Source organism: Paenibacillus xinjiangensis (genome assembly GCF_059686975.1).
Genome location: NZ_JCAALS010000034.1, coordinates 1 through 57,671 on the forward strand (window position 1 = coordinate 1; position 57,671 = coordinate 57,671).

Sequence of the window (57,671 nt, forward strand, 5' to 3'; positions counted from 1 at the left end):
AACTCTTCTGTATATTGATTACGTGGTTGTTTCTCCATACAGGACACCCCTTCTCGTTATTGTCATTATCCTCATACACTTAACGAGTGTCCACTTTTTATTCTAGCTGCATAAGTACAGTGTGCAGAAAGCTACTGTCGATAAACTATAAAAAGGCTGCAGGAAATACAGTCTGTAAAGTTTATATGCCTAGTGTACGGTGGGTTAGGTGCAATATAGAGCTGCAAAATAACAGGATTTATGGCACAGGTTTGCGCAACATATGAGGGCTTATCACGAGCTGGAGCAAGGTTCCACAAACCTCAGGGGCGATGCTGGACATCATCAAAAGAAAAATGAATCATCTTCCATCCTATAAGCAACCGGACCAAAGGCGGGGCTCTCCCCCTTCCCAAGCAGGTTATATCGACCACTATTTCCCTGTAAAATGGTAAAGCACGCTAAACCCTTTTATGGAAGGATTGGAACACATGTGGAGGCGCACTCGCATCATCTTTTTTCGTCTACTCCTTATTGTTATGGTTCTTGCAGGCATCGGAGCCGTCTATCAATGGTACGGCAGCACACAGGATAAAAAAAACTACCAGTCTGTCGGGAAGCTATATAATGTGATGGGCAGCAACATGCATCTCTATACGGAAGGGCAAGGAGATACTACGGTCGTATTCGCTTCAGGGTGGGGAACGGCTAATCCTTATGCTGATTTCTATCCTTTGTATGAGGAGCTTAAACCCCATGCGAAGCTTGCGGTCTATGACCGATTCGGCTATGGCTTCAGTGATACCACGACTAGACAACGTGATATCGATACCATTACCGACGAAATTCATGAGCTGCTTCGAGTGTCTGGGCAGAAACCTCCCTTTATATTCGCCGGCCACTCGCTCGGTGCATTGGAGGTCATCCGATATGCCCAGCGATTTCCCGAAGAAGTGAAGGGCATTCTGCTGATAGATGGCGGCAGCCCCGAATACTATTATTCAAGCTCCGAGCTGCTCCTAATCCCATGGACATACCGAACATTACGGACGACAGGAATCCTGCGGGCCCTTTACCACATGAACGGCTTCCCCGAATGGGTTGCCGACCAGAGCAACGGAGATAAGCTGCTGCCCGAGAAGCTCAAGCAATTGAACCGCCAAGCGACACTTCTCAAGACCGGAAACCGAAATTTGACCGATGAATTGCGCCAAAGCAATGAGAATGCCGAGATTGTTATGAACAATGGCAAACCGCTTAATATCCCTATAACCGTCATGACCGCAGACTATTTCGGCAAGCTTGACGAAGACCAAGCCTGGATGAACAGCCAAGAAGCGTTGTCAGAATGGTCCGTATCCGGCAAGCAAATAATCGTGGAGGACAGCTCCCATTACATTCACAGCTATCAGCCCAGCATTGTAGTAACAGAGCTTCTTAAGCTGATAAGCCATACTGAATAAGTCTTCCCTGCTATTAAAAGGGCTTCTACCAGCAAGTGCTGGCAGAAGCCCTTTAGCAACCGATATACCTTGTGCGCTGCAGATTGTCGCCTCTTCTCTTTCTAAGTTCTATTTTATGATTCTTTTTGCAAAGAGATAGCCCTTCCTCCAATGCGGTTTATGGATACTCGTTACCACAATCTTCGATTGCGGAATGCAGTGTATCATTTTGTTATCTCCAATATAGATCGCTACATGCCCTACAATGCTTCTGACGGGATACCTGTCAGGTACATCAAAGAATAACAGATCACCGACTCGCAGATTAGCTCTGGCGACTGTAACGCCTTGCTCTGACTGTTCTATGGCTGTACGATACAGCTTCATACCGTATTGAGCAAAGATCATTTGGGTGAAGGAGGAACAATCCATTCCTCTTGATCGAGGATATCTTCTATAGGATCCTCCGACAAAACGTTTGGTGTAGTTAATGATCTTTAACGGCAGAGTTAAGTTTAATATAGATATCGGTCTTCCCATATATGAACGGACTATCCTCCTCTAAATGAGTTGATTTTCACTCCATTTCACCATATTCAGCAAGCTCAAATAGGTGATGATTCTACTGTGGTTCATAACAAACAAAAGGGCTTCCGCCAGCATTTGCTCGCAGAAGCCCTTTCTATATATAGAAGTTATTATCTATGCCTTCCATACTTCTTAGCGTAGGACATAATACGGCGATACATGCTGTCGTCATTAAGGTGCTTCAGCGGATAGAACTGCGGTCTTGTATTCACCTCTAGAATCCAAGTGTGCCCAGCTGCATCCAAGGCAACATCGAGTCCCAGCTCGCGGAAGCCTCTGCTATGCTTGTCGAATATTCGCCCCACCGATTTACCAAGCCTCTTCAATTCGTCTTCTTTTCGTTCAATAGTGGCTGAACCGAACCCTGCTCTGGACATCGTTGATTTGAAATATCCGAGCTGCCCGCCTTGATGATAGTTAGTCGCGACCTTACCGGGCTTTCCTATTTTGGTGAACAATGCCGTGCTCTTCCAGACGCCATGATCTGTCTTCTGCACCATGACACGAATATCGAATGGCCTGCCCTTCGCAGCAGCGAGCTTGATGCCCTTCTGCAGCAAATAAGAGCGTCCCTTGGCACGATTCTTCAAATGCTTATATAGACCTTCGAGTGTGTAATAATGCTTCTTAACCGAATTGTGCTGAGTTTGATAGCCATCACTCAGCTTCTTAATACGCACAATATGGAAGCCGCCCGTCCCACCCGTCGGCTTGAAAAAGACGGTTGAATACTGCGACAGCATGAGGCTCAGATTGCTTCTGTTGAACAGCCGTGTTTTCGGAATATAAGCTCGCGATTGTGCATGGCCAAGCAGCCACTTCGTCTTGATCCATTTGCTCTTAATCGTCGTACTTCGGTAACTGATATGCTCCAACTCCCCTCGTTGTTATAGCATATGAGGGGCTTTTATAGCCTGTTTGTGCTCTTGTCTAGCGGCATTGCTAGTAATTAAATCTATAGGTGATCCAGTCTAAGGTTCTATTGTTGGTCTTGGTTCTAGATCCGTTGTTCCAGTGAGTGACTTTACAGTCTCACTACCGTCCTTTTCATTAATCACGTGCATTACATTACCCGAGAGGACATATATTGCTTCTTTATGCTGTTCATCAAGAAAATAAATAACTCTATGAACGCCACTCCCTCCTTCCCAATCTGGTGCCCCCGCTATTTTGTCGAATTCATTAATAATATCTGATTCATTATTCTTCTTCGATATTACATTCGCAGCGGATTCAAGAGTAAGACGCCCGACTTCTTCTGGTAGCTCACCAATAATCTTTAACGACTCCCTTTTCCATTCCCCTAGACCCAGACTTTTGTCCGCTTTAAGCTTGTCAATCGCAGCTACTTGATCTGGCGTAAATGCTTTTTCGTAATAATAGGAGTAATTACCCCCTTCTTGCTCTGAAGATACTTCCACCTTCTGTGAAGATTGTTTTTGCTGAATCATCTCATCAATCTCTGCGTCAGCCTTATGCATCCAGGGCAATACTGTATTATTTTCATTTGCAAACACTATTGCTGAAAAAGTCAATACAAGAGTCAATGATAGTGATACAACCAAAAACCTTTTAGGATTCTTCATTTTACATATCCTCCATCCATCGATTTTAATAACACCAAAGCACATAATAGTTAATGTTATTGTTTGCATCCCACATACCTATATAATATGGAGTTCCCGCAGTTAAATATATATTGAAATTTGCATTGCTTGGTGTGTTCAAGTCTGGGAGTTTTTCAATAATATCATTCGTAAAATAACAACTTGACCCGGTTCGTGCTTATGACTTTTCTGACGATGGCTCTATTGCAATCCATTCATACAGATCTTTTACGGTACATCCAATCGTATCTGCTATCGAAATCGCAACCTTCAAGGGCATCACTCTCTTATTGTCGATATAATCAGATATTCGCTCACGTTTATAATGCAGGGCTTGGGCTAATTCTTCAATAGTCATTCCATATTGCACTAACCGTTCATGCAACAAGCAGCATCCCAGATCGAATTTCATGATGTAGTCCCCCTCTATTATTAAAACTGTAAAAAGCCTCGGTCGCGCATTCGCAATCCGTAATGGCATTCGCGCGCAACCCCAGGCCTCTGTCATTCATCCGTTATTTTATTTGCGACTCCGCTTGTGCTTGAGCATCCTTCAGCACATCATCGATCGCTTTGCCCTTCAAGAAATTCTGCATCTCAACGACTAGAATATCTTCAATCGCATACGTATGTGCGCCATAATTCACTCGTGGTATTTGCTCCGTCCATTTGGCAAAGTCCTCAAGCGTTGTTTGCCCTCCATAGAAGGAGTCAGCTGCTCGATAAGCCTCGCCTTCGGCCGCTGCCTTCAAGGTACCGATCGCCCCGACCTCAGTTACCAGCTTCTGATAAAGCTCCGTATTCGACCCGAACGTTGAAGCCATGAAATCTGCTGCCTGCTCCTTGCCCGGTATATTTAGCACATACCATGAGCTTCCACCCAGATTAGATGCATTAACGGCATTCGGCTGATCTCGCAGCTTAGGAATGGGCGCAACAGCCCAGTTGCCGGATTGTGAGGCTTCGGCCTTGATGGAGGCGCTGATCCAGTTGCCAGTCGGTACAGAAGCCACCTCGCCGCTGTTGAAGGTTCCCACATACTCGCTCCAGTCGGAATTCGGCTTGACGATGTTCGCTTCCATCATCTGCTTATACAGCTCGAAGGCTTCCTTCAACGCTGCATTGCCGGCGAGGTTCGGCTTCGTGCCGTCCTCTGTTAAGTACCATGAGCCCGCTGTCTGAATCATAACCCGGATAATCGCCAGATCATTAGGGTCAAGCGACAGCATATCCTTGCCTGTTGCTGCCTTCACCTTCTTGCCAATCTCAATATATTGCTTCCAATCGATATTGTTCAAATCCTCCAGCTTATAACCCGCCTGCTCCAGGTAATCCGTTCTGACGAACAGTCCAGTAACCCCAGAGTCGAACGGAATGCCATAGTTCTTGCCATTCCAGCTCGTAGGTCCGATCTTATATTCGGCAAAGTCCGCAGCCTTGATAACGCTCGACAGATCGTAGAACATATCCGGATACGCTTGGAGGAAGGATTGCGCTCGGTAATCCTCAATCAAGGCAACGTTCGGCAGCCCCTTCGTCGTACCCGAGCTAAGCGTAGCGTTCAGCTTTTGGATGATATCCGCCTGTGCATTCTCTACAATGTTGACCGTGGTATCGGGATGATCCGGCGCATAGAGCTCCTTGGCGATGTTGAGCGCTCTAATATTGAACTTCGGGTCCCAAGCCCACACGGTTACCTCGGTTGCTCCCCCTTCATTCCCTGCTGTGTCGCCGCCATTTTCATCCATGTTATTATTGGTGCTTGTGCACGCCGTCATAAGTAATGCTGCCAGCATTAGCAGAACAACAAGTTTCTTCATATGTACTCCCCTTAGTCATTTTTATAACAAGCACTTGCCTATCCTAGCATGCCAAAAAAACGAGAAATTAGTACACATCTGTCACGGATTGCTCTGAACTGCTTTTTCGTAGCATGAGATTAATTCACAGTATAAAAAAAACACCGCCCAAGACACTTGGCCTTGCAGCGATGTATTCACCATTCCTTACTTCTTTTGAAAGGAGAGACGCCGATAAGCCCTTCGGAGCAGCGGGTACGGCTATATTATCTCGACAAATTCTGGGCTGATCATCTGGCATACGTTTCTTACATTCGCGAAGGCATCCATTTGACAAGCCTTGTTCACCGCAATCCAATCGACGAATTTCTTGCGCAAATCATCGAGGCATACGAGCAAATTCCGGCTAAAATAAATAGAGAGTCGGCGAATATGCTCGTAAAGCTCGGAGTTCGAATGATCCGGCGATGTGGGAAAAGCTCGGGCTGAAGAACCCTACCTCCACTTGGACTTATATCATCAACGATCAATACCAACAATATTTGCAGAATCCCGGTTCATGGAACTCAGGGACGATAATCGCTTATTGGATGCGCAGGATTTTGAGACCGGTATTCAGATGGTCAAAATTTTGATGAAGTGTAGCTAGCTACTTATTTGCCACCCTGTCCGTTTGGGGTTCTTGATATTAAAATCAGAATAGTAAATCGATCATCGCCGCCATAGCTTTGGCGGCTTTTTTGCCGATTAAGTCTTCTCTTCGTCCCCCACCGCAACCGGATTCTCACTATACGAGACCCAATCACTCCAACTTCCAACATAAAGCCTCACCTTGGTGTAGCCTGCCTCTGTCAAAGCCAGCACATTGGGACAAGCTGTTACACCAGCTCCGCAATATACAATAATTTCTTGATCCAGTGGAATGGCGCTGAACCGCTCCCGCTGCTGTGCTCCATCAAGGAAGTAACCTTGTGGCGAGCCTTCCTCCCAGTAATAGTTGACAGCTCCCGGAATATGGCCCGCCTTCGCATATTTGCTCGTGTCCTCGCCCGTATAACGCTGAGCGATCCTTGCATCAATCAACACTCGATCAGGCCTTCCCAGTCCAGCCTTCGTATCTTCCATATCCGCGATAAGGCTGCTATCTGGAACAGCAACAAAAGACTTCGTCACTGGTACCGGCAGCTCACTGGTGACAGGGTACCCGGCGTCTCTCCAAGCGGAGAAGCCTCCCGTCATAAGCTTAACTCGCTTATGCCCCGCATAATGCAGCATCCACCACAGCCGCGCAGCGATACTGCCTCCTTGATCGTCATACACGATCACTTCGGTATGGGCATCAATGCCCGCCTCGCCCCATATCTGCTCCAGCCAACTCATGTCTGGAAGCGGATGACCGCCTCCATGCGATTGCTTCGGTCCAGATAAATCCTTGTTCAGGTCAAAAAAAACCGCGCCCGGCACATGACTCTCCAAGTAGGCGCGATATCCCTCCTCAGGCTGCCCTAGCACAAAACGAACATCTGCAAATACAATATTCTGGCTCCCTAGCTTGCTGAACGCCTCAGACGTTGATATCAGATGGGTCATAGCCACTGCCTCCCAATGGAAGAATGAGTTCCGTCATGTAATTGTTGCTGTCTTTAGTGCTCCAAGGGTCTATAATATATCGCTCGTATGTGGTTCCCTGAAGCGCAAGCCCTTCCCGCCTCGCCCATTCCTCCACCTCGCGATACGTATCACCTATGCTGTCATAATTCCCTCTATGAACGATGCTTAAGGCCTGAATACCACCTATATCTGCCGTCAAGGCGTCACTTGCCCCGTCCTCGATAACCGCCGTATAGCATATCGCTTCCGTGAAGGTATGATTGACGCGCTCACTAATGCGCTCGAAAAAAAGCATAAAAGGCCCATAAGCAAAAACATTGTAGCGATTGCACAGCTCAACCAGCAGATTGCTGTAGATCACTTCAATATCCTGCTTTTGATTCCGGTTAAGCTCATACCGATATTTGATGGTACGATAGCGCGGGAAGTCAATTACTCGGATCTCCCCATCGCCACGATGCCCTGCAATCATGGATTCGCCTTGCTGAAGAAGCGACTGCCATTCCTTTATTGCAAAATGCTTCTTCTGCAGCTCCGCTATTTGATGCTCCACAATCATTAATTCCTTCGCCATATAATCTTCCAGCACGTCAAGATTTTGACGCTCCAGCATTTTTCTAATGTCATCGAGCTTAAAGCCGAGCTGCTTGTAATATTTAATAAGCGGGATTGTCCGTATTCCCTCTGTTGAATAATAACGATAATTGGTCTCTTCAGAAATGCGGTCTGGCTTCACCAGACCAATATCGTCGTAGTATCGAAGCGTACGCACTGGAATGTTACACAGCTTCGATACTTCCCCAATAGTATGCCATTCCACGCACGCTCCCCCTTTTCACCACGGCTGTACCACAGCCTCATTAACTGCATTCTATCAGAATATATCATATAATTCCAATGAATTTACTATGAATAGAGCATGCAAACCGCCATACTTGTAATCCGATACACCTTATATGCTGTATCTTCTCTCTAGCCAGGCGAGCAGCTCGCGCCCGGGCGCATCCAAGAACCACTGGGCATGACCCAACAAATAAGTGTCGTACGCCAGGTCTGCATTGGCAATTGATCGGACAATTCCTGCAAAATAATCAATTTCTGATAAGGCGAATTCAGCGTGAGCCACAGGAAGAATAGCGATTAGAGCCTCTGCCTCTCTGGCACTTAACGGGCGAATCGATTCATAGCCATCCAGAATCGCTTGCATATGACTGTAGGATACGATGCCGCTCCCACTGCTCTCGCCCATCGCAAGCCAATCGATAGCGTTACGCTCTATAGCTGTCGCCAGATCGTATACGGCATTAGTGCGGTCGGCAAGGCCGAAGTCCAGCACGGTCTCCACCCTGCAGCCTCCCTCCTCCTCACTCCACAGCAGATTGGATGCATGCCAGTCGTTATGCGTCCAGATCGGCCGCAGCTCTCCTAACAAAGGTGCAAGCCTGTCATACAACGGCAGCAGGATACGATTAAAGTCCAGCTGCAAGGTGCGCTGCTTCAAATAATCAGATAATGCAGGGCGCTTATAGACATAGCTTGCAAGCTCAGCACTTGGGTCCGAGGATGCCAAGATTGAGAAGCTGGATACAAGCGGGCGAACGGCTCTTGCAGGCTCCTCGAAGCTCTCTGATGCAAGATGCAGCCGTGCCAGCGCCTCTCCAGCTGCATAAGCGTGAGCCTCATTCAGGAACGGGCTCCATGATACAGCATCCCGGTACATATCCACTCCTCTAGCCATATGGTGAACCTCATAGGTCCATTCCTCAATGGCATAGGCGGTTGCTCCATTAGTGCTCGCTACAATTCGGCTAACGGGGATGCCGCAGCTGCTCAGATGATGAATGAAGCGATGCTCCTCATGAAGGCCTTCCACATCCCTTACGGTGCGGTGATGACGCTTGACGAACAATTGCCCAGCCTCTGTCTCTACGATTGTTGCGCTGGAGAATGGCCGGGGACTATGCCACTGGAGTGTAAGTGCAGGGCCGAGGCCCTGATAGCGGCTGAACAATTCATTCACTTCACCCAGCGTTATGGGCGCCCAATCAGGACGAACAAGCTCAGTCCCCATTCCGTGAGCCTGAACGCTAGCCGTTCCGGCTTGCTTGTTCATGGTTTCCCCCTCCTAGGTAAGCATTGGTATAGGCTGATCTCCAGCTGTCTCTGTCGGAGAGGATACCATGATCTGCAAGCCAAGCCGCATATGGCTCGATAAGCTCTTGACGCTGCCTGCCCCAAGCTCCCTCATGAAGCCATGTATCTGCTATTAGCGGCAATGAACGGGATAATAGCTCAGTAGGGAAATAGGGAATTACACGCTCATACAGCGGCACTGCTAGATGAGGATTGGCCGCTACAGCGAGGTAGCCCTTCTCTGTAGCGGCGAGAAAAGCTTGCACCGCTTCCGCATGGTTGGCAGCCCACTCCTCCCTTGCTCCCAACAGGTAGCTATGGTAGGGCGGGGCTCCAATGGCGTCTACTCGCCATACTATCCTCTCTTCCTCCGGAACTGCTGTGTTCATTAGAACCTCCCATGCCCAATAGCTTCCGAAGGTGGCATCTGCCGCGCCGGAGGCGATATCATCCGGTGTCCATTCCCTTGTGCCGCTATCCACAATCTCAACAGTATCGGGATCTCCGCCATCCTGACGTACAAGATGACGTACCATAGCAAGTCCTCTCGGTGTCGGGTTCATGGCAATCCGCTTACCGCTCAAATCGGCAGGGCGCCGGATTCCGGTGCTCTTGATCGTCTGAATCGTCTCCATTCCTTGATGATTAATAGCAGCTACACCAGTGACGACGGGCTGACGCTCTCTTTGGACAAGCAATCGATTGCTCGGAAACACGCCGAAGTCCGCTTCCCCTCTGGCCAAATAAGCCAGCGTATCTCCTCGGCCCGGGTCATGTACCGCCAGTTCAACGTCAAAGCCAGCCTCACGATACCAGCCCTGCTCCCGTGCATAATAAAAACCTGCTGAATTCGTCCATGGATAGAAATATTCCAGCATAACCTTCAGATGAATCATCTTGACGTAGCCTCCCTTTTCAATCCCATCTATAATCCTTCATTCTGATCTGCTTACCGTGCTATAAAAAATCATAACCCTCTACTTTACTGGAGGGTCAAGCTATTCCTTAGCTTTTATGAGACAATGGCCTAGACGCTTATAACCAGGAGGTATTATCGTGCATTACGCTTTAATCGATTGGGACAATACGATTCATCGCGGCTATACCATCTATGGGCTGGCTGAGCATTTGCTGACTGAAGGTCTTGTCACTGCCGGTCTAATTCGTAGATTTGAGCATTTGAAGAACAACTATAAGTTAGGAATCATTACTTACGAGGCCTATACGGAGCTAACCTGCAACGCCTACGCCATGGAACTGGCAGGCTGCCGGGCTGACGATTACAGACAATGCGTGGCTGCCTATGTGCCGTTCACCGAAGAAGCTATTTTCAAGGATGCTTACTCTCTATTCGATCTACTGCGCTCCTGCCATATCCAAGTGCACCTTGTCAGCGGCGCTCCGCTTGAGGTGCTGAAGGCTTACACCGATCGTTTCAACCTCCATAGCATCTATGCGTTTGATCTAGAGGAGCGAGATCATCTGCTCACTGGCAATGCAGCCTGCAATTATGGACTTGAGAAACAAAGAGTGCTGAATGATCCGCTTTTCCGAGCTCCAGATGCCATTCATCTGCTCAGCATGGGAGACGCCACTGCGGATATTCCATTGCTTAATAGCAGCCAGCTTCCTATTATTGCAGGCAGCAACCCTCTCCCCTTGAGAGAAGGAGCGCAGCCCCTGTACTTCAATGGCCCCAGCTGGGATATCCCTCTATTAAAAAAGAAACTAGCAGAGTGGCTATGATTCGATCCCATCTGTCGGGTTTACCGCTACAGCAGCTCCTTGATTTCGCTCTTCAGTAGAAGCAGCTTCGGGTCCAGCAATCGCTCATGCTTATTCTCACAGCCAAAATTAACAGGCAGCTCTTGCTTCACTACGCCGGGCCTAGAGGAAAGAACATAGATGCGATCAGACAGTAAAACCGCTTCCTCAATATCGTGGGTAATAAATAGAATCGTTGCGCCAAAAGCATGCTGCACCTCTAGCAGCCAGGCTTGCATGCTGCTTTTGGTCATCGAATCCAAAGCGCCAAAAGGCTCATCCAGCAGCATGATTTCCCCAGATGATAGAAAGGTCCTTAGAAAGCTGGCCCGCTGTTTCATTCCGCCGGAGAGCTGACTGGGATAGCTGTCCTCATAGCCGCCTAGTCCCACTCTCTGAATAAGCTCATCTGCCCGGGCGCGTGCCTGCTTCTTGTCCATACCCTTCAGCCGCAGCGGCAGCACAATATTGTCTATGACGGATTTCCAAGGTAGCAGCAGATCGCGCTGCTGCATATAGCCGATTTCACCATTGACATGTACAGAGCCTTGATCTGCTGGGGTCAGTCCGGTAATGATATTAAAGATCGTGCTTTTGCCAGAGCCGCTTGGCCCCAGTATCGATACGAACTCCCCCTTGCGGACATGTAGAGAGACTTGGCTTAATACCTCCTTGGAGCCATAAAACTTGCTAACCTGATCCAGTTCAATTCTTATCTCTTCCCTGCTGTATTCACTCCGCGCCTTGACCTGCAATCCTTGCATAGCAATGCTCCTCTCTGTTATTTCCAATGGATCACCCTTCGGCTTAGCCAATTAATGAGATAAATAATGAATACACTTAATAGAACAATAACGAGAATGGAAGCAAAAACTTTGTCCAGTGCATAGGCGTTCTTAGTCCGAACCATATATACTCCGATTCCCTTAGAGCCACCCTGCCATTCGCCAATAATTGCTGCCATAAGCATGTAGGTTGCTGCAATCTTGAGACCAGAGAAGAAGTTGACAAGCGCGTAAGGCAGCTTCAAATGGACAAAGGTCTGAAGCTTGGTCGCCTTAAACGATTGGAACAGGTTTTTGTAGTCCCGATCAACCTTATCGAAGCCGTCAACTAGACTGATGCATATCGGGAAAAAGCACACCATGACAATGATCAGCACCTTGGGCAATAGTCCAAACCCAAACCAAATAATAAGCAGCGGCGTAATCGCTATAGTAGGAATGGTCTGGGAGACGATCAGAATCGGGTACACGCAATTTTTCAATAGCGCGAAGCTATCCATCAATACACTAAGCACGAATGCCAGTGCAACCGATAATGCAAAGCCGATGACGGACTCATACAAAGTAACGCGAACATGCCCGGCGATCGTGCCAAAGTCACCTATTAATGCTTGAACCGTTGCGAGCGGGGACGGCAATATATAAGCAGGCACAGAAGCAAGCGTTACAATAGCTTGCCATAATAGAATGGCCGCTGCGATCGTAAGGAGGGGATATACCCTTTGAGAGAAATTTGCTTTTTTGACCATGGTTGCGTCCCCCTTCATAATAGAAAGTTTCTAATTCTGCAGCTCATACTGGAGATCGCCCCTTCTTATTGCGGTAAAAATTCATTCGTATAAGCGTCCTTCGCTAGCAGCTTCTTCTCAATCAGTCCCCTAGCCTTCAGGAATTCGGTATAACCATCCCATACCTCATCCTTCATCTGTCCCCATGTCGGAGAGTCAGCGATATATTGTGAGGCCATATATTTCTGGCTTTCAATCGCTAGATTGCGATCAATTTCCGATGCGTGCTTCAGCAAAATATCAGCGCTCTCCTCCGGATGCTCAATAGCATAGCGGTAGCCTTGCTCCGTTGCCTTCAGGAATTTGCGCACTTTTTCAGGACTGTCTGTAATCGTCTTGTTGCCCGTTATTAATATTGGCGTATAGTAATCAAGGGCAGGGTCCAAATCCCGTGCTGGAATAAAGCTCAGCTCAACGCCTCTATTCTTCGCCTCAATTCCTGTCCACCCTTCAAAAATCCAAGCAAAGTCGATATTCTTCTCCGTTGCCGCAAAGAAATCATCTGCTCCAATGTCAACAAGCTGCAGCTTGCTATAATCCGCTCCATTCTTCTCCATAACCGATTGAAGCACAGCCTCCTCCGAAGGAGAGCTCCAGCCTCCATACACCTTGTTCTCGAAGTCTTTGACACTCTCAATATTTTTGCTCTTGGGCGCAGCGAAGCCCGAAGTATTATGCTGCAGAAGAGTGGCAACCGCCTTAATAGGCAGCGGATCACTGCTTGTCAGAGCATAAGTGACATCCTCTTGATAGCTGACTCCGAAATCCCCTTTTCCCGCAGCTATCAGTGTTGCTGTCGTTCCTTCGGATGGCTGAACAATCGAGACATCGAGTCCTTCCGCTGCGTAATAGCCATTCTCCAGAGCTACGTAAAGTCCCGTATGGTTCGTATTAGGCGTCCAATCCAGAATGACGCTAACTGCTGTCTTGCCCGCTTCTCCAGACTCATTTCCCTTATTACTGCCGCAGCCCGATATAGCAATCACAGCCATTCCTCCAAGCAAAAGTACAGCTAAAGCTTTTTTCATCCTCATCTTGTTCCCCTCCAAAATATAGTCAGCTTATTATTCCTTTAATTCCGATAACATTACAATGTTATAAAAATAATAACCCTCCAGTTTAGTGGAGGGTCAAGTAATTTCTTTTATGCCATGCGTTTCCTGTCCCTAGCAATAGAAAAGCCGAGAGTCTCAGTTGAGACTCCCGGCTTCTCTATTCTATAGCTACTCCTAAGCTAGTTAGTCAGCCATTAGCTGAATTTGCCTGCGTCAATTGCTGCTTGCTTCTCATCCAGAATCTCTTGATAGCCAGATTCGAGATAGGTTTTCTTAGCCGCCTCATACGTCGCATCGAACTGGTCTGCCGGCGCGAGAACAACCTTCACATACAGCTCTTGGAAGAGAGAGTTCAGATCAGCCTTATACTCACTCACCTTCTCAAGCACAACGCTGAACATAGCGTCAGGCGTGCGATATTCCGCAACTTGCTCATAATACTTCAACAGATCTTCCGCCAGGTATTCATAGCCTGCAGGCGCCCATGTACGAAGGTAAGCCTTGCGGGTTACAGCAGGATCAGCATATTGCGGGCTCTCGATAACAAGCGCCCAGTAGTCCTTGTTGTTGTTCTGGGATTGAACGGATTCACCTTTGAAATCAGCGTTCTTCACAGCGATGCCTTCGGCATCAAGTGTATAGTTCTGACCTTCCACCCCATTCTGCAAGAAGAACAGGTTATCCGGCTGACTCATCCACTCGAGGTACATCCAGACTGCTGCACGTTCCATTTCAGTAGATTCATAGTTGATGCCCATGATGAAGCCGAAAGGCCAGTAAGCGCGTCCTTGCGGTTTGCTCCCCTCAGGAGTTCCGGCTGTCGGAGGAAGCACAGCGAACTGTGCGTCTGGATTGTTCTGAAGGGTTGCATCGATTACATCCGTATTGCTAGCGAGATACACGCCATAGGTCCCCGTCTTGCCCGCAACGAACTCCGCTTTGACTTTACCTTCATCATTACGCAGATAGAATTCCTTATCAATCAGACCGTTATTATACTGATAGTTCAAGTTGCGCAAGTAGCGTTCGCTTGCCGGAGTCGTCAGATCCGCTACGCCGAGATCGGAATAGAGCGCGCGATCCTTGGCATCGATTGGCCAGTCGCGGAATGCGTAGCTATAATTGTAGTTGTTCTGCAATAGGCTGCCAGCACCTGCTCCAAGTCCAGCTTCCTTCCATTTCACCAGCATCTCGTTATACTTCTCAAGGGAAGTCAGATCCTCTACCTTCATGCCAACCTTCTCAACCCAGTCTTTACGAATGAGCGTCGTGTAGTTATCTACAGTCGGACGAGCAGCGAAGAAGAAGACATTGTTGCCGTCTACCTTGCCGTACTGATCAATCGTCTCACTCATGTTCTTCCAGTAGGTAGGCGCATAGTAAGCGATTTCATCATAGTCCAGCGTCTGCATAACGTCCTCGCTATAGTAGGCCAGCGCTTGCGGCATATCGTAATGGAAGAGGATGTCTGGAGCCTTGTGGGAAGCCAGCAGCTGCTCGAAATCCGTCACTTCACTGCTGCGAGTAATCGGTACAAACTTAACGTTCACGTTGTATTTGTCCCCGAATTCCTTCTGAATCCAGCGCGTATAGTAGTTGTCGGTAACATTCCAGCCTTCGAATGCACGTTCATAGACCGGGATCTCGAGGTTAACCTTTTCGGAGAAGCCTTTGGAGTAATCCGCATAGTCACCCTCAGCGCTTGGAGCATTGGTTGCGGCATTGGTAGCCGCCGGCGTATTCTCCACAGCATTGGAATTGCCGTTATTGTTATTCGAGCAGCCTGCAAGAAGACTGGCCCCCATAACAAAAGTCATTAACAATGATGAAAAGACTTTCTTTTTGCTCATCCCTTATTCCCCCATTATTGTTATTGTTGATTCGACCTGACTCCGTGTTACTCTTTGACAGCTCCTAGCATAACTCCCTGAACAAAATACTTTTGAATAAATGGATAAATACATAGAATCGGCAGCGTTGCGAATACCACACACGAGGCTTTGAGCACCTCTGGATTGCTCAGCTGCACTTGCGTCGCCTCGAGCTGGAAGCTCTCGCTCGCCTGAATGACCAGGTAATACAGCTTCAGCTGCAAAGGCCGCATATCTACATTCTGCTTAATATAGAATAGAGCATCTTGGTACGTGTTCCATCGTCCGACCGCGTAGAAGAGCGCCAAGGTTGCCATAATCGGTTTGGACAGCGGGAGCACGATATTCAATAGTATTCGGAAGTGCCCCGCGCCATCGATCCGCGCTGATTCCTCCAAGCTGACCGGAATGCTGCTAGAGAGGGCAGTCTTCATAATCAACAGATTGAACGCACTGAACGCCGGAGGCAGAATAATCGACCACATGCTGTCTAATAAACCTAGATTATTGATCAGCATGTATTCAGGAATGATTCCTCCACTGAAGTACAGGGTGAACATAAAGATAACGGTCAACGCCGTGCGGCCCTTGAGCTGCGGACGTGACAATGGGTATGCCGCGCAAATCGTAATGATCATGCCCAGAATGGTGAACAGCACCGTCACGGTAATGGATACATATAACGACCGGATAATGCTATCATCTTGAAAAATCTTCTTGTACGCCCCGAAGGTGAAGCCTTGCGGCCAGAGAAATACCTTATTCGCGATCACATAAGCATCATTACTAAGGGATTTCGATACAACATGAACAAAAGGCAGCACGCAGGCCAGCGAGGAGATGATCAGACAGAGGCGGATCAGCACATCCCAGATGTCAAAGCGCCTTTTGCGATACATGGCAAGAGTGCCATTGGATGTTCTCATGGTTCGCCTCCTTTCTATAGCAGTCCTTCTTCACCGAGCTTTTTGGCAATACGATCAGCCAGTACGACCAGCGCAAGCCCGATGAGCGACTGGAACAGCCCGAGCGCCGTCGCCCGGCTGAAGTTGCCGCTCTCGATCCCCCATCGATAGATCAGTACCGGGATCGTCGTGGTGAATTCCGTCGTAGCTTTATTCTGCAGGGCAAAAATCCGCTCGAAAGAGCCCTCCATCACCTTGCCCAGATTCATGATCAGCAAGGTTACAATCGTGACGCGGATGGATGGCAGCGTGACGTTCCATACCTTCCTCCACCGCCCTGCGCCATCGACGATAGCAGCCTCGTACATCTCAGGGTTAATGCTGCTAATTGAGGCTAGGTAAATAATTGTACCCCAGCCCATACTTTGCCAGACCCCAATTGCGAGATAACTGAACAGCCAATGGGTATCCTCCTGAAGGAACGGGACACGATTAAACCCCAATAATTCGAAGAGATTGTTGACTGCACCACTCCCTAGTCCGAGCAGCTGGTAGGCGATCGCACCAATAATGATCCAGGATAGGAAGTGTGGCAGATACAGCAGCGTTTGATTAATACGTTTGAATCTGACACTTTTGATCTCATTGAGTAACAGCGCGAGCACAATAGGCATGGTGAAGCTAAATATGAGGTCAAGACTGTTGAGCATTACTGTGTTGCGTACAGCGCGTATGAAGTCAGGCTTGTCGAATATCTCTTGGAATACCTGAAATCCTACCCAGTCGCTGCCCCAGAACCCCCTGGCGATCTTATAATCCTTAAAGGCAAGTACGAGCCCCGACATCGGCGCGTATTTGAAAACAGCAACGAAGGAGAATGGAATTAGAAGCAACAAATACAACTGCCAATCCCGCCGAAAATAATGTGACATTCTCCGCTTACCCTGCTTCTTCAAATTCAACTTATGCTCTAGTGAAGCGCTTTCAATTTTCACACTTTCACCTCCTACACAATAGGGCTTCCACGGTCGACTGTTCGTTCAGACGTTGGCGGGGTTATGTCAGCATCATATCCCTCCCACACCTGAATCGTAAATCATGACTATTGATTCGAGCATTCATTTTTGATTTTTTCCCAGTCATAACACTTGATTTGAGGCTTAAATGATCAATTCTGATTAGTATAAGCAAAAATGGAGCAGCCTCCGATAGTCCCTTGGGACCCGAAGATCAGCTCCATATCGTTATATCAATTCTGATTCTGATACTCTCTCGTGCTTCAAAGCCTTATAGCTGCTAGGCGGCATGCCCTCATACTTACGGAAAAAACGGTTGAAGCTCTGAACATTGCAGTAGCCAACCTCAGAGGCGATCTGAGCGATGCTGAGCTTGGACTGCAGCAGCAGCTGCTTCGCATTCTCGATTCGCAGCTGATTGGTATAGTCGATCAGGCTTTTGCCCGACAGCTCATACACAATCTTGCGCATATAGGAATAGCTGATGCCGATTTCCTTCGCCATCTCTACGAACACAATCTCCTCGCTGAAATTCTCTTCCAGGTAACGAATGATTCGCTCGCCATAGTTAACCTCAACAGAATTGCGAGCCATATATGGAATAATCTCAGCGAAGAAGCCTTGCAGATATTCCTCCAGCTCGTCTAACGTATCGAAGGAAGCAATAGCAGAATAGATATTGCCACGTCTAGCGAAGAACCGCGAGGTGCTAATATTATTTTCTCTTAGATGCTTGATTGTAACACCAACTAGCTGCGTATAGATGAACAAGATATTATCGTAGGAGATGTATTCGACTGACTTGATCTCGCCCCTAATATACGCCAGCTCTTTCATAATGCTTCCCTGATCCCCACTATCCAGAAAGTTAAGAATTCGCCGCTCGCTGTTCGTTGGATAAATATATTTTTTGCTCTGATCGACCTCTTGCTTCCAATAGGTAATACCGCCGCTGCCTTCAATCATTCGATGCTTGATGACCTCCATCGCTTCGACGATCCGATCGGCGATCATCGCTCTATCCGTCTCCTGGCTGCTAACCCCAATGGTTACGGAATGGCCGAGCAGCTCCATCGCTGCATCCCTGATCGTGGCAAGCGTCTGATTAATTCCTTCCAACTGACTCTCGAGCTCGAATGGCCCATAATTGATCACGATGGCGAAGCAGCCCTCGCCATGATAGACGCTCCGTGCGTGAATTCCCTCCGGAAATAAGCTCTCGCATTGTGCAATAAGCAGATAGCGATGGTAATTACGGGTCTCCGGATTGGTCTTGCTCACATACTGCCTATATTGATCGATCGACACAATGGCAACATAATAATAAGCGTTAGGAAACAACTCTTCGATCTGCTTCGTGACTTCCCCCCGCAGCAAGTTGTGGATCGCTAGACTCCGTGCATCCTGTTCCCGCTCCTCGAGCAGCTTGTATAGTCCTTCCTCCTCATCCTGCATTCGCCGGAATGCCGCATCGAGGAAAACCAGCTCATTCTTATTCCCTACGACCAGATTCTTACTGCGTGCGCGGACCAACCGAACCAGCTCCCGCAGCGGCTTGGACAGCCAGGTCGCGAGAAAGACGGTCAGCACAGTTCCTGCAGCGATAATAATGACCGTAAGAACAATAATGTTGCTCTGCAAGGAGTGGGTCTTCGTCATTAATTCGTCCATTGAATAGATATTGACACTCCACCACCCGAACATCGGTGAGCGGGACCATGTGTAGATTAGCCGCTCTCCTTCCGTCTCATGAAACGTATAGCCCTCCTTCGAGTCATTATCCAGTATTTCTTGTATATAGGGCTGCTGTCTCCCATCTGTCAGCAGCAGGCTCTTGTCCTTATGTGAGATAATTGTGCCATCCGAGCCCATAAGGAGATAATGATGCTTACCTGGCTCTGAAGACTGAAGGTACTCCCCAATCTGGCTTTCGCGCAGGTTGACGACTAGAAACCCGCGCGTCGTAGTCAACAAGCTGTTAAGCGGCAGCACATACGACACAACGCTCACCCCCGAGTCCAGCCTGCGCGGATACCATACACCGCTGATTCCTCTTCTGCCAACAAATGCTTCCTCTGTCCAATCTAACGCTTCATATCTGCCTAGCATCGTAATGCCTTTATCGGTTGATATCACATAATCCGAGCCCTCTAAATAGAAATAAGAGGAATACACACCATTCACTCTATGATTCAAATTGAGCAGCTCCAGCAGTATTTCTTGCGCTTTGCTCACATTGCTGTAATCACTATTAAGCTCATCTAAGGTCTCAAAAGCACGAATACGATCGAAAATGTTAGTTGCCGTAAGCCTCACAGCATCCTGAGCGAGGTTGTTCAGCGCATTTTCATTGAGCTTACGGTTCGCATTCAGACCCGCTAATGAGGATTCCGCGATGGCGCTCTCTGAATTGTGAAGAATCTGCCCGCCGCTATACCATGTCAGGATCGCCAATGGAATAGCCATGACGCAGAACAGAATTAATGCCAGCTGCAGAATCATTGGGAATCGTTTCATGGCTTCTCTCCCTCTCCATAGGTAAGGTGCAGGCTTGATCCGCTTAATACAAAAAAAGCGCTTACATAAATAGTCAAGCAATCAGCTCTCTTATTGCCCGGACAAACGATCTTACAAGATATTCTACCTGTAAGAGCTCTATTTTAAAAGAAATTTTAGTCATAAATGCTAGATATAGATTAATCCCCTTAGGTCAAACTGCCGCTGCGATTCTTCTAAATCTTTACTCAAAACCTCTCTAATCCGATATAATACATATAAATAAATTCATGCTTGCCTTTCGAGAGGAGCATTCCAATGACTGTAGATTACTTAGAACGCAACAATGTAAAAGTGCTCGGCAACGGCGACAAGACGATTGTGTTCGCTCACGGCTTCGGCTGTGATCAGGACATGTGGCGTTATATCGTTCCGAACTTCGAGGACAGCTATCGCATCGTCCTATTTGATTACGTAGGCTCGGGCAAATCTCAGCTCGGCTTCTATGATTCAGATAAATATAATAGCTTACAGGGGTATGCGCAGGATGTCATGGATGTGATGGATTCGCTTGAACTGAGTAATACCATATTCGTAGGACATTCCGTCAGCAGCATGATTGGCATGCTTGCGTCCATTGAGCGTTCCGACTACTTCGAGAAGATGATCATGCTCGGACCTTCCCCCTGCTATGTCAATGATCTTCCTGACTATTACGGCGGGTTCGATAGGCAGGATATCGAAGAGCTGCTGCATATGATGCAGATGAACTTCATCGGCTGGGCCAGCTATCTTGCGCCCATCGTTATGCAGAATCACGACCGGATGGAATTATCTGAGGAGCTGGAGCAGACCTTCTGTTCTAGAGATCCTCATATCGCTAGGCAATTTGCAGAAGTGACCTTCTTCTCCGATTGCCGCAGCCAGCTTGAGCTTGCATCAGTTCCAACGCTTATTCTTCAATGCTCGGATGACAGCATAGCACCGATTGAAGTCGGTGATTATTTGCACGCACATCTGAAGAACAGCACGCTAGAGCATATGAAAGCGACCGGTCATTATCCTCACCTAAGCCATCCTGAGGAAACGACGCGGCTGATCAAACAATACTTAATCGCGAATTAGAACGCATAGAAAGGCAGTCTGTACATGGATATTCAATTAAATAACGCTCCATGCGGTTATTTCTCAATCTCGAGCGCAGGAATCCTTCTATCGGTTAACCAGACTTTTCTGGACATGCTCGTATTCGAACGAGAGCAGCTGCTCGGCAAGCATATTGAGTCGATCATGTCCGTCCCGAATAAAATGCTGTTCCATACGTACTTCTATCCGTATATACAGCTCTATGGGCGAGTCAATGAGATGTATCTCTCTTTCAAGACAAGAGACCGTCTGGACTTGCCCGTGCTTCTCAATGGAGTGCGGCATACACGTGACGGGGAAATCGTCATTGATTGCGTCGTTGTTGCCATGCGCAAGCGGATTGAGCATGAGAAGGACATTCTTCAGACCAAGACCAAGCTTGAGGCATTGTATCTGGCGACGAACGAAGCGAATAAGAAGCTTGAATTGCTGCACGAAGAGTATGAAGTGAAGCAGCAGGAGCTGCTGGAATTGAATGACCGGCTCGAAGTTCTCGCTTCAACTGACCCACTGACAGGACTCAAAAACAGACGTTATTTCCAAGAAAGCCTGCTATCGAATATTGCACAATTCGAGCAATTCCAGACGCCCTTCTCGCTCTGCATCATTGATATTGATTACTTCAAAAAAATCAACGATACGTACGGGCATCCCGTAGGTGATCTGATTCTGACGAGCCTTGCCCAATTGCTGCAATCCCTGTCTCAGGCTGAGGATACGGTAGCGCGGTTCGGCGGCGAGGAATTTGTTATTATTTTACCTGGCAGTGATAAAGAGGCTGCTGCCCTGAGGGCGGAGCAATACCGCGCCGATACGGAGGCAGCTTCATGGGATTCCTATCAAATAACGATCAGCATCGGCATCGCCACGATAACGGAAGGAGCTGGTCCCCAATCCTTGCTTGATCAAGCGGATCAGGCGCTCTATGCATCCAAGAGCGCTGGCAGGAATCGGATCACTCTTGCGCCAGATTATAAATAAACCCTAACACAGCCTCCCATTAGAGCTACTCATTTAGCTTGCTCTAATGGGAGGCTGTCGTTTTCTCTTATGATACTGTGGCATTCACCTACATACGGAATAATAAAAGAATCCCCGCAAAACACGCAGTGTTGACTGCTAGTTGTGCGGGGATCTGTTTAATCCTCCTGCGAATACATCATTAGTTACGATCATCTTACTGCTGCATATATTTCCATCCTGAGGAGATAATAGCAACTATCGATTTTGCAGAACTCAATCGTTTAATCCACAATAGGATCATTATGACAGGGGAATTCACCTATATGGCATTAACACAAACGAATGATACAATAACACACCCCATAACAACAAATTTAGCGGACAATCTGGAGAAGATTCAAGAAACCTTCTCAGACTGCAGCGATTTAGCGTACTTACCATGGCATTACGGGCCAGACCTTGAACATAAGGCGCTGTCCATTTATTTCCGCACACTGATTCAGAACAAGCAGATGAATTATATGAAGGAAACCCTGCAGGACCTCGTCATGCACGAAATAGGGCCGGCAACGTCGATTTCTCCCCAAGATGTCATTCAGTTTTTCGAAAAAAATGGGGTGTCCGCTCAATCGGCACTTGTACTGGACACCTTCGATTCCGCCGTGCAGCACGTTTTGGAAGGGTATATCGTCATCTTCTTCGATCACTGGAACAAAGCTCTCGCCTACAACGCGGTAGGACTGGAGTCGCGTCAAGTCAGTGAACCAGTCACAGAACCAGTCGTGCAAGGACCTCATATGAGTACAGTTGAGGAGCTTGCTAAAAACATCGGCTTATTAAGGACACTTCTCAAATCTCCCCGGTTTAAATTTGAACAGTTCACGGCCGGAACAGAGAGTCAGAGAGATATCGCTTATGGCTACTTGGAAGGTGCAGTAGATTCCGAAATGCTGGCCGAATTCAAGCGGAAAATTTCTGTTATCGATAAAGAAGAAATACTAGAGACGTCTTATTTGGAGGATTGTATTAGCGGGTATCCTTACTCTCCGTTCCCCCTTGTCCGTTATACCGAACGGCCGGATACCGCAGTTGCCGCACTGCTGGAAGGAAAAATCATTGCAATGGTGAACGGCACGCCAACGATCCTTATATGTCCTGGTCTCTTTTTGGAGTTTTTTAGTTCAAGCGAAGACTATTACCATAAACCTATTTTTTCGTCACTCGTTCGTTTTTTAAGGGTATGGTCCTTTCTCATCTCTCTATTTCTTCCGAGCACCTATATCGCCTTATCGACCTTTCACTCCGAGTTGCTGCCGACGGTGCTGCTGCTGGCGATTCTCGATACGAGAGAAGGCATTCCATTCCCTGCTTTTATTGAGGCGTTAATTATGGAATTTTTCTTCGAAATGCTGCGTGAGGCCGGTATTCGGCTTCCACGTCCGATCGGCTCAGCCGTAAGTATAGTTGGAGCGCTTGTCATCGGACAGGCAGCGATCCAAGCCAAAATCGCATCACCCGGTATGATTATAGTAGTCGCCCTCACCGGCATAGCCTCCTTCTCGCTTCCTCAATACAATATGGCAACCGCCATCCGAGTATCAAGGTTTCCATTCATGATACTCGCAGCATCGTTCGGAGGACTTGGAATTATGTTCGGCTTCCTGCTGACCCTTCTGCATCTGACTTGCCTGAGCCCGCTAGGCCAGTCTTACATCGGCCCGGGAGCTCAACTTAATATGAAGCAGCTCAGGAACATCATTATTGCCGCTCCGCGAAAATTACTGCTGCATTCGCCGCGCAACCGGCATCTTCATCGAATGACTAGAGAAAGGAAATAAACGCTATGCGTATTCGACCTTCGATAATCTGCTTGCCCCTGCTTCTGTGTCTCCTTATGACGGGGTGCTGGGATAAAGGAGAATTAAGCGAATTCGGCTATGTTCAAGCTATCGCCATCGATAAGAACGATGAAGGAAAGATAAAGCTTACGACTCTCTTCTATACGCCTTCAAGCGGCGGAGAAATGTCTGGTTCTCAAGAAGGTTCAAAAGGATTTAGTATAAGCACAACCGCCGATACCGTCTTCGAGGCCGTTCGGGATATTCCGGTTCATCTAGGTCGTAAAGCGAAGTGGGATCATATTCGCGTCATTATTGTTGGTGAAGAAATCACGAAGGAGCAGAGCATCGGAGAAGTGCTTGAGTTTTTCTCGAGAGACCAGGAGCCTCGAGCTACTGTCTATGTACTCATGGCTTCAGGTAAAGCCAGTCCGTTCTTAAATATAAAACCGTATATCGAGAACACAATTGCTCAACAATTAAGAGAGATTCTAGAGACAACCGTTAAATACTCGGGAAAAACAAAAGAGCTTACCCTGCTTGACCTAGCCATTCAATTAAAAAGCGAAACCGGCATTACCGTTATCCCCCGCATCCTGAAGGATGCTTCCGGGAAGAGTCCTATGTTGGCCGGAGTTACTCTGCTGCAAGGCGGTAAGCTGAAGACAACCCTGTCGTCAAAGACGACTGAAAACCTGTTCATGCTTCGGAATGAATATGACGGAGGCATTATTGAATATCCTTGCTCTGATCAGACAGAGGGTAATAAGAAGGAAGCATTCGAGGTGATCAACATGAATACGAGACTGCGCACTTCGATCAACAACGAGGAGATAACCGTTCAAGTGATCACCAACATTGAAGGCTCGGTTGGCGAGCTGCGGTGTTCATCCTTAAGCAGCATAGAGGATGAAACGCAGCTCAAGAACATGATCGAGAAACAAATCGAACAAGATATGCAGCATACGATTACACTTTTGCAAAAAAAACGTATCGACGCGATTGATATAGGCAATCAAATTTACCGTAAAAACCATACCCTGTGGAAAAAGTGGAAGCCAACTTGGGGCGAGCGTTTCTCTACTATCAGCTTTGAGTTCAAAATCGAGGTTAAAGACTTGAATTCTGGATTGAATGCAGCCGCCCCTTTTGCCAAATAGAGAACATTCATCGGAGGTTGATAGCGCTTGGCTGGGAATATGGTCACGATGCTGCTTATATACACTGCCGTGCTTGCCTACGACCTTCCAGCATGGAGGAAAGCGAGTAGTCAGGACCGTCTCGTTTATGGTCTACTGCTAACATTCTCAGCCTATCTCTGCATCATCTACGTAGCCGATCTCGACTGGCCGAATATGGACCACCTCTTCCGTCTGTTGTTTGCGGAACCGGCCAAGCTCATTAATCAATTATTAAACCCTAAGTAAGGAGGAGCTTATGAATAATCAGGAGCGCATCAGCTCTTTCCAACTGTCCATGCTATTCTTGGCATATATAACAGGCTCAGCCGTCATTATCATTCCCTCACCGCTAGCGGTCGTAGCCGGTAACGGTGCCTGGATATCCGAGCTGCTCGCGCTGAGCAGCGGCATAATCGTCTTAGCCTGTATCCTCTATTTGCATCGGCATTTTCCCGGCCTTACCTATATCGAATACAGCAAGAAATTGTTCGGACAATGGCTGGGCTGGGCGATTGCGTTCCCTGCCCTCTTACTCCTTATCCTGCAGTTGAGCAACATCGTCATCGATATTCGAGGTTTTTTCAAAAGCACGATGATGAAAGAAACGCCTGCACCCATCTTTCATTTTATGTTTTTTTTCCTGGCTGCCTTAACCGCCCGCGCGGGCATTAAAGTGATGGCTAGAATGTTTGTCTTGCTGCTAGTCTCTATGTTCGGCTTCATCCTATTCGTATTAATACTGGTAGCTCCCCACTATCACCCTGAATATTTATTGCCGATCATGCCCGACGGCATTGGTCCTGTCCTTCAAGGGGCTTACATCGCTAACGGATTCCCTTATGCGGAAATCGGATTATTCGCCATGATTCTTCCTTATATCCGCAAAGAAGACAATGCCAAGTACGGGAAGCCCCTCTTTCTGGCGTTACTTATAAACGGCATTACCCTCATTGTCTCGGTCATAAGTTCGATCATGGTGACCGGTCCTCTGGCGGGCTATTACAAATATACATTGTATCAGCTTGCGCGATTGATCACTTTTCAAGAAGTTTTGGAACGGGTGGAATCTGTCATAGGATTCTCATTAATTGCCGGCTCCTATATGAAGGCGACCATATCCCTATATCTGTTAAATGCTGTGATATCTCAGTTATTCAACGTCAAGAGCAACCGGCTATTGTTCTTCCCCCTGTCTATCGTCTGCTTCCTGCTGTCAAATACATTGTATGCAACCGAACTTGAATTTGTAGAATTCGTTGACGTGATTTGGCCTCTTGCGATTAACGCCTTGTATATTCTGCCACTCTTTATGATGACCGCCATTGTGATGATCAAGCAAAGTCTAAAATAATGTCCTGACTCATAGCTTCTTCCTCGCTGCATATACATCTAGAAAGAAGAATGCGAGAAAGGATGCGAACGATGAGGATTTATATCGCTGACCATACCGACAATCTTCGATCGGTAGCGCTTAAGTACAGGGTTGGTATCGACGAACTTATCGCCCTCAATCCTCATATCACCAATCCAATAGCCAATATTGCGGGTTGCCAGATTAACCTTCCGTTTCTCGAAGCCGTGCCGCATACGCATAAGCCGCCGTCGAATGTTCCTCCATGCACTTTTCAGCTCATTAACCCAGAAGCCCGCGAACAGTGGATTCCTGTAACCTCACTCGACGATATGCAGCACAAAGAATACGATCTGCTTATTGTCGGCACCGGTGCCGGAGGGGGCGCCGTCCTGTCGCGATTAATGCAGCAATTGGCAACCAACGGGACACGGATTGGCATTATCGAAAGAGGCGGACTGTTAATTCCATCGCATGCTCAAAATATCGAAACGATGAATCCAAGAAGAGTTTTCGATTATTACGCTAGTACCGCTCATTTTATTGGCAATTATTTATCCGGCCAAACCTATGCCCTCGGTGGCAGAACCTTGTTCTGGACCACAACCTGCCCACGCATGTCTGACTCTGAAATTAAACATTGGCCCTTATCTCTCACCGAGATGGAATGGTATTACACCCAAGCCGAAAAGGCTCTGAGCGTCACTCAAAGCTTTACGAAAGGCTCTACCCTCAGTCAAGAGCTGCTCAATCGTCTGCAGCGGAACGGTTATCCGGACGCCACTGATGAACCGCTCGCCGTTAATCTGGAACCGCCCAATACATTCGGTGTGATGAACTCAAACCCGTTTTTTAGCTCTATTCACTTCTTGGCGAAGGCTCTGAACCGGCCTTATGACTTGGCTATCCACGCACGAGCCATCAAAGTGTTGACGGAACAGAACAGGTGTGTCGGCGTCGAGGTTATGTCAGCGAATAAACAGAAATACGTTTTACACGCAAAAAACATCGTTTTATCGGCCAGCACATTCGGAAGTGCGCAAATCTTGCTCAACTCGGACATTTCCGGAAGAGCCATCGGTCATTATATGACCAACCACTCTAGGGTAATTGGCTTTGGCCATGTCAACCGTAATGAATTCCCGGAAGTGCTCGGCCCACTTCGTTTATTGATACCAGGGCAGGTTGACCGGTCTTATCAAATTCAAATCATCGGACCAGGCGATTATCCGTGGGTGCAGTATGCCCAGCAGCCTCTGCAGAATAATTGGAGCATTTTTCTAGGTGGTCTCGGCCAAGTTGAATCTCGCTACGACAATTACGTCTCGCTTGATCCGGACAACCGGGATGAAGACGGAGTTCCGAAGCTTAACATACACTTTGCGTATAGCGAGCGGGACGAGGAGGTCTTCCGGCAAATGGATGAAGGCATCAAGAGAGCAGCATCCGCGATGAACATCTCCTTGGGCTCAGACATCGGCCCCGCCGTTTGCCGCCTGCCAATCGGCTCAGACATTCATGAAATGGGAACCTGTAGAATGGGTGATGATCCCTTAACCTCAGCAACGAATCGATTCGGACAAATTCATGGCGTCAATGGGCTTTACGTAGCCGATAATAGCGTCATTCCAACGAGCGGCACCGCCAATCCGACATTGACGACCGTTGCTCTCGCCTTTCGTACGGCGGATGAAATTGCAAGGCAATTGAATAAGAGCAGCTAAGGGAGGGATAGCATTGAAATTTATTAAATGCGGGGCCAGTCTTAGAGAGCTCACGACAATCCCTCCAGGATTGCAGCTTTATACGCTCCGCAATGAACTGGAGAAAGATTATTTCGGCACACTCCGCACAGTGGCAGCTATGGGCTACAAGCTGGTAGAGTTGTTCGATTGGGGACATAGCGGTATCCCAGCGGAACGAATGAAAGCGGAGTTGGACCGTCTTGGTTTACGAAGTGTGTCGACTCACGTATATCCTCTAACCATGGCAAATCTGCAGAGCCAGCTCGACTATGCCCAGACCATTGGCATTCCATATATCGTAACCTACTTAGAACAGGAGAGTTACGCCGATGAGAAATCCCTTAAAGCGTCTATCGCTTCGCTGCGAAAGCTCGGTTCTGTAATCAAGCGCCGCGGCATGCAGCTACTGTACCATCCCCACGCGGAAGAATTTGAAATGCGGAATGGAAGCCGAATCATCGATCGTTTGCTTGCGGGTGTCGGTACTGACATCATGCAGCTTGAACTGGATATGTACTGGGTGAAGAAAGCGGGGCTAGATCCTTATTCTACCTTGCTCGCTTATAAGGGCTTATCCCCTCTTATTCACGTCAAGGACATGGATGAGAGCGGGAATTTCACGGAGGTCGGGCAAGGTGTAATTGATTGGGCTCCTATCTTCAGCAGCTTCAACGAAGCTGGAGTTATCTATTATTTCGTCGAGCAGGATGAAAGCCCGCATCCGCTCCAAAGCATCCAAACCAGCCTCAGTTACTTGAACTTGAGGTTGGTTGGATAGGCACTTAAGCACGAATGAAAGCAGAGGAAATATCCAGACTCGTCGCCCAGAAGGGATAAGGATAATGCCTAGAAAAGCCAGGACTCTCTCGCTAGAGATTCCTGGCTTTTATTATAATGGATTTCAATAAAATGCCTCACGTAGAACTACACCATCAACCCTTCGATCCGCTTATTCATATCGCCTCGCAGCAGTCCGCCATGATAGCATACGACAGCTTCAATCTCATAAGGCTTGAATTTCTCCAACGATTGAATAGCTTGCTCCATGTTAACCGTTGAATAAGGAGATGAGCCTAGCAATTCTCCGTTATGGATTACCAATGCATCCCCTGCTATTAGTGTCTTGCTCGCCTGGTGGTATAGACTGATATGGCCCGGCGTATGACCTGGCGTATGGATTACCGTTAGACCGCCGCCTATAGGGAGTGTCTCTCCGTCCGCTAGGAGCCGCGTCACATTCGGCTTAGATGAATGAAGGAAAATATTCTCAAACTGAATGCGCACCTCATTGGGCAGGGTGTCGAGCTCTGCACTTAATCTGTCAGGGGGGAATTTCAGAAGCGGAGCTTTCCCGTCGATCGTATCCCTGTCGTCTTCATGGGCATATACTTCGAACGATGCCTCATCCCTCATGAACTCCGGCAAGCTGCCGATGTGATCGATGTCCTGGTGTGTCAGAATGATCGCCTGAAGAGGGTCTACTGCAATGCCGGCTTGCTCGGCGTAGTTGTCATGAATGATGGCAGGATGAATCGTCATCGAACGGCCGCCAAGCTTCATCTCCAGATCCAACATAAATAACCCTTCTGCAATACGCATATTTGCTGCCGAGCCAGCACTAGGCCGAACATCGGCACACCTCCCTTTAATTGAGAATAAAACTTATGAGTTCAATATAAAACCATTTAGTTTTATTGTCAACAGCAGAACGTTGACCTCGCTCGCGACTCATGTCAATATAAGGTGGGGTGGTAGTTAAATATGATGGATTTGAAAAAAGCCAAAATTCTTGAATCAGCCATAGATTTGTTCCGCAAGAAGGGCTACAGCGCTGCTTCCATGCAGGACATCGCGGAAGCGTGCGGCGTCGCCAAACTAAGCATTTATAAATTTTTCCCGTCCAAAGAAGAATTGTTCACAGCTGCTTTCGTAGCCAGCCATCAGACGCTGCTGGAGCAAGCTGCCGAGCTCGATCGTACTGGAATGCCGCTTGGCTTGTCACCCAAGGAGAAGCTTAGTCGTCAAATCGAGTTCTATCTGTACTATATTCTAGAAAATAATTTGTTCATGATTGACTTCCTCGAGCTTCCTATTACACAGAACGAGGCATTCATAGAAGCCCAGAAAAAAATGAAGAGCGCCCTGCTGACTTGGCGCAAGGAGATGCTGCTAGAAGCTTTCAGCGAGCAGCTCGAGCCGTACGTATGGGACGCCGTTATCATCTTCCAAGGCATACTCCACGAATATATGAACGGCGTCTTAGATAAGGTAATTTCCACGCCTATCGCGGAACTAGCCGACTTCATTGTCGAGCGAATGGAAGCCATCGTTCAGGATTTCATTCGCTCGACGCCTCAATTGATTATCGGCGAATGGATCGTCCATTCCGGTCCGACACACCGAGCAGACGAAGCGGCTAGGAAAGGAACCGTCCAAGACTTCCTAGCAGCAATGGAGGAGCGTATTCAGACGCTGCCATTACCGTTAGCCTCACGTACGGAATTGAAGGATGTCGTTGAACTGCTTCGTGAGGAAGTGCTGTCCGAGAACCCGAATCTCACGCTGCTGCGAGTACTGAAGGCACATCTCGAGGCTGTTCCCGAGCTGCGCTCGTATTTGCGCCAGCTCAAGCTGCTGCTAACGTAGATATCAGAGTGCAGCCTCCCAAGCTACTCCTTCCCCATAGGAGGTAGACATTCTCTATTACAAAAAGAGCTCCATCCCACTTAAGGGATGGAGCTCTTTTCGTAACATTATCTGGATTATAAAGCTTCATATACGCCAATAAATCACACAAAAAAACCAGCACCTGAAGTCATCCTCCAGCATGCTCTGTATGACCAATTAGATAAGTTCAAGCTCAATCACCGTGTCCATCTCATCGGGCAGCTCCGCACCCTTCAAGGTAATGAATGCCCCGCCTTCAACATCGGAATATTCCTCGGCCATCCATGGCGCCTCAATCTTCAGCTCCGTACCGTCACGCAGCAGTCTAGCCTTCTTAATCTTCCCTTTCAAGCCTTGGAAATAGATAGGCCCAATCCCTCTGTCATAGACGTGAGCATACAGCTTATTGCCCTTCTGCGTGTATCGTCCCCACTCTGGCTTCGGTAGCGGCGAATGGCCGCAGCCATATATACTGTCTCCATTCAATCGTATCCACTCGCCAAGCTCACTCATAACTTCAAGAGACTCCCGTGTCATTTCACCCTTGGCATCAGGTCCGACATTAAGCAGCAGGTTCCCGTTCTTGCTGACGCATTCGACTAAGGAGCGAATGACCTGCTTAGCTGACTTATAGTTCTTGTCATCGGAGCAATAGCCCCAGTTATCATTGAGCGTAATGCACGCCTCCCAAGGAATCGAGCGCCCATTCACATCCGTAATGCCGCCAGGCGGGATGATCTGCTCAGGCGAGAAGAAATCGCCGGCATACTCTTCCGGCTCTGCTGCCCGAATATTGCCGCCCAGGCGATTATCAATAATAATATTCGGCTGTATCGAGCGAATCATCCGGACAAGCTCCGTCGCTTTCCATTTCTCGCCCGTCATATTGTCGTAAGAGAAATCGAACCACATGATATCAATTGGGCCGTAATTCGTCAGCAGCTCCTTCACTTGTCCGTGCATATACGTTAAGTAACGGTCGAAGTCAATCGGTTTGCCTTTGGCTGCTTCATTATCCCGGTCAGGATGAGCCTTATCCCCATAACCCGGATAATCCTCATGATCCCAGTCGATAATGGAATAGTATAAGCCGACTGCGATCCCTTCTGCCCGGAAGGCATCCACATATTCACGGACAAGATCGCGGCCTGCCGGCGTATTGGTCGCTTTGAAGTCAGTCAGCTTACTGTCGAACAGGCAGAATCCATCATGATGCTTCGTCGTAAGTACAGCATACTTCTGTCCGGCAGCCTTCGCCGCTTTCGCCCATGCCTTGGGATCATAACGAGAGGCGTCGAATTCATTGAAATACGTCATATAGTGTTCTTTGCTCATCCGTTCGTTGCCACGAATCCACTCGCCTCTAGCGGGAATCGAATACAGGCCCCAATGAATGAACATGCCTAATCTGTCCTGCAAAAACCAACGCGCCCTATCTTCTCTTGCTCCCATGCCTGCAATCCTCCATTAGATCATCTAGACCATCATTCCATATTTCTTATCAAAAGTATGGAACAGAGCCGCGGCTCCAATAAGCCCGACATCATCCTTAAGACCAGCCGGTACAATGTCGAACATCCCTCTGTAAGGTGCCATAACAAGCTCATCCGTCTTTTTCCTCAGCGCGGGGAATAGCAAATCCCCCGCTTTGCTCACGCCTCCGCCGATAACGATACGATCTGGATTGAACGTATGAACGGTATTGGCAAGTCCGAGCGCCATATAATGAATCGTCTGGTCAATCACCTGAACGGCTAACGGATCGTTTAACTTCATCGCTTCAAATACATGCTGGGATGTCATCATATCCCCATTCGCATGCGCCAGCTCCGTAATGAGTGAGGAACGGTTCTCCATGAGCTGTATCGCCGTATCACGGATTGCCGTGCCTGATGCGAATACCTCCCAGCAGCCATTTCTTCCGCAGCTGCATAACGGACCGTCCGGATCGATAATATTGTGGCCCAGCTCACCGGCGAAGGAGTGTGTGCCTAACAGCAGCTTGCCGTCCATCACAATTCCCGCTCCAATGCCCGTACTGAATGTTACATAGACCATGTTCTCGGCACCTCTGCCAGCACCTTGTACATACTCGCCCCAAGCCGCAGCATTAGCGTCATTAACGACCTGTACCTCAACGCTGAGAGCTGCTTCCATCCAGCGCTTCAGAGGAACGTTGTGCCACTGCGGCAGATTAGTGCCATTAATTACAATGCCCTCCCGGCTATTAACGGCTCCCGGAGAAGCTAATCCGACACCCGTCAGCTGCCGCCCTTCCGACACAGAGCGAATCATTCCGATCATTCGCTGAACCACTTCATCGGCTGTGTGAGCGTTAGCCGTCTCCATCTGCTCCCGATTGAGCAGTGTGCCATTCGAGTCAAACAGCGCCGCAGCAATCTTCGTTCCACCCAAGTCGATTCCTACTACATAACTTTCAAGCTCATGCATTGCCATTCACCTTTTCATTTCTAGTATCACTCGCTGTAATGAAGGCTGTCCGCCAATGCCTGCAAGACTACCGGGTCAATGGGAGACAGCGAGTCATTGCCGTAACGTACCGCTGATCCAAAATGGACCTCTTCAACCCCGGTCTGTTCAATAAACGTCTTGATGCCTTGCGGCTTCAGTCCGCTGCCAGCCAATATGCTTACACCTCCGTCATGCGCCTCCATAACTAAGCGGCGCATGGCCGGAGCAGCCTCCAGCGCCGGACCTGGTCCAGCAGAGGTAAGTACTCGTGTAATCTGCGGATAATTCGCTAACGTCCGCAAACCCGCAAGCTGATCCTCCAGCTCGTCGAAGGCGCGGTGGAACGTCACTTGCATACCGTATGTTAACGGCAGCAGTGTCTGCAGCGCCTCCTCGTCGATACGTCCATCCGATGTTAGTGCACCTAGAACAACTCCCGCCGCACCGGCTGCTGCAATTGCCTTTATCTCCGCAGCCATGGTCAGGATATCATGATCAGAATACACGAATGACCGGCTGTGAGGACGAACCATGACGAAGACCGGGATGCTAACTGCTTGTACAACCTGCTGAACTAATCCAATACCCGGCGTTAATCCGCCTTCCGTGATGGCGGTTATCAACTCCAGACGATTCGCTCCATGAAGTTCTGCCGTTAACGCATCCTCCATACAAGTTGCGATCACTTCCAGAATCATAACGAAGCCCCTTTCATCGCATAATCAGCAAGCAGCCGCGCGCCATAGCCTGTCGCACCAGCCTCCGAATAGCTCACAGCCTGCTTGTACTGCACCGTACCAGCCATATCAATATGAATCCATTTCATAGATTCAGCTACGAACCGACGGATAAAGAGAGCTGCCGTAATGGCGCCCGCATAAGGCGAATTGCTGACATTGCGCAGATCCGCGTAATGACTCTTAAGATCAGCTTCATATTCATCCATGAGCGGCATCGGCCACAGCCGTTCCCTGTTGCGTTCACCGATATCAACGAGCCTTCGTGTCATGTCCGCATCACCCCAAATACCAGCAATGCCAAGACCAAGTGCAGCCCCGACATTCCCTGTCAACGTCGCAATATCGATTGCCTCTGCTGCGCCGATATTCGCGGCATGAATTAAGGCATCTGCAAGAATGAGCCGCCCTTCCCCATCGGTATTCGCTACCTGAACCGTTAATCCATTCGGGTAGCGGATAACAGACGAAGGCAGCGTCGCCTCCGCAGAAGGGACATTGTCAACGATCGGAATCAATGCCGTTACATTCACATTGGCTTTCTGGCGCAGCAAGATATCCATTGCCCCGATAACAGCTGCCGCGCCACCCATATCCATACGAGCTTCACTTATATCACTGGCCGTCTTCACGTTCATGCCGCCCATATCGAACGTAACGCCCTTGCCAACCAGCGCCAGCATCGGCAATTGAGGATTTCCTTCATAGCGGATTTCGACAAGCGCTGGCTCATGCTTGCCCCCTGCTCCTACTGCCAGCAGCCCGTTCATCTGACGATCAACAAGCTCCTGTCCCCGGTATATGTGAAGCTTCACAGCTGGGTCTATTAACGCTCTAATCTCAGCATCTCTTCATCGAACAGATGACATGCCACCTCATGTCCTGGTTCAACCTCTCGGAACACTGGTGCATGCTGCTTGCAAATCTCCATACATAACATGAAATCTCAGAGATATTTTCACGCTGACACAATAGCCACTCGTATTGCAACAAAAAATACACCGTCCAAGGCTATTGCCTAAATGACGATGTATCTTTATTTATCCTCGTATGAGCTGCATTTTACTTCTTAATCGGAATGTAGATGTCCATCTCCAACCATTCGTTGCGGTCTTGCCAGCATCGCTCGTCATAATATTCGAATTCGGCAGCACCCGCATGCTCATAGCCCGAGTGAGGGAACCATTCGGTGAATATGGCGGTCCAAGTGCTCTGGATCGAATCAGTGAACTGCTCCGGCTTCGCCTTCGGTGTTGTAAATACGGCGTAGGTCTGCTCCGGATAATGGCGCAATATTGCTCCCTCCGGTACTTCGGCACCCTCTCTCGCTTCCACTCCAATGATGTAGCTGAACTCGCCCGTGTCCATGTCGAATTCTCCACAGATGCCGTACTCCGCATTGGAGACAGCCTGTCCGTACAAGCGCTTGCCCATTTGCTCTTGCATATAACGCTGCCAGAAGGCTGGGATGTCCCGATTGTTCTGACCATCTACGTTTCTTGTACGAATCGAGTAACCAATCACATCGAAGCCGCTTTTTGTAATGATTTGATAATCCATACGAATCCCTCCTAAATAGGGGTTAAATCTACGCCCAAGCACATTCACCTTGGCATAAGCGGGCGGATCGAATCCCCTTTTCCGATACTCACTCGGTGTCATTCCATACATCCTGCGAAAGGCGCGAATGAAAGCTTCAGGTGTGCCGAAGCCGCAATTCAGAGCGATATCAAGCAGCTTCTCATTCGTGTTGGCCACTTGCAAGGCTGCCTGAACCAGTCTGCGTTTACGAACGTACTCCATGACAGGCACTCCCACTATGGATTGGAACACGCGATGAAAATGAAAGTCGGAGAAGTTCGACAGCTTCGCGAGCGTAGAGAACTTCAAATCCTCTCCGAGCCTGTTCTCAATCTCATCTACTACCCGTTGAATGATACTCTCGTAAGTCGGCATCCTGCATCCCCTTCCTGTTCCATTCTAACCTGATGTCGACCTACGTTCTTGATCTTTTTTGCTATCTATAGCGATAACCCTTATTTCACCCGAAACGTTCTCGGCGCATACTTCTTCACAAGAACAAGGGCAGCAGCCAGATAGACTAGCGTCGCAGCAGCAACAATGATCGTGAATGAAGCCGCCGGCCCTCTCACAACAATGCTAATGCCGGATGCCGATGACACAACCATACTCACGACAAAATACAGCGGATTCTTCATATTCATCTCCGTAGAATACGGTTGGAGAATATAATACATGAACAAATGATGCACGGTGAAAAAGATAGCCAGCGAGAGGATACAGATCCACAGCATAAGCAGCTCTCTATTCAGCCACTCCCCTCCCGCCGTAGCTGTGACGGCTGTCAGTGACGCCCCAAGTGCGGCGGCAATCAGCAGGTTCAAGCTCATCACTTTACCAAGTCGAATCAGAAAATGATTATAGGCTGCGCTGCGATAGAAGCTGTACCTCATCAGACTAAGATCGCAGTTATAGAACATGGCTTTGCATACATTCTCACCGATGGACATGAAGTACATAGTCAGAACCAAGAAAGGGAAGATCATCTCCAAGCTCCACTTCGGTTCTTGCTGCAGTACCCGGAATAGAATCATAAGAATTACCCCTACCACTCCGACAGCGCCGATGATGGCTAATCGCTTGTTAACAGGGCTGCTGATCAGGCTGCGATGTCTGAGGAAGAAAAGCGCATTCAGATAAGCATGGCCTTCCTTGGTCTTCAGCTTATCCTTCTGCTTCTGCTGCAGGTTCAAGTCGTGATCGCTGTCCTTCGACTTCACGCTATTCTTCTGAGCATCCACCATCATACGACCTATATCCAGCAGAGGATCGTCTCTTTTGCTTGCCGCATCCACGGCTCCTCTGTAATCGGAATAACGGACTAACCGAATGGCTGCGAACAATCCTCCCGCTATAATTACAATACAGACAAGCGGGTTCATCAAAATTAATTCCGTGGACAGCACCTTACCCAGCAGGAGCGGCAAGTAAGCAGCGGCATATCCAAGGAGTATAACGCTCCATACGAGAGCGTTATGTTTAATCAGTATAAGACCGGTTTTCTCAAACAGCTTAAGATGCGCATACTCCGCTGCAATTCGCCACAGCGTGAGCAATAACGATAGCAGAACCGCTTCTACAATAGAGGCCCCCAGAAGTGTGCCGAACCACAGCATCGCAGGCAGCATACACACCACAAAGGTCACATACCGATAGCCGAGCGAGGCCCGCATATATCTCGTTGGAGACAATCTCATCAGCTTAACTGCAATGTATTTCTCTCGCTTGGGTTCGAGCACAGTCGAACTGCTGACCGCTGCTACCACAAAGCTGATCATGGTGAATATATGTACAAACTGCCTTAGTTGATGCTCCTGAGACAGCTCCTCTCCTAATCCAATGACAGGGAGGTAGATCAGTATTCCCACATAAATAATCCGGAGCAGGAAGCCCCATAGCTGAGTGAGCAGCAGGGCTATGACCGATATGGCTTTTTTGAGCTCCATATTAGCATAGAAGCTGTCCTTCACCAGCTTACCGATTAGAGGCAGCCTCTGGATGTAATACACAAGCAGGTTTGCCGTAATGGATGTCCGGATAGCAAGCAGCGTACTAAGCGTTCTCATCATGAGATTCATCCTTTAGCAGGTTAATAACGGATTGCTCGAATTCCGCGCTATGCAGAAGCTCTGACGGTACGGCAGACAATTTTCCTTTATGCAATACAACAAGCTCATCACACAGATCGGAGGCTAATTGCAGAATATGCGTGGAGAAGATTAGAATATGATCCCTCTTCATTTCCTTCAGCATATTCTTCATCTCCAGTGCAACAATGACATCGAAGGAGGTTAGCGGCTCATCGAGCAAAATAATCGGCGGCTTCGTTATGAGAAATAGCAGCATCTGCAGCTTATTCTTCATTCCGTGCGAGTAGCCTTTGATCAGCCGGTGGCGATCCTCCGCTGTCATGCTCATCATGTCAAAATATTCATCAATCGTCTTCTCCATCTGAAGCTTGCCCCGATTAATATCCATAAAAAACTTCACAAACTCATAGCCCGTTAGAAACTCAGGCAGAATCGGCAGCGAATACACATATCCAACATCCTGCTCGGTAAGCTTCCGTGTATGGCCATCCCCCTCTAGCAGCACCTGTCCGCTATCCATGCTCTTCTCTCCGCTCAAGCAGTCGAACAGCGTTGTCTTGCCTGCTCCGTTACGGCCTAGCAGACCATATATCTTCCCTTTCTCAAAGGTGAAGCCTGCTCCTTGAAGCACCTGCTTATCCGCGAATTGCTTGACGATATCCTCTAAGATTAGACGCAATTGCTGCCCCTCCATTCGTTTCAACCTATTATTGTCCCCCTATTATACGAGTTAGGAAACAAGAGGTCTCGATATTCTACTCATGAAAATTAACTTTATTGTTGAAATAAGATATATAAACCATGATATAGGAGATTGGGACGGCGCATCAAGACAGAACTAAAAACGCCGCCCATAGCTCTTGTGGCGACGTTTGTAACGCTTATTGTTTAACTCGATCATTTGCCTAACGATTGCTTGCTTACCCCTGCTCTTGTAACTCTTCCTTGATTACCGGCATGCCGGCTTCAACCAACCTCTTATTGCGAATGAAGAAAATCGACAGAAGGACCATTAACAATCCCGTTCCAACTAGAAGCCATTCAATCGCAAACACATCTGAAAGCGGACCGAATATGAGCATCCCGATTGGCATCATGGAAGTCGATATCATACCGAATACACCGAATATCCGTCCCAAATAGTTCGGGTCTACCTTCTCTTGAAGCATGACAGTCGTCGGTGTATTAAAGACGGGCACAGCAACGCCGAATACAGCCATTACAGCCAGGTAGATCCAGAATATCGGAACAACACCCAGAACTAATGTACACACACCCATAATCAAGCTTGCAATGGTCATCGTATATACTTTGTTGCGGAAGCCGCCCCATGAGGCGATAAGAGCTCCGCCTGCCATCATCCCGATAGAGAAAGCAATTTCAATAGCGGTCAGCCGCCAATAATCGTCTCCGAAGCTGCGTGTCACTTGCAGCGGTGTTAGGAATGCAGCCGGCGCCATCAATACGAAGAAAAAGGCGAAAAAGATAAAAAAGGTTTTGAGAAAGCTGTGGGTTTTGATGTAGCTTAGACCCTGTTTGAAATCATCCAAATAGCTGGTCGTTTGCTGATCTGCCGCTTTTTGATGCAAAGGTATTCTCAAAAAGATCAGCAATGTAGAGATCGCTATCGCAGCTGTAACAACATCGATGAAGAAAATGATCTCGATGGTTGCCATGGTGAGCAGCATCGCACTTACGATAGGTGCAACAAACATCATGAGCGCTTGCAGACTTCCGTTAATTCCATTTATCTTCGTCAGCTTATCCTCTGGTACGATCTGGGGCAATATGGCCCCAACTGCAGGCGTTTGAATGCCCGCACCGAGCGCGCGAACAGCAGCAATAGCGAACAATAACCAAATCTCGTCATAGCCGAGCAGAAATGTAATGGCGAGCAACAGTGTAACAAGGGCAATCATAGCGTCTGCTATTATAATCAAATATTTTCGATTGAAACGATCCGCCCATACACCTGCAAATGGAGATAGCAGAAAGGTAGGAATGAATCCGCAAACGATAAACAACGTCATCATCATACCCGATTGTGTAGTGAGCGTTATGTACCACATAATCGCGTATTGAACTAATGAGGAGCCAAACAACGAGAGCGTTTGACTACTTAGGAAGATAATAATATCTCGCTTCCAATGTTTTTTATTCTGATCTTCAATTGATTTCATTATCTTTATCTTACTCCTTTCCTCCCTTATATTCCTATCATTGATAGTCGACTTCATTATATTAAATAATTTCCAATCTCGATATATCTAATCCCAGAGGCCGTATAAGTTATTAACGGAAAAAGCACCCCCGAAGGGGTGCGCGCAGCTGTCTATGTGTATATCAGCCTCACCAAGTTCTAAGTTTGCAGTGCAGGACTCACCTTCTATGAAATTCTGAAATTCTATGATAACAAAGTCTTATCTATTATCCGCTTAATCTCGTTCACGATCAGATGAGGCTCGGTATACATGACCATATGTCCGGAATGCGGTGCTTCGACCAATCGTCCATACGCTAGTGACCGCCGTCTGCCGATGAGCTTCGTGAAGGGCAGGCCGAAACTTCCGTTCCATCCGAGAAATTAGAGTTCCAGAAATAACGGATATCTCTATATCCTCCAGCTTCAGTGGACGGTCACGAAGCGCCTTTAAGTCCTCAAGAAAAGGAGCTCCCTCGGCTACCATCGTTCTAGCTGCCTGAAGAGTAAAATCCTCTCGGTGATGATCCTTATAGACATCCGCAGGCAGGCTCTTGCCAGGCTTGCTTCCCATTAGCCGATACAGACCAGCTCTTGCAAGGAACGGAAAGAGCTTATTCATTCTCGCATAATGCTTCACAGCCGATTCCTCGAAATACAGCTCGCAATGCTCATCCGTCTGATCGACCAGAACAAGCCCGCGTATGCGTGCGGGATTCATCGTTGCAGCCACCGTGCGAATGATCGGTCCGCCCCAGCTATGCCCAACGAGGATAAACGGACCCGTGCCTAGCCGGCTCAACAAGAGTGTCAGATCATCTGCCATTCTCGCAAGCGTCCTAGGCTCAAGGTTCGGCTCGCTCCTTCCGATACCCGCTCGGTCGTAGACAACGGCGCGCGTATGTTCGGCGACAAGCGGCTGAACAAGCCCCCAAGCAGAGCGGGACGAGCCCATGCCCGATTCGAATACGACGGGTAGTTCACCTGCGCCTTTCTCCATAAAATGCAGCTTGCGCCCATCTGTGGTCTGAATATAATGGCTGTCTCCAAGCGTATGAGATCTCGTGTCCGACATTGTCGTTTTTCCACTCATCAACTGAGAATAGTTATCAGTAATATTGTGAACGAAGGGAGGTGCATGGACGAGTACCGCTGCTAATGATGCACCAATCTATTTCCCCTTACAAATCTGGCTTCCAAACCATTAGAATCATGGACGCAACTGGCGTTAGAGTCGCCAATATCCCATATACATTCCAAGTGTTAGAAGCACGACTGAATTCCTTCGTCATGGCATTTTGCTCATAGGAAAGCTTGCCTTGTCTAATCATTTTGTTTTGTAATGGCAGCAGCGCGAATATCCATATTACCCCGGATAAAATAAACAGCCCATAGGAAAGCCCAAGCCAATTCCATGCGAACACCGTATAGCCCGCTTTGGCGGCAAGAAAATGTCCTGTTAACAGAATCATTACAATAGATGGCAGCGTGAAAATATAATCCAAAATCATGATATTTTTCGCCGTTTGAAGCTTCAGTGACAAGTCCTTGCTGTAATCAGCTCGAAGCTTCCAGAACGTCACCGTAAATGCATTTCCCAATAAAAAAATAACCCCCAGCACGTGGAAAAATAATAACATGCTCACCTGTCATACCTCCTAAATTTTAATTAACAGTGTTCATTAAATATCAAAAAAATTATGACCGTAAGGTCATATAAAGCATTACTTTGGTCTGAGCAACAAGGTTTGCCGTACGTTCCGGCGTAAACATCGGAATTTGGATAGCAAGCGCTACAACACCATGCAAAGCAGCCCACAGCATATCACTGTACACATAGGTATCGCCCGGTTTGATGGCATCATTATTTTGCGCATACTCCACCGAGTCGAACAATACTTGAAAAGCTTCCATGCGAGGCGCTTCTTCCCCTTGCTTCGCTTGAATTAAATAGTCTACCCGCCACATGAACATCAATTGATAATAGATCGGATAAGTAAGCCCGAATTGAACATAGGCTTCGCCTATTCGGTTTAATCGCTCCCACGGGTCTGTAGCGCTGCCCGCCGCCTCAGCCAATTCCATTCGAAAACGAGTAAAAGCATCGTCGACGACACTAAACAGCAAGTGATCCTTATCGTGATAATAAAGATACAATGTTGCCGGGGAATAGCCTAGCCTCTGTGCCAGTTTACGCATAGAAAAAGCGCTATAGCCTTGATCGATAAACAGTTCGCTTGCTGTTTTCAAGATGAGCTCCCTCAGCTGCTCCTTCTGTTCACCCCTTCTTCGGCGTCCAAATTGTCTAGAAGATTGGTTAGTTGGATTCGTTGGTTGTGTCATTGCGCCTCCATTTAATGAACGGTGTTTATTTAAAATTTAACACAAATCCCTTCCATATTCAAGAAGTATTTGGAAGTGTTTCTCAGGAAAGCTTTCTCTGCTGGATATGGCTCAGTGTATCGTATTTAAGCACAAAGTACGATTCGAGCATAACATTCATAACATATATATACGTAAAGCCACCCCGAACAATGGAGTGGCTTCTTTCCTGTAATTTATTTAATCATCTGAAATACTTGCTCGACATCCTTATCTCCGCGGCCGGACAGGTTGACGATCAGGATCTGATCCTGATCCATCGTCGGCGCCAGCTTCTTGGCATAAGCAACCGCGTGCGCGCTCTCCAAGGCGGGGATAATCCCCTCCGTGCGGGACAGTTCCTGGAACGCTTCCAGCACTTCCTCATTGGTAACGGTCGCATATTCGGCACGCCCTGTCACCTTCAAATGGCTATGCTCCGGCCCGATGCCTGGATAATCGAGTCCAGCGGCAATCGAATAAGTCTTCCTCGGCTGACCTTCCTCATCCAGCAGCACTAAGCACTTGAAGCCGTGAATGATGCCAGGAACGCCTTCGGTTAAGGTTGGCGCTTGATCGGGTTCGACGCCGATCAAGCGGACGCTCGGCTCATCGATATAGTGAGCAAATGCGCCAATCGCATTGCTGCCTCCGCCCGCGCATGCCACCACCGCATCCGGCAAATGGCCTTCCTTCTCCAGAATCTGTTGCTTCGACTCTTCGCTGATAACCGCCTGAAAGTGCTTGACCATCGTCGGGAACGGATGCGGTCCAACCGCAGAGCCGAGCAAATAAAATGTATTTTTATAATTGCGAACAAGATCACCCAGCGCTTCATCCACCGCGTCCTTCAATCGTCCCTGTCCCTTATCGACCGGTACGACAGTAGCGCCGAGCAGCTCTATCCGGAACACGTTGAGCGCCTGACGGCGCATATCTTCGGCTCCCATGTAGATGACGCATTCCATGTTAAACATGGCGCAGGCCGTTGCCGTAGCGACTCCATGCTGCCCGGCGCCGGTTTCGGCAATAATCCGCTTAGCGCCCATCCGCTTGGCGAGCAGAATCTGGCCGATAGCGTTGTTGATTTTATGCGCCCCGGTATGATTCAGATCCTCGCGCTTCAAGTAAATTTTGGGTCCTCCCCATGCTTTGGACAGCCGCTCCGCATACGTCAGCGGGCTCTTGCGGCCAACATATTCACGCAGGTAATAACTAAGCTCTTCCTGGAAGTCCGGATCGTCCTTGAACTTATAAAATTGTTCGCTCAAATAGCTAAGCACTTCCTGCAATTCCGGTGGGACGAAGCTGCCTCCGAATTGTCCGAAGTACCCCTCTTGCTGCAATTGTTGGTCCATAAGTAAGCACCTCCATTTATAAGGATGGTAATCTCTCAACGCTATATTAACATAATAGAATTCTCTATGATGCCCCTACTGGAAAAATAAAAGCGAATAGCGGAACAACGATTTCCTCACCCTCCCCACATAACCTTGTTGAGTGAATTGGCACGTTATCATAATCCCAAAATCTCATCTCGTCAAGAGATAATGTGCAATTAAGCGACATAGCAGGGATCCCCCCTTATTCTTTATATATAAGAATGAATTTACGAGTAGGAAGAGCGATATCGCTTTTTCCAATTCATTCGATTTCACGTAAAATTTGCTTCAGGTTACTGGAGATTATGAATAATACATACAAAGGACAGAGCCCAATGAATTCAAGGTCAATACGAAAGACAGAAAAGGAGGAGCTGCATGAACAGCGTGGTCAAAATCAGGTTTATGCTCTTTTACGGTGAAGCGCCTGAGTCAAAATGTTACGGGTACATGGAGTTGGATCGGGATGGCACTATGATCGCGCTCTTCAATATGTATGGTGAGGAAATAGACATGTATGGCGGACATGAATTTGTCAGGGTACGGACGCTTGGCAAATTCAATAACGAAGACCGCGATAATTTTTATTCCTTGCTAGAAAGTGATGGTGTGGGATAGTCTACACGACAGGCTGGGGATTCGGTCTAAAGGCACTACGAAAGGACGGAGCGCAATGAATATTCGGGAGGTAGAAGATGAACACACGGGTTCACGAAGCAAGTGGAATAATCATGAATCGAATAACGATTAGCCGACTTTTTTTTTGCACGGAAAGGTTGATGAAGTGCGAATTGTTTTTTTGCAAAGCAGGCTTTACATTATGTGCAAAGCGGGCTATACTAAAAATGCAAAGTAAACATTGCAAGGATGTGGTCACTTGAAAACACGAATTCCTGAACTACGCAAGCAGCACAAGCTTTCTCAGGAAGAATTGGGGTTAGCCGTCGGCGTCACCCGGCAGACCATCACTTCACTTGAGGTGGGGAAGTACACAGCGTCACTTGTGCTTGCCTACAAAATCGCCAAATATTTCGGACTGACGATTGAGGATGTATTTGATTTTAGCGAAACGGAGGAATTGTAATGAATACGTATAAAGAAAAGATGCGAACCCGCGCGAACCTGGTTTCACTTGCTGCAACAGCTGTTGCGTTAATTTACGTGGTGCTGATGCTCTACCGTGAACATCTGCCCGTTCTTCCCAGCTTTATCAACGGCTTTCATACCGGAGTTTTTATCGGCCTTGAGGTAATCGCAGCGTGTTATTTGGGCAAATATATGAGAGTCAGAAATAACGAGACTGCGATAAAAAAGATGTACATTGCGGAAAACGATGAGCGAACCGGACTAATTATCCGCAATGCAAGCACGCTCGGTATGAGCGTTATCTTCATCGGGCTTGCCATCGCCGCGGTCGTCTCCGGCTTCTTTAGCTCCACTGTCTTCTTTACTATAATGGGTAGCCTGTTGTTTGTTATGTTTGTGTTCTATGCCCTGTGGGTCTATTATGCCAAAAAGCTTTGAAACCGGCGGGCCGCTACGGCCCGCTTTTTGCATCAATTACATATTGAATAGCGAAAAAAATACGACACCAAGTACCGATTTTCGGTAGGTGTCGTGTTTTTCGTTCCCATAGTTTTATTAATTCGGCTGACTCCGGGCCTTCATCGCAATAGTTTACAGGACTCGACTGGCGGGTTCCACATGCTCTCGATAGCTGACGGGTTCTGTTCCATCGGGATTTCTTCGAGCTCGTTCGCATAGGTCAAGATGTCCACCCTGGCGAAAAAAGCGTCATCTAGGGAATCAGCCGCATATTCGCTCCAAGCTTGCCTCAATTCTACAATGGAGTGACCGTGAGTAAGAAGATGTCCAAGCTGCATATCGCCGCTCTCCATTTGTGACGGTCTGACGAAATGATGGAATACATCAAGCACAGAAGCAGGAGTCAGCTGAAGCCTTGTTGCCGTTATAGGGATGCTGTCGGGTTGGATAATGCTATTATTACCGTTTATGGTTACAAAGCCAGGTCCAGAAGCTTTGAAGCCCTGCACTAATTTCTTCATCGCGTTGAATAATTCGGCGGTTGCAGGAACATCTGAATGACTGAGTAGATTCAAAATATAATAAGAGTAAATAACATCGTGACCAATCGCATTACAAGTATTGCTGTTCTGAACAAGCAGCTCTATAACGCCTGCACTGAAGCCTTCGTATTCCTTTTCTTCCTGAAAAAGCTGCTCATTAGCGTGTTCTTCCACTATTTTGTCGAGATGCACACGAATGGAGACTTCCAATTGTCCAGGTATCAGGTTTTCTTCCAACAGCTAAATTAAAGCTAGAACCGCGCATGCCGAGTGGCCATCCCATATGTTAGACCGTGACGATTCTATCATTTTTTGACACGCCCATCTTCTATAAAATCCAATGTCCATCATCTAATTCTCTCCTTCCAGAGTATACGTCAGTGCCATGGTTTCAGTATTGAAAATTTCAATGCTAGCTCATACAAGGCTTTCCCTTTTGCTACCGCAGCACAGCGAGCGTACAAAAACCGTACGCAGATACATAATCCTCCGCTTCATCGTAACAAAACTCCCCGATATGCTTTGCATGCTCTCTCGTATCCATAAGTTGTATCGGTCTCGCAGGGCGCAACTTTTGGGATTTTTCTTCAATTATTGACGATTACTAGTCCAATAGTGTACTATCACATTAATACAATAAATTAGGTGATTATTGGATGTCGTGGAATTACATGATCTAGAGAGACTTGGGACAATAAAGTGTGTGAACGATCAAATTTATATTGTATTGAACAAGGAGGAGTTGACCATGAATTCAGTCAGCACAGAAGAAATGAACAAGGTCTCGTTGGTTCGTCTATATTTGCTGAGAGGGCTGTATCTTTTTGTCTTCGTGGGGCTTGCTTTAGTACAATGGCCGGAAGTCATTGATAAGATACTCCATCCAGGAAAGTCCTGGGATCTCATGGACGGAGTAGTCGCCTGTATGCTAACTTCCTTTTCGGTATTATGCCTACTGGGGCTGCGTTATCCGTTGCAGATAATCCCTGTGCTTTTGTGGGAATTGGTGTGGAAGACGCTTTGGCTGCTCATCTTTGCGCTGCCTCTCTGGACAGCCGGTCAAATGGACGACACAACCATGGAGACGGTCATTTCCTGCTTGCTAGTCGTAATTTTCCCTTTCATCATTCCTTGGCGCTATGTATTTGTCAACTACGTGAAGAAGCAAGGAGCCCGGTGGCGTTGAGGAACTCTGAAACGATTCACTATACTTTCATTTGAGGGGTACGACAACTATTCTGACACAGGGGGGCCAGTGTTTCTCCATCCACTCCTGCCGCTCCCTTGTTTGCCCGTACTCGTCTCCAAGCTTCGAGTAGAGTGTCCATCCGGTAGATCTTGTCGTACAGCGCGTGAAATTTACGTTTCTTGTTCGCCTTGGCGGCATGACCTAGCTTTTCTTGGAGTTGTTGAACTTTTTCCTTTGGTATTGTTAGCCCTTTGGCATTCACTCACTCGCACCTCCTCCAAAAGCTTGAACAAAGCAGGGCTCCTTCCCTCCCGCAGGTTATGTTGTCCTGCAGCTCGGCTTCCTCTTTTCCCTCTTGCGAGGCCTTTTTGACGACGCGGCAGGATTCACTTCATGTTACGGCCTGGCAGGTTGCTTGCCCTGTCTCCGACAGGTACTTTTGTCGATACGCTTCTACGCACAGATTTCGCCATACGCAGGTATCCTAGCTACGAAGGTGGCTTGGCCCCTCCTTCGGTTGGACTTTCACCAACTAGACGATGCGTGCCTCTGGGCACGCCGGAACGCAAAAGGCGCTACAACGCCATTGTACACGGATAACCAGGTTGATCCTCGCAAGCTAGTCTTGCGCACTTAAGCTTCATCCACATTAGCGCAACAGGCCGGCTGCCTGTCATGTATAGACAAGCCTTGCCTTGATGTACTTAGATTTCAAGCGGACATCAAACTCATTCAAACCGTTTGTCCCTTTCATTCGTTACCTCTTATTGAAAGCTATTTTATCAATTGGGAGGCTAACGTATGACCGTAAAAAAATACGGAGTTTTAATCTTTGTAGCAATATTAATCACAGGGCTTCTGTCGTCTATTGTCAGGGTATCGGCTGATGAGAAGAATATTCCGATAGCGTCTGATGCAGATACAGCCGCAGAACTCGGGTTGCTTATCGGCGATGGCAGCGGCGTCACCGAGGCCTATTTATCCAAGAAAACAACGCGCATGCAAGCCGCGATCATTTCATTGCGCCTTAACGGACATTTGAAGGAGGCATTGTCCTTCACCGGAACCGCCAATTTTTCCGATGCGGACAACGCGGGCAAAGCCAATCAGCCTGTACTCGCTTATTTGAAAAGCCATCCTGAATATGGCTGGTCCGGAAACCGCGACGGCTCCTTCAAACCGGCCGAGGCAGTCAGCTCACAGCAGCTTTACAAGGTACTCCTCGAAAATATCGGTTTCCGTTCAGGAACGGATTTTGCCTATGCGATAACAGAATCGTTTGCTGCAACGAAAGGTTTAAGCCAAATCGCAGCCATCTCTACCTTGACGAATGCTCATCTCGCAACCGCACTCGTTGAGACGTTGACGGCAAACACGCCGAACGGGCAGACGTTTTTCGCCAATCTGCAATCGAACAGCGTGATCGCGTCGACTGCTTCGCTTCCGCAAGGTGAACGGATCCATTTGCGCAGTGACGATGCGGTTGGAACGTACCTCGCCGATAAGAACGGCATGACCTTGTACTATTTTACGAAGGATGCGGAAGATTTGAACGCCTGCCAGGAACAATGTTTGACCAACTGGCCGATTTATGCTTCTGAACAGCTGCAAATACCCGCTCTCTTGAACAAAGCGGATTTCTCGGTGCTGACGCGTACGGACGGCTCCAAGCAATGGACCTACAAAGGCTACCCGCTATATTATTTCATTCAAGACAAAGCACCAGGAGATATCAAGGGACAAAATGTCGGCAATGTCTGGTTCGTGATCGATCCGGCCACCTTCAAAGGAACGACAGAAGCGAATGTCAAAACGTATAACGTAGACATTAAGGAGTTTTCATTCGGCACGGAGCCGTTGACGGTCGAAGCAGGTTCCCAGATCGTCTTTACTAATTACGATGATATGAAGCATAATGCGGTTGCAGTGGACGGAAGCTTTGCAACCCCTCTTCTCGCCAAAGGGGAATCCTCTACCATTACGCTGGATAAAGTCGGAACGTACAACTACTACTGCGAACCGCACAAAAGCTTTATGACCGGCAAAATTATAGTGAAGTGAGGCAGATCGAATGATACATAAACGGCAACGAGGATTACATCTACTGTTCATGATTTTATGCGTAATGGTCATCTCCGCATGCGGCTCGAAGGAAACTGCCGCTCCAGTACAGCAAAGTCCTTCGCAAGCTATGGAAACACCTCAGGAATCAGCGCAAACGGCGGACGCCGCTGTCGTGAATAACGCGGAACAGCCGAGCGCGGAGCCAGCTCCTACCTCGGAGACGACAGACAAGTCTGCTAACGATGGTACACCCGATCAAGCGCATGCGGCGGACGCCCATGCTGCCGATAAGAGCGTCAGCAAGGAGACGAATAGTACGACATCCAGCAAGACAGACAGCGCGAAAGCGGACAGCTCTTCCACCGACAAGAGCGGCAGCAAGAAAACGGACAGTACGCCTTCCAGCACAATGAAGCCTGCGCAACAAGAGGTTCAAGCGACAGCAGCACCTAAAAAAACAACGACAGACGAATCTTCCAGTCAAGTGCATGTCGTGGAAATTAAGAGTTTCGCTTTCTCGCCAAGCAAGCTTGAGATCAAAGCGGGTGACAGCGTGAAATTCATCAATAAGGACGAGGTTCGGCACAGCGCAACCGCCAATGACGAATCCTTCGACACCGGGCTGTTTGGTCTGGATGAAGAACAAATCGTTACCTTCTCCGAAGAAGGAGAATTCGCTTATTACTGCTCGCCCCACCCGGCGATGCAAGGCACCATCATCGTCTCAGCCAAATAAATCGAATCTTTTATTGGGGATAACCGTTCACGGCTATCCCTTTTATTGATAATATAGAGTTATCTTATACCTGTCCTGGAGGTCACCTTTGTATGCGGGATCTTTCCGACCATCATCTTATGCTGCTTGTCAAAAACAAGCAAAGCGAGGCGCTCTCTATTTTATACGACCGGTACGCGTCTCTCGTATATTCCTTTGCCTGGAAAGCGTTGAAGGAGGAACAAGCGGCCAGAGATATCGTGCAATCAGTGTTCATGCGCTTATGGACAACCGAGTCCTCGTATAATCCGGATCAAGGCCGGTTTGCAAGCTGGCTGCTAACGATCACCCGCAATATAACGACCGACTGGCTGCGCAAGAAACGGCGAGAAACGGCGTATATTTCGGTCGACGCGGACCGGTTGGAACACATTCCTGATGAATCCACGGCATCCCCGGAAGACAGCGCCTTGAGCAATTCGCTGAAGGAACAAATTCGCAGCGCGTACCGCCATTTATCCAAACAGCAAATTATTTTGCTGGAGCATTTCTATTGGCAAGGATACAGTCTAAGCGAACTGTCCTCGCTCTATAATCAACCGATCGGCACGGTCAAAAACCGTCTGCATCAAACCTTAAAAATATTGCGCAGGCATCTTCTGACGGAAGGAGAAGGATTATGAGGCAACAAAACGGACAGCCTTCACTATGCGACCATTGCTTGAATTATATTTCCAGTATGTGCACAGATGAAGAAAGACTCGCTTTCGAGCGTCATCTTCCCGGCTGTGCTGACTGTCAGAGCGAAATCGATGAACTGCGCATCGTATGGGAGGCGCTTCCTTCTGACATGGAAAGAATCGAACCGCCGTCGGACCTGAAGAAACAAGTAATGGATGCCGTGATGGATGGAGATACGAAACCCTATGACATTCAGCCAGCAAGGAAAATGAATATCGGGAGGCGGAAAGCCGGAGCCATCGTTGCAGCTGCGCTTGTTTTTTTCATCGCTGGCTCGGCTTGGAATTACCAGCTTTATCGCGAACGGACGGCTTCCCCCGTCATTCCGCTGGAACAAGCTTTATCCGTTTCCGCAGCCCAGATTGAACAGCTCGTCCAATTGAAGCCTCAAGCGAAAGGTCTCTCAGATTCTTACGCGGTCGCTTGTATTGTCGATAACGGTTATACGAAACAATTTGTCGTCTATGTGTTCGGTGCAGAAGCGATCCAGGGCGAATCGGTCTATCAAGTATGGCTGAACGATGAAGATAAATGGCAAAGCGCAGGAACATTCCGCGTCAACGACAAGGGAATCGGCGTATTGGCCATGCCGATCTCCGCAGACAGCCTTGCGTTTAATTCCATCTCAATCACGCTGGAACCCGACGAACGAGGAGATTATCCGCGCGGTGCGGAAATGTATAATTCCGTATAACAAGATACTTTCTTGTATCAAGCGTAAACGGCTGACGCCGTCCTCTGGCGGCAAAAGCTCGTTTCGCGGTGAAATATAGAGAAAGTACGACAAAATGATATACTTTCCTATATTTTTAAAAACGGGGCTGTTCCTCAAAACCGCTAATCGGTTTGAGGAACAGCCCCGTTTCAATTTTTTAGCCCTGGCGATCCGGATGGTGGATTATCCTTCCATTAAAAATGGGGAAACCTGCATAAACCCAGACGGAATGATACATACTAGCTCCAAATAAAACCAGTAAAGCGGAATCAGGGTGATATTCAATGAGTACGGATAAATCGGGAGTTTCATCTCAGGGAAGCGAAACATCGTACTCAGGTGAAACGACTCGGAAATCAAGTGATAAACCGAAGCAGCCGATCTCGGATCAACTGGATGATAATCTCCATCAGCTTGAACAGATATTTGCAAGAAGTGATGATATTATATTCAGGCATTGGACCTACGGTCCCGAAATGCAGTATAGGGCTTGTTCCATCTATTATGAAACGCTCATGCAGGGCGAGGTTGTGAATTATATGAAGGCTTCCCTTCAGGATCTCGTCACGCATGAAGTCGGTCCCGGTACGATGATCTTGCCTCAGGATGTTATCACGTTCTTTGAGCATAGCGGGGTTTCCGAGAAAAAAGCGGATGTTCTTGATGACTTAAATCAAGCGGTGGAACAAGTTACATCCGGTAATATCGTCATTTTTTTTAATCAGTGGAACAAGGCATTAGTTTATAAATCGATGAAGGTTGAGTCGCGGCAGATCTCGGAACCGTCCAATGAATCGGTTGTACAGGGTCCTCGGGAGAGCACCGTCGAAAACTTAAAAAAAAATATTGGTCTTCTCCGCATGCGTCTAAACACCCCGAAATTCAAGGTAGAATCGCTCACTGCGGGTGGAGAAACCAAAACTCAGGTCGTTTACGGATATGTTGATGGCGCTGTAGACCCGGAACTGCTGAAGGAATTCGAAAATAGAGTAAAACAAATCAGTCAGGTAGAAATATTAGAGACCTCCTATATCGAACAATTAATCGAGGATTCCACCTGGTCACCTTTTCCCCAGCATCGTTATACGGAACGTCCGGATGTGGCGGTTGCCGCCATGTTGGACGGTAAGATCGCGGTTCTCGTGCAGGGTACTGGAAGCATTTTGTTATGTCCGGGCCTGTTTACTGAATTTTTCCAATCGAGCGAGGATTATTACCAGAGAACGGTATACTCGAGCATGATCCGATGGCTACGAATCATTGCGTTTTTATTAGCTTTGACGCTGCCCAGCATCTATATTGCTTTAACGACTTTCCATCCCGAGCTGGTTCCTACGGTTCTGCTGCTTGCGATCATCGATACGCGGGAAGGAATACCGCTGCCGGCTTTCTTTGAAGCACTTGTTATGGAGTTTTTCTTCGAGCTGCTGCGGGAAGCGGGTGTTCGGCTGCCGAAGCCGATCGGCTCGGCTGTCAGCATTGTTGGAGCGCTCGTCGTTGGTGAAGCGGCAATCAGCGCAGGCATTGCTTCACCGATCATGGTTGTCATCGTCGCGTTGACGGGCATCGCATCGTTTGCGATTCCCCAATACAGCATCGCTATTGCTTTACGGGTATTAAGGTTCCCGCTCATGGTTTCTGCATCGATGATGGGAGGCTTCGGGATCATGATTGTCTTTCTGCTCATTTTGCTTCATCTTTGCAAGCTTCGCACGCTTGGACAACCTTATCTGGCACCGCTAGCTCCGCTTCGGATTGGACAACTCCGGGACGTAATCTTCAGGGTTCCTTTGAAAACGTTGCTTCGATCACCACGCAAGCATATACCTAAGGCAGAGAAGTAACTGTTGACAAATATAAACCCGGAAAGAATGATAGATGATGAAAAAATGCATGGTTTTTGTTTTCCTGTCGGCTATTCTTCTGATGCTTCCAGGCTGCTGGAACAAACATGAACTGGATGAATTCGGATTTGTGATGGCAATCGCGGTGGATCAAGGGAAGGATGGGGAACTCGAATTGACAACACAAATGTACCGTCCGACTGCTGGACAAAAAGGCGGAGGCGGGGGCGGAGGATCGCCGAGCCAAACTGCGAACCTGCTGATCAAGACGGCGGATGAATCCCTATTCGAAGCGATCCGCGACATCCCCATTCATTTGGGAAGAAAAGCCAATTGGAGTCATATGCGCATTATAGTAATTGGAGAGAAGCTGGCAAGGGCAACCGACGTCGGCAAGCTGATCGACTTTTTTTACCGGGATCATGAGCCGAGGCACACGATATCCATCATGATTGCGAAAGGGCGAGCGGATAAAATATTGGAAATGCAGCCGGCCATTGAGCAAACGATAGGCCAGCAGCTTCTGTTGACCAAGCAGGTTGCATATAAAAAAGCCGCGAAATCGATGGATACCACTCTGCTCAAATTGGCGTTGATGATGAACAGCCCGCAGGGTGATACGGCTATTACTTACGTTTATGAAGACAAAAGAGCAAAAGATATGTTGAATGCGGCCGGTCTCGCCCTTCTCAAGAAAGGGAAAATGAAGAGCATCCTGCCTTCCAAAAAAGTGGAAGGTCTGGTCATACTGCGAAATGAGTTTGAATCCGGAATTATCGAAATCCCTTGTCCGGGCAAAAAGCTCGAGACGGAGTCGCTTGAAGTTCTTAACTTAAGCACGAAACTGAAGCCAAAGCTGATGAAGGATAAGGTAAGCGTACAGGTCAGGACCGAGGTGGAGGGGGCAGTCGGGGAATTGAAGTGTACGAACATCAAAACAAGAAAAGATGAAGCTGAATTCACTCGAAAAATGGAAGAGCAGATAAAGAAACAAATGTTAGAGACAATTCGTGTACTTCAAAAGAATAAAATGGATGTTATTGAGATTGGAAATAAAATCGCCAGCTCAAATCCTAAGAAATGGGAAGAAATGAAAGAAACCTGGGATGACCAATTTGCGGTAATCCCGTTTGATATTCAAATCAAATTAAAGCTCATGACAACCGGGACGGTAATCGGTAAACCGGCTGTATCGGGAAAAAGTCAATAAATAGCGAATCCTTTGTTCACGCAGCGGGTTTGCATCGTCATAAGTTTCAGGAGGGATCGATGTGATAGAACGCATAATTGTCCTGTTGCTTGTGTACGGATCGATTCTTCTGTACGACAGGTCTCATTTGAAAAGCGTATCGAATAAAAAGGAGAAGGCTGTATATGTCATCCTTATGCTCGCCTCGCTGTACTTCGCTATCGACTACTTCTTAATGTTGAAAGTGAATTTCCCCGGGCTGTACGAGCTGGTTGATATCCTATTGACCGACACAACCCGGTTAATCGATAAATGGTTGACTGTGCCCCAAAAATGATTTTGCAGCTACGGAGGCGATCAGCGTGAACAAACAGGAAGCGATTAGTCCCAGGCAAATGGGTGTGCTTTTTTTCACCTTCATGACCGGCTCTTCCATCATTAACATCCCTTCCCCGCTAATCGGCAAAGCGGAAAGCGGCGCATGGCTGTCGCTCCTAATCTCGGGCGGAGTCGGTATGCTGCTGCTCGGCTGTATGCTCTTTTTGCACCAACGGTATCCGGATTTGAGCTATGTGGAATACAGCCGCAAGCTGATTGGAGCATGGCCGACCCTAATCATTTCCGTACTTCCTCTGTCTTTTATGCTGCACATGCTTACGGCAATCGTTCTGGATATCGGCTTGTTTATGCGAAGCTCAATGCTCAGAGAAACGCCAATATTTGCTTTCACTTCTTTGATCTATATGGTAGCGGCCTTAAGCGTGCGTGCCGGGCTAGAGGTCATGGCCAGAATGTTTACGATAATCATGGTGCTGGTCGTTTTTTTTATCTCAGCCGTTTTGCTGCTGGCAGTGGAAAATTATAACCCAGGATTTCTTAATCCAGTTATGCCTCGCGGAATTAAACCGGTACTGAACGGCGCTTTGTTCTCGTTTGGCTTCCCTTATGCCGAAGTCTTTCTGTTCGCAATGCTTCTTCCTTTCGTTCGCAAACGTTTAAACGGTGAACTAAACCGTACCATGATCATATCGTTGATCTTTAATGTTGTCACTTTGTGCATTTCCACCATCTGCACAATTATGCTTTTTGGACCGCTCGCCGGGGTGAAAAAATATTCATTGTATGAGCTTGCCCGTACGGTCAATGTTCAGGAAATCATTACAAGGATAGAGTCGGTTATTGGCATGTCGCTTATCGCTGGTTCCTATATGAAAACAACGATTACGCTGTATGTGCTGAGCCTGTATGTGACCCACCTGTTTAAGCTGAAGGATTATCGAACGATTGTAATGCCGATTGCTCTCCTTGCTTTTCTGAATACGCTTGTCGGCTTTAGCTCAGACATGCAGTGGTTGGAAATCGTTTCGATCGTACAACCGCTATGGGATGGAATTGCGTTTGCACTTCCGCTGCTATTGATTACAGTCATCGCATTGTTTCGAAATCCGTCTGGATGATCCTGCCGATCCAACGTAGAAAGACAGTTAACAGGTGAAACAACGGCCAACTTCATCCCTAAAATTCAGGTGCATTTTCCTTGAGCAAAACTGATTGGAACGTCGTTAGCCAAATGACGGCTGGAATCAGGCGTATTGCCAGGGATCCGCCCGAGATGCAGCCCCCGAATAACCACTTCATCGATACTCCGATCCGGGAATTATGGCGAATAGACAAGCCTTGGAAGATAATATTGCGCCCTTTCTTCTGTAGGCTAATCACCTCCAACCGGTTCCGGGCATAGTGTAAAAGGTAATCGGCATTCGCCTATTTCGGCAGACTTATCCCCAAGGGGGACGGAAAATGGAAAAGAATTTCGGAAGCTACACAAAATGCGAGGAAATCCCAATAACTCACCCTCCACAGTATCAGCCGCAGCAGCCAGGCATCGAATCTATCATGATTCCAAGACCGATATCCGAGAAAGCCTCCTATAAAGGGTCAGGCAAACTGCTGGGCAAAGCGGCCATTATTACCGGCGGCGACAGCGGTATCGGAAGAGCGATAGCTTATAAACGATGCGCGGCTTCGGACGAATCGATACAGTCATCAACAATGCGGCTGTCCAATTTTATCAGCCAAGTATCGAATACATTACCCGCGAGCAGTTGGAGTTGACGTTCCGAACGAATATATTTTCCATGTTTTATCTGGTCATAGCGGCTCTCCCCTACTTAAAACCCGGCAGTACAATCATTAATACGAGTTCCGAAACCGCTACTGAAGGATTTCGCGATCTGATCGATTATTCTGCCACCAAAGGCGCAATCAGCACTTTTACCCGATCGTTGTCGCTGTCGCTCACCGCACGCGGAATCCGCGTCAATGCCGTTGCTCCCGGGGCAACCTGGACGCCGCTTATTCCGGCATCGTTGCGGCCGGAATACTATAGGTCCTCCGGCTACAACTCGCTCCTGAAACGTAGCGCACAGCCCGCGGAAATGGCGCCGGCTTATGTCTATCTGGCCTCTGACGATTCCTCCTATGTCGTCGGCCAGGTCCTCCATATCAATGGGGGCTCGAGTTTCGGTTATTAGCTTTATTCGGGTGTTACGGAGTATCTGGGAAGGAAGAACCTTATGAATAACAAAGCTTATATCCGAAAGAAAGCTTTAATTATTCAAGGCGGTTACGTGCCTCATCATCCTCGCCAAGTGGCCGAGGTGCTTGCGGCTTTGCTGGTACGGGAAAACTTCGTGGTTGAATTATCGGATACGCTCGATATATTGGATGACCGGGAAAAGCTAATGCGGATGGACCTGATCGTCCCCGTATGGACGATCGGATCGCTCTCACCTACACAGCTGCGCAATCTCTTGGATGCCGTGAGCGGCGGAACCGGTCTTGCCGGAATGCACGGCGGCATGGTGGACGCTTTTCGCTGCGAGATAGAGTATATGCTGATGGTCGGTGGTCAATTTGTCGCTCATCCCGGAGGGGCCGGCATTACGTATGAGGTTCGCATTTGCAACCGGGATAATCCGATCACGGCGGGTATCGGCAATTTTGTCGTCACAACCGAGCAGTATTATATGCTTGTCGATCCGGCCAACGTCATTCTGGCGGCCACCAGCTTCCCGCGCGTGCACTTTCCGGAAGTTTGGAGACCGACTTCCATGCCGGTTGTATGGATCAAGCAATACGGGAGAGGCCGGGTGTTCTTCAATGCTTTGGGACACTCTCTCGATATCGTCACCAGGCCCGAAGTGCTGATAATGATGCAGCGGGGAATGGCTTGGGCGGCACGTTGACCGGGCCCTTTCCTGAGCAGTAAGAAAGGATGTGATCTCTTGAGAATTTGTATTGCGAGCGACGGACATACTTTGCGTGCTATCGCAGATCTGTACCAGATGCCGCTTGAAGGGCTGACAGGGCTCAACCCGCACATAGCGGAGCCTGATCGGAACATTGGCGGCAGCGTGGTAAACCTTCCTCCGCTGCACAGGGACAATAGGGAAAGGTTTTATATCCCCCCCGATTGCCCGCCACCTCCAGTAACCAGCTATCTCGACCAATGGATTCCGCTTACGCCGCTTGAAGACATGGAACGCAACGACTATGACGTCCTGATCGTCGG

54 protein-coding genes and 3 pseudogenes are annotated in these 57,671 nt (G+C 48.1%); 26 read left to right on the forward strand and 31 right to left on the reverse strand.

Features of this window, described 5'->3' with window-relative positions:
- Positions 1 to 470 precede the first annotated feature (470 nt).
- The gene (locus AC6ESP_RS25550; protein ID WP_497099559.1) at positions 471 to 1,442 is read left to right on the forward strand and encodes an alpha/beta fold hydrolase; all 972 of its coding nucleotides are present in this window, start codon (positions 471 to 473) and stop codon (positions 1,440 to 1,442) included.
- Between the two features lie 108 nt (positions 1,443 to 1,550).
- Here the strand turns inward: AC6ESP_RS25550 and AC6ESP_RS25555 are convergent, their stop codons facing one another.
- The 5 genes from AC6ESP_RS25555 to AC6ESP_RS25575 all read right to left on the reverse strand — a co-directional run bounded on the left by AC6ESP_RS25555 (position 1,551) and on the right by AC6ESP_RS25575 (position 5,436).
- Complete coding sequence (locus AC6ESP_RS25555; RefSeq protein WP_497099560.1) at positions 1,551 to 1,853, reverse strand: C40 family peptidase; 303 nt, start codon at positions 1,851 to 1,853, stop codon at positions 1,551 to 1,553.
- A 266-nt stretch (positions 1,854 to 2,119) separates the two neighbouring features.
- Entirely contained in the window at positions 2,120 to 2,884 is a 765-nt protein-coding gene (locus AC6ESP_RS25560) for a YheC/YheD family protein (RefSeq protein ID WP_497099561.1), read from the reverse strand.
- A 96-nt stretch (positions 2,885 to 2,980) separates the two neighbouring features.
- Positions 2,981 to 3,595, reverse strand: coding sequence for a hypothetical protein (locus tag AC6ESP_RS25565; protein WP_497099562.1), 615 nt, complete (start codon positions 3,593 to 3,595; stop codon positions 2,981 to 2,983).
- Positions 3,596 to 3,794: 199 nt separating this feature from the next.
- Positions 3,795 to 4,028 carry a helix-turn-helix domain-containing protein gene (locus AC6ESP_RS25570; RefSeq protein WP_497099563.1) on the reverse strand — a complete coding sequence of 78 codons (234 nt, stop codon included), beginning with the start codon at positions 4,026 to 4,028 and terminating at the stop codon, positions 3,795 to 3,797.
- Between the two features lie 103 nt (positions 4,029 to 4,131).
- Positions 4,132 to 5,436, reverse strand: coding sequence for an ABC transporter substrate-binding protein (locus AC6ESP_RS25575; protein WP_497099564.1), 1,305 nt, complete (start codon positions 5,434 to 5,436; stop codon positions 4,132 to 4,134).
- Between the two features lie 192 nt (positions 5,437 to 5,628).
- On the opposite strand from AC6ESP_RS25575, the pseudogene AC6ESP_RS25580 reads away from it, so the two are divergent.
- Positions 5,629 to 6,050, forward strand: a pseudogene (locus AC6ESP_RS25580) (accessory Sec system translocase SecA2); the annotation flags it as partial.
- Positions 6,051 to 6,162: 112 nt separating this feature from the next.
- Here the strand turns inward: AC6ESP_RS25580 and AC6ESP_RS25585 are convergent.
- The 4 genes from AC6ESP_RS25585 to AC6ESP_RS25600 all read right to left on the reverse strand — a co-directional run bounded on the left by AC6ESP_RS25585 (position 6,163) and on the right by AC6ESP_RS25600 (position 10,055).
- Positions 6,163 to 7,005 (reverse strand): sulfurtransferase, encoded by an 843-nt coding sequence (locus AC6ESP_RS25585; RefSeq protein WP_497099565.1) that lies wholly within the window; start codon positions 7,003 to 7,005, stop codon positions 6,163 to 6,165.
- Entirely contained in the window at positions 6,980 to 7,846 is an 867-nt protein-coding gene (locus tag AC6ESP_RS25590; protein WP_497099566.1) for a MerR family transcriptional regulator, read from the reverse strand. Before AC6ESP_RS25590 ends, AC6ESP_RS25585 begins: the two co-directional genes overlap by 26 nt.
- 132 nt (positions 7,847 to 7,978) lie before the next feature.
- On the reverse strand, positions 7,979 to 9,139 hold the full coding sequence (locus AC6ESP_RS25595; RefSeq protein WP_497099567.1) for a phosphotransferase enzyme family protein: 1,161 nt from the start codon (positions 9,137 to 9,139) through the stop codon (positions 7,979 to 7,981).
- Positions 9,114 to 10,055, reverse strand: coding sequence for an ABC transporter substrate-binding protein (locus AC6ESP_RS25600; protein ID WP_497099568.1), 942 nt, complete (start codon positions 10,053 to 10,055; stop codon positions 9,114 to 9,116). The genes AC6ESP_RS25595 and AC6ESP_RS25600 overlap by 26 nt, the downstream gene beginning before the upstream one ends.
- Before the next feature lie 160 nt (positions 10,056 to 10,215).
- On the opposite strand from AC6ESP_RS25600, the gene AC6ESP_RS25605 reads away from it, so the two are divergent.
- On the forward strand, positions 10,216 to 10,905 hold the full coding sequence (locus AC6ESP_RS25605; RefSeq protein WP_497099569.1) for a haloacid dehalogenase-like hydrolase: 690 nt from the start codon (positions 10,216 to 10,218) through the stop codon (positions 10,903 to 10,905).
- A 26-nt stretch (positions 10,906 to 10,931) separates the two neighbouring features.
- On the opposite strand, the gene AC6ESP_RS25610 is transcribed toward AC6ESP_RS25605, so the two are convergent.
- The 7 genes from AC6ESP_RS25610 to AC6ESP_RS25640 form a co-directional block, all read right to left on the reverse strand.
- A complete protein-coding gene (locus AC6ESP_RS25610; RefSeq protein WP_497099570.1) occupies positions 10,932 to 11,738 on the reverse strand; it encodes an ABC transporter ATP-binding protein in 807 nt (268 codons plus the stop codon).
- Positions 11,705 to 12,457 carry an ABC transporter permease gene (locus AC6ESP_RS25615; RefSeq protein ID WP_497099571.1) on the reverse strand — a complete coding sequence of 251 codons (753 nt, stop codon included), beginning with the start codon at positions 12,455 to 12,457 and terminating at the stop codon, positions 11,705 to 11,707. Before AC6ESP_RS25615 ends, AC6ESP_RS25610 begins: the two co-directional genes overlap by 34 nt.
- Positions 12,458 to 12,522: 65 nt before the next feature.
- Positions 12,523 to 13,530 (reverse strand): ABC transporter substrate-binding protein, encoded by a 1,008-nt coding sequence (locus tag AC6ESP_RS25620; RefSeq protein WP_497099572.1) that lies wholly within the window; start codon positions 13,528 to 13,530, stop codon positions 12,523 to 12,525.
- A gap of 215 nt (positions 13,531 to 13,745) precedes the next feature.
- Complete coding sequence (locus tag AC6ESP_RS25625) at positions 13,746 to 15,401, reverse strand: type 2 periplasmic-binding domain-containing protein (protein ID WP_497099573.1); 1,656 nt, start codon at positions 15,399 to 15,401, stop codon at positions 13,746 to 13,748.
- Between the two features lie 47 nt (positions 15,402 to 15,448).
- Positions 15,449 to 16,348, reverse strand: coding sequence for a carbohydrate ABC transporter permease (locus AC6ESP_RS25630; protein ID WP_497099574.1), 900 nt, complete (start codon positions 16,346 to 16,348; stop codon positions 15,449 to 15,451).
- A 14-nt stretch (positions 16,349 to 16,362) separates the two neighbouring features.
- Positions 16,363 to 17,259, reverse strand: coding sequence for an ABC transporter permease (locus AC6ESP_RS25635; RefSeq protein ID WP_497099618.1), 897 nt, complete (start codon positions 17,257 to 17,259; stop codon positions 16,363 to 16,365).
- A 312-nt stretch (positions 17,260 to 17,571) separates the two neighbouring features.
- Positions 17,572 to 19,860 carry a helix-turn-helix domain-containing protein gene (locus AC6ESP_RS25640; protein WP_497099575.1) on the reverse strand — a complete coding sequence of 763 codons (2,289 nt, stop codon included), beginning with the start codon at positions 19,858 to 19,860 and terminating at the stop codon, positions 17,572 to 17,574.
- A 297-nt stretch (positions 19,861 to 20,157) separates the two neighbouring features.
- Here AC6ESP_RS25640 and AC6ESP_RS25645 point away from each other — a divergent pair, with 297 nt between their 5' ends.
- The 8 genes from AC6ESP_RS25645 to AC6ESP_RS25680 all read left to right on the forward strand — a co-directional run bounded on the left by AC6ESP_RS25645 (position 20,158) and on the right by AC6ESP_RS25680 (position 28,841).
- Positions 20,158 to 20,964: an alpha/beta fold hydrolase gene (locus tag AC6ESP_RS25645; protein ID WP_497099576.1), complete on the forward strand. Its 807-nt coding sequence runs from the start codon at positions 20,158 to 20,160 to the stop codon at positions 20,962 to 20,964.
- Between the two features lie 24 nt (positions 20,965 to 20,988).
- A complete protein-coding gene (locus AC6ESP_RS25650) occupies positions 20,989 to 21,966 on the forward strand; it encodes a sensor domain-containing diguanylate cyclase (protein WP_497099577.1) in 978 nt (325 codons plus the stop codon).
- A 305-nt stretch (positions 21,967 to 22,271) separates the two neighbouring features.
- On the forward strand, positions 22,272 to 23,786 hold the full coding sequence (locus tag AC6ESP_RS25655; RefSeq protein WP_497099578.1) for a spore germination protein: 1,515 nt from the start codon (positions 22,272 to 22,274) through the stop codon (positions 23,784 to 23,786).
- A 5-nt stretch (positions 23,787 to 23,791) separates the two neighbouring features.
- Positions 23,792 to 24,946, forward strand: a complete 1,155-nt coding sequence (locus AC6ESP_RS25660) for a Ger(x)C family spore germination protein (protein WP_497099579.1) — start codon at positions 23,792 to 23,794, stop codon at positions 24,944 to 24,946.
- Positions 24,947 to 24,973: 27 nt separating this feature from the next.
- The gene (locus tag AC6ESP_RS25665) at positions 24,974 to 25,213 is read left to right on the forward strand and encodes a hypothetical protein (RefSeq protein WP_497099580.1); all 240 of its coding nucleotides are present in this window, start codon (positions 24,974 to 24,976) and stop codon (positions 25,211 to 25,213) included.
- Between the two features lie 10 nt (positions 25,214 to 25,223).
- Complete coding sequence (locus AC6ESP_RS25670; protein WP_497099581.1) at positions 25,224 to 26,318, forward strand: GerAB/ArcD/ProY family transporter; 1,095 nt, start codon at positions 25,224 to 25,226, stop codon at positions 26,316 to 26,318.
- 71 nt (positions 26,319 to 26,389) lie between these two features.
- Positions 26,390 to 28,042, forward strand: coding sequence for a GMC oxidoreductase (locus AC6ESP_RS25675; RefSeq protein ID WP_497099582.1), 1,653 nt, complete (start codon positions 26,390 to 26,392; stop codon positions 28,040 to 28,042).
- Between the two features lie 13 nt (positions 28,043 to 28,055).
- Entirely contained in the window at positions 28,056 to 28,841 is a 786-nt protein-coding gene (locus AC6ESP_RS25680; RefSeq protein ID WP_497099583.1) for a sugar phosphate isomerase/epimerase family protein, read from the forward strand.
- Between the two features lie 146 nt (positions 28,842 to 28,987).
- Here AC6ESP_RS25680 and AC6ESP_RS25685 read toward each other — a convergent pair whose 3' ends face one another.
- Complete coding sequence (locus AC6ESP_RS25685; protein WP_497099584.1) at positions 28,988 to 29,638, reverse strand: MBL fold metallo-hydrolase; 651 nt, start codon at positions 29,636 to 29,638, stop codon at positions 28,988 to 28,990.
- A 186-nt stretch (positions 29,639 to 29,824) separates the two neighbouring features.
- Here AC6ESP_RS25685 and AC6ESP_RS25690 point away from each other — a divergent pair, with 186 nt between their 5' ends.
- A complete protein-coding gene (locus AC6ESP_RS25690) occupies positions 29,825 to 30,709 on the forward strand; it encodes a TetR/AcrR family transcriptional regulator (protein WP_497099585.1) in 885 nt (294 codons plus the stop codon).
- 198 nt (positions 30,710 to 30,907) lie between these two features.
- On the opposite strand, the gene AC6ESP_RS25695 is transcribed toward AC6ESP_RS25690, so the two are convergent.
- The 12 genes and pseudogenes from AC6ESP_RS25695 to trpB form a co-directional block, all read right to left on the reverse strand.
- Positions 30,908 to 32,182, reverse strand: coding sequence for an alpha-L-fucosidase (locus tag AC6ESP_RS25695; RefSeq protein WP_497099586.1), 1,275 nt, complete (start codon positions 32,180 to 32,182; stop codon positions 30,908 to 30,910).
- A gap of 24 nt (positions 32,183 to 32,206) precedes the next feature.
- Positions 32,207 to 33,181, reverse strand: coding sequence for an ROK family protein (locus AC6ESP_RS25700; protein ID WP_497099587.1), 975 nt, complete (start codon positions 33,179 to 33,181; stop codon positions 32,207 to 32,209).
- A 26-nt stretch (positions 33,182 to 33,207) separates the two neighbouring features.
- Positions 33,208 to 33,900, reverse strand: a complete 693-nt coding sequence (locus AC6ESP_RS25705; protein ID WP_497099588.1) for a copper homeostasis protein CutC — start codon at positions 33,898 to 33,900, stop codon at positions 33,208 to 33,210.
- Positions 33,897 to 34,754: pseudogene (locus AC6ESP_RS25710) on the reverse strand (M17 family metallopeptidase); the annotation flags it as partial. The gene AC6ESP_RS25705 and the pseudogene AC6ESP_RS25710, both read right to left, overlap by 4 nt.
- Before the next feature lie 247 nt (positions 34,755 to 35,001).
- Positions 35,002 to 35,895 (reverse strand): AraC family transcriptional regulator, encoded by an 894-nt coding sequence (locus AC6ESP_RS25715; protein WP_497099589.1) that lies wholly within the window; start codon positions 35,893 to 35,895, stop codon positions 35,002 to 35,004.
- Positions 35,896 to 35,975: 80 nt separating this feature from the next.
- Positions 35,976 to 37,589 carry a hypothetical protein gene (locus AC6ESP_RS25720; protein ID WP_497099590.1) on the reverse strand — a complete coding sequence of 538 codons (1,614 nt, stop codon included), beginning with the start codon at positions 37,587 to 37,589 and terminating at the stop codon, positions 35,976 to 35,978.
- A complete protein-coding gene (locus AC6ESP_RS25725) occupies positions 37,573 to 38,304 on the reverse strand; it encodes an ABC transporter ATP-binding protein (protein WP_497099619.1) in 732 nt (243 codons plus the stop codon). Before AC6ESP_RS25725 ends, AC6ESP_RS25720 begins: the two co-directional genes overlap by 17 nt.
- A 226-nt stretch (positions 38,305 to 38,530) precedes the next feature.
- On the reverse strand, positions 38,531 to 39,790 hold the full coding sequence (locus tag AC6ESP_RS25730) for an MFS transporter (RefSeq protein WP_497099591.1): 1,260 nt from the start codon (positions 39,788 to 39,790) through the stop codon (positions 38,531 to 38,533).
- A 255-nt stretch (positions 39,791 to 40,045) separates the two neighbouring features.
- Positions 40,046 to 40,885, reverse strand: a complete 840-nt coding sequence (locus tag AC6ESP_RS25735) for an alpha/beta fold hydrolase (RefSeq protein WP_497099592.1) — start codon at positions 40,883 to 40,885, stop codon at positions 40,046 to 40,048.
- Between the two features lie 106 nt (positions 40,886 to 40,991).
- On the reverse strand, positions 40,992 to 41,450 hold the full coding sequence (locus tag AC6ESP_RS25740; protein ID WP_497099620.1) for a DUF2269 family protein: 459 nt from the start codon (positions 41,448 to 41,450) through the stop codon (positions 40,992 to 40,994).
- A 58-nt stretch (positions 41,451 to 41,508) separates the two neighbouring features.
- Positions 41,509 to 42,153 carry a TetR/AcrR family transcriptional regulator gene (locus AC6ESP_RS25745; RefSeq protein ID WP_497099593.1) on the reverse strand — a complete coding sequence of 215 codons (645 nt, stop codon included), beginning with the start codon at positions 42,151 to 42,153 and terminating at the stop codon, positions 41,509 to 41,511.
- A gap of 215 nt (positions 42,154 to 42,368) precedes the next feature.
- Complete coding sequence (trpB, locus tag AC6ESP_RS25750) at positions 42,369 to 43,529, reverse strand: tryptophan synthase subunit beta (protein ID WP_497099594.1); 1,161 nt, start codon at positions 43,527 to 43,529, stop codon at positions 42,369 to 42,371.
- A 402-nt stretch (positions 43,530 to 43,931) separates the two neighbouring features.
- Between trpB and AC6ESP_RS25755 the strand changes: the two genes are divergently transcribed.
- From AC6ESP_RS25755 to AC6ESP_RS25765, 3 genes are all read left to right on the forward strand, one after another.
- Positions 43,932 to 44,171 (forward strand): hypothetical protein, encoded by a 240-nt coding sequence (locus AC6ESP_RS25755; RefSeq protein ID WP_497099595.1) that lies wholly within the window; start codon positions 43,932 to 43,934, stop codon positions 44,169 to 44,171.
- 259 nt (positions 44,172 to 44,430) lie between these two features.
- Complete coding sequence (locus AC6ESP_RS25760) at positions 44,431 to 44,637, forward strand: helix-turn-helix transcriptional regulator (RefSeq protein ID WP_497099596.1); 207 nt, start codon at positions 44,431 to 44,433, stop codon at positions 44,635 to 44,637.
- A complete protein-coding gene (locus tag AC6ESP_RS25765; RefSeq protein WP_497099597.1) occupies positions 44,637 to 45,077 on the forward strand; it encodes a hypothetical protein in 441 nt (146 codons plus the stop codon). Before AC6ESP_RS25760 ends, AC6ESP_RS25765 begins: the two co-directional genes overlap by 1 nt.
- 140 nt (positions 45,078 to 45,217) lie before the next feature.
- Here AC6ESP_RS25765 and AC6ESP_RS25770 read toward each other — a convergent pair whose 3' ends face one another.
- On the reverse strand, positions 45,218 to 45,877 hold the full coding sequence (locus AC6ESP_RS25770; RefSeq protein ID WP_497099598.1) for a hypothetical protein: 660 nt from the start codon (positions 45,875 to 45,877) through the stop codon (positions 45,218 to 45,220).
- Positions 45,878 to 46,388: 511 nt separating this feature from the next.
- Here AC6ESP_RS25770 and AC6ESP_RS25775 point away from each other — a divergent pair.
- On the forward strand, positions 46,389 to 46,826 hold the full coding sequence (locus AC6ESP_RS25775) for a hypothetical protein (RefSeq protein ID WP_497099599.1): 438 nt from the start codon (positions 46,389 to 46,391) through the stop codon (positions 46,824 to 46,826).
- 19 nt (positions 46,827 to 46,845) lie between these two features.
- On the opposite strand, the gene AC6ESP_RS25780 is transcribed toward AC6ESP_RS25775, so the two are convergent.
- Positions 46,846 to 47,091, reverse strand: a complete 246-nt coding sequence (locus AC6ESP_RS25780) for a hypothetical protein (protein WP_497099600.1) — start codon at positions 47,089 to 47,091, stop codon at positions 46,846 to 46,848.
- Between the two features lie 539 nt (positions 47,092 to 47,630).
- On the opposite strand from AC6ESP_RS25780, the gene AC6ESP_RS25785 reads away from it, so the two are divergent.
- The 10 genes and pseudogenes from AC6ESP_RS25785 to AC6ESP_RS25830 all read left to right on the forward strand — a co-directional run bounded on the left by AC6ESP_RS25785 (position 47,631) and on the right by AC6ESP_RS25830 (position 57,345).
- Positions 47,631 to 48,890, forward strand: coding sequence for a plastocyanin/azurin family copper-binding protein (locus AC6ESP_RS25785; RefSeq protein WP_497099601.1), 1,260 nt, complete (start codon positions 47,631 to 47,633; stop codon positions 48,888 to 48,890).
- A 49-nt stretch (positions 48,891 to 48,939) separates the two neighbouring features.
- Entirely contained in the window at positions 48,940 to 49,629 is a 690-nt protein-coding gene (locus AC6ESP_RS25790) for a cupredoxin domain-containing protein (RefSeq protein ID WP_497099602.1), read from the forward strand.
- A 92-nt stretch (positions 49,630 to 49,721) separates the two neighbouring features.
- Complete coding sequence (locus AC6ESP_RS25795) at positions 49,722 to 50,291, forward strand: RNA polymerase sigma factor (RefSeq protein WP_497099603.1); 570 nt, start codon at positions 49,722 to 49,724, stop codon at positions 50,289 to 50,291.
- Positions 50,288 to 51,043: an anti-sigma factor domain-containing protein gene (locus tag AC6ESP_RS25800; protein ID WP_497099604.1), complete on the forward strand. Its 756-nt coding sequence runs from the start codon at positions 50,288 to 50,290 to the stop codon at positions 51,041 to 51,043. The genes AC6ESP_RS25795 and AC6ESP_RS25800 overlap by 4 nt, the downstream gene beginning before the upstream one ends.
- A 305-nt stretch (positions 51,044 to 51,348) precedes the next feature.
- Positions 51,349 to 52,908 carry a spore germination protein gene (locus AC6ESP_RS25805; protein WP_497099605.1) on the forward strand — a complete coding sequence of 520 codons (1,560 nt, stop codon included), beginning with the start codon at positions 51,349 to 51,351 and terminating at the stop codon, positions 52,906 to 52,908.
- 37 nt (positions 52,909 to 52,945) lie between these two features.
- Positions 52,946 to 54,118 (forward strand): Ger(x)C family spore germination protein, encoded by a 1,173-nt coding sequence (locus AC6ESP_RS25810; RefSeq protein ID WP_497099606.1) that lies wholly within the window; start codon positions 52,946 to 52,948, stop codon positions 54,116 to 54,118.
- 61 nt (positions 54,119 to 54,179) lie between these two features.
- Positions 54,180 to 54,434 carry a hypothetical protein gene (locus tag AC6ESP_RS25815; protein ID WP_497099607.1) on the forward strand — a complete coding sequence of 85 codons (255 nt, stop codon included), beginning with the start codon at positions 54,180 to 54,182 and terminating at the stop codon, positions 54,432 to 54,434.
- A 25-nt stretch (positions 54,435 to 54,459) separates the two neighbouring features.
- Positions 54,460 to 55,554 (forward strand): GerAB/ArcD/ProY family transporter, encoded by a 1,095-nt coding sequence (locus AC6ESP_RS25820; RefSeq protein ID WP_497099608.1) that lies wholly within the window; start codon positions 54,460 to 54,462, stop codon positions 55,552 to 55,554.
- Between the two features lie 343 nt (positions 55,555 to 55,897).
- Positions 55,898 to 56,631, forward strand: a pseudogene (locus AC6ESP_RS25825) (SDR family oxidoreductase).
- Positions 56,632 to 56,673: 42 nt separating this feature from the next.
- A complete protein-coding gene (locus AC6ESP_RS25830) occupies positions 56,674 to 57,345 on the forward strand; it encodes a ThuA domain-containing protein (RefSeq protein WP_497099609.1) in 672 nt (223 codons plus the stop codon).
- Positions 57,346 to 57,671: the final 326 nt, after the last annotated feature.

Excerpts from the sequence above, each read along its gene's own strand:
- AC6ESP_RS25550 (WP_497099559.1), top strand. The coding sequence starts at position 471 with ATGTGGAGGCGCACTCGCATCATCTTTTTTCGTCTACTCCTTATTGTT.
- AC6ESP_RS25555 (WP_497099560.1), bottom strand. The coding sequence starts at position 1,853 with ATGGATTGTTCCTCCTTCACCCAAATGATCTTTGCTCAATACGGTATG.
- AC6ESP_RS25565 (WP_497099562.1), bottom strand. The coding sequence starts at position 3,595 with ATGAAGAATCCTAAAAGGTTTTTGGTTGTATCACTATCATTGACTCTT.
- AC6ESP_RS25570 (WP_497099563.1), bottom strand. The coding sequence starts at position 4,028 with ATGAAATTCGATCTGGGATGCTGCTTGTTGCATGAACGGTTAGTGCAA.
- AC6ESP_RS25575 (WP_497099564.1), bottom strand. The coding sequence starts at position 5,436 with ATGAAGAAACTTGTTGTTCTGCTAATGCTGGCAGCATTACTTATGACG.
- AC6ESP_RS25585 (WP_497099565.1), bottom strand. The coding sequence starts at position 7,005 with ATGACCCATCTGATATCAACGTCTGAGGCGTTCAGCAAGCTAGGGAGC.
- AC6ESP_RS25595 (WP_497099567.1), bottom strand. The coding sequence starts at position 9,139 with ATGAACAAGCAAGCCGGAACGGCTAGCGTTCAGGCTCACGGAATGGGG.
- AC6ESP_RS25600 (WP_497099568.1), bottom strand. The coding sequence starts at position 10,055 with ATGATTCATCTGAAGGTTATGCTGGAATATTTCTATCCATGGACGAAT.
- AC6ESP_RS25615 (WP_497099571.1), bottom strand. The coding sequence starts at position 12,457 with ATGGTCAAAAAAGCAAATTTCTCTCAAAGGGTATATCCCCTCCTTACG.
- AC6ESP_RS25620 (WP_497099572.1), bottom strand. The coding sequence starts at position 13,530 with ATGAGGATGAAAAAAGCTTTAGCTGTACTTTTGCTTGGAGGAATGGCT.
- AC6ESP_RS25625 (WP_497099573.1), bottom strand. The coding sequence starts at position 15,401 with ATGAGCAAAAAGAAAGTCTTTTCATCATTGTTAATGACTTTTGTTATG.
- AC6ESP_RS25630 (WP_497099574.1), bottom strand. The coding sequence starts at position 16,348 with ATGAGAACATCCAATGGCACTCTTGCCATGTATCGCAAAAGGCGCTTT.
- AC6ESP_RS25635 (WP_497099618.1), bottom strand. The coding sequence starts at position 17,259 with ATGTCACATTATTTTCGGCGGGATTGGCAGTTGTATTTGTTGCTTCTA.
- AC6ESP_RS25640 (WP_497099575.1), bottom strand. The coding sequence starts at position 19,860 with ATGAAACGATTCCCAATGATTCTGCAGCTGGCATTAATTCTGTTCTGC.
- AC6ESP_RS25645 (WP_497099576.1), top strand. The coding sequence starts at position 20,158 with ATGACTGTAGATTACTTAGAACGCAACAATGTAAAAGTGCTCGGCAAC.
- AC6ESP_RS25650 (WP_497099577.1), top strand. The coding sequence starts at position 20,989 with ATGGATATTCAATTAAATAACGCTCCATGCGGTTATTTCTCAATCTCG.
- AC6ESP_RS25655 (WP_497099578.1), top strand. The coding sequence starts at position 22,272 with ATGGCATTAACACAAACGAATGATACAATAACACACCCCATAACAACA.
- AC6ESP_RS25660 (WP_497099579.1), top strand. The coding sequence starts at position 23,792 with ATGCGTATTCGACCTTCGATAATCTGCTTGCCCCTGCTTCTGTGTCTC.
- AC6ESP_RS25670 (WP_497099581.1), top strand. The coding sequence starts at position 25,224 with ATGAATAATCAGGAGCGCATCAGCTCTTTCCAACTGTCCATGCTATTC.
- AC6ESP_RS25675 (WP_497099582.1), top strand. The coding sequence starts at position 26,390 with ATGAGGATTTATATCGCTGACCATACCGACAATCTTCGATCGGTAGCG.
- AC6ESP_RS25685 (WP_497099584.1), bottom strand. The coding sequence starts at position 29,638 with ATGTTGGATCTGGAGATGAAGCTTGGCGGCCGTTCGATGACGATTCAT.
- AC6ESP_RS25690 (WP_497099585.1), top strand. The coding sequence starts at position 29,825 with ATGATGGATTTGAAAAAAGCCAAAATTCTTGAATCAGCCATAGATTTG.
- AC6ESP_RS25695 (WP_497099586.1), bottom strand. The coding sequence starts at position 32,182 with ATGGGAGCAAGAGAAGATAGGGCGCGTTGGTTTTTGCAGGACAGATTA.
- AC6ESP_RS25700 (WP_497099587.1), bottom strand. The coding sequence starts at position 33,181 with ATGCATGAGCTTGAAAGTTATGTAGTAGGAATCGACTTGGGTGGAACG.
- AC6ESP_RS25705 (WP_497099588.1), bottom strand. The coding sequence starts at position 33,900 with ATGATTCTGGAAGTGATCGCAACTTGTATGGAGGATGCGTTAACGGCA.
- AC6ESP_RS25715 (WP_497099589.1), bottom strand. The coding sequence starts at position 35,895 with ATGCCGACTTACGAGAGTATCATTCAACGGGTAGTAGATGAGATTGAG.
- AC6ESP_RS25720 (WP_497099590.1), bottom strand. The coding sequence starts at position 37,589 with ATGATGAGAACGCTTAGTACGCTGCTTGCTATCCGGACATCCATTACG.
- AC6ESP_RS25725 (WP_497099619.1), bottom strand. The coding sequence starts at position 38,304 with ATGGAGGGGCAGCAATTGCGTCTAATCTTAGAGGATATCGTCAAGCAA.
- AC6ESP_RS25730 (WP_497099591.1), bottom strand. The coding sequence starts at position 39,790 with ATGAAATCAATTGAAGATCAGAATAAAAAACATTGGAAGCGAGATATT.
- AC6ESP_RS25735 (WP_497099592.1), bottom strand. The coding sequence starts at position 40,885 with ATGTCGGACACGAGATCTCATACGCTTGGAGACAGCCATTATATTCAG.
- AC6ESP_RS25740 (WP_497099620.1), bottom strand. The coding sequence starts at position 41,450 with ATGTTATTATTTTTCCACGTGCTGGGGGTTATTTTTTTATTGGGAAAT.
- AC6ESP_RS25745 (WP_497099593.1), bottom strand. The coding sequence starts at position 42,153 with ATGACACAACCAACGAATCCAACTAACCAATCTTCTAGACAATTTGGA.
- trpB (WP_497099594.1), bottom strand. The coding sequence starts at position 43,529 with ATGGACCAACAATTGCAGCAAGAGGGGTACTTCGGACAATTCGGAGGC.
- AC6ESP_RS25755 (WP_497099595.1), top strand. The coding sequence starts at position 43,932 with ATGAACAGCGTGGTCAAAATCAGGTTTATGCTCTTTTACGGTGAAGCG.
- AC6ESP_RS25765 (WP_497099597.1), top strand. The coding sequence starts at position 44,637 with ATGAATACGTATAAAGAAAAGATGCGAACCCGCGCGAACCTGGTTTCA.
- AC6ESP_RS25775 (WP_497099599.1), top strand. The coding sequence starts at position 46,389 with ATGAATTCAGTCAGCACAGAAGAAATGAACAAGGTCTCGTTGGTTCGT.
- AC6ESP_RS25785 (WP_497099601.1), top strand. The coding sequence starts at position 47,631 with ATGACCGTAAAAAAATACGGAGTTTTAATCTTTGTAGCAATATTAATC.
- AC6ESP_RS25790 (WP_497099602.1), top strand. The coding sequence starts at position 48,940 with ATGATTTTATGCGTAATGGTCATCTCCGCATGCGGCTCGAAGGAAACT.
- AC6ESP_RS25795 (WP_497099603.1), top strand. The coding sequence starts at position 49,722 with ATGCGGGATCTTTCCGACCATCATCTTATGCTGCTTGTCAAAAACAAG.
- AC6ESP_RS25800 (WP_497099604.1), top strand. The coding sequence starts at position 50,288 with ATGAGGCAACAAAACGGACAGCCTTCACTATGCGACCATTGCTTGAAT.
- AC6ESP_RS25805 (WP_497099605.1), top strand. The coding sequence starts at position 51,349 with ATGAGTACGGATAAATCGGGAGTTTCATCTCAGGGAAGCGAAACATCG.
- AC6ESP_RS25810 (WP_497099606.1), top strand. The coding sequence starts at position 52,946 with ATGAAAAAATGCATGGTTTTTGTTTTCCTGTCGGCTATTCTTCTGATG.
- AC6ESP_RS25830 (WP_497099609.1), top strand. The coding sequence starts at position 56,674 with ATGAATAACAAAGCTTATATCCGAAAGAAAGCTTTAATTATTCAAGGC.